The organism is Rhodococcoides sp. S146-33 (assembly GCF_059489205.1).
On the sequence record NZ_JCAJWY010000002.1, the window covers coordinates 685,659 to 742,349 of the forward strand.

Consider the following 56,691-nt stretch of genomic DNA (forward strand, 5'->3'; position numbering starts at 1 on the left):
AGCTACTCAAACCCTTGATGCAACTGCTGCCCGACGCGATCGTGGCCAAACTTGCCGCATCCGGATCGGCACCGCTGTGCTTGTGTTCGAACCTCGGCAACCGAGGTGTCGCGCTGCGCTCCATCGGGGGTGTCGACGCCACCTCAGTGGCTATGAGGTCGATCACACAGAACACCGATGTGACCCTGCTGCGGCGGACCGGCGGCGGCGTCAGCGCGTGGTGGAACGAATCGGGCGATCGTGCGACCTTGTGCGTGACCGGGCTCGATCCGGACAGATTCCCCAGCAAGGAACACCTGCGCGGGCTCGTCGAGGCGGAGTACGACAGTTGGGCTCTGACGCCCGAATTCTGGTGACCTCGAGACACCTCACAAATGTGGGTGCAGACGGATTTTCGCCCGGATCCCCGGTGCCGCTATGCTTGCCGACTGTTCGAGTGTTCGGTCAGGTGTGAGAAAAGGAGCGATCCATGGCAGTGGTCGTGTTGTTCGGGTCCGAGACCGGTACGGCCGAAGATGTCGCCGACAAGATTGCGGACGTTCTGAGCGATCATGACGCCGAGGTACGCGACATGCTCGAGTACGAGGTGTCCGATATAGACACGGACGACGTCCACGTGATCATCTGCTCCACCTACGGCGACGGCGAACTCCCCACCGGTGCAGAGCCCTTCTTCGATGCACTGGTCGAAGATGCCCCTGACCTCGCGGGGCTCCAGTTCGCAGTGTTCGGACTGGGCGACCGGGTCTACGAGGACACCTTCAACCGCGGCGGCGAGATCATTGCAGAGAAGCTCACCGAGCTCGGTGGCAAGCAGATCGGCAGCCATGCTCGGCACGACAGCTCGTCCAACATCAAGCCGAAGACCATGGCCGAGGAGTGGGCTCGCGAACTGATCGACCTGCTGCCCTGACCCAGGCGCGGCTACGACGAGGCTCGACCCCACAGCTCGGCCAAGGACGTCCCCACTCGGGTTAACAGGGTTCGTACCAGCGGTAGGCCTATGCCGATCACGGAGGACGGGTCGCCCTCGACGCGGTCCACGAACCAGCCTCCGAGCCCGTCCAGGGTGAAGGCCCCGGCGACCAGAAGCGGCTCACCGGAGGCAAGGTAGGCCTCGAGGTCCACCGCCGACGGTGTCGCGAAATGCACGACGGTCGAACTGTGCGCTGCGGCCTGCGCCACAACCTCGCCGGCCGTCACTCGAAGAACTGCATGGCCGGTCAGCAATTCACCGCTGTTCCCCGCCATCGACTGCCATCGTTCCCGCGCCACCTCGACCGATTGCGGCTTGCCGTGGAGCTCGCCGCCGATCGACAGCATCGAATCGCAGCCCACGATCACAAGGTCGTGCGATGAGTCCGTGAATGTCTCGGCCACAGCGGCCGCCTTGGCTCTGGCCAACTCCGTCACCACTGTTTCCGGAGACGCCGACGGCCCGAGGGCCTCGGTGAGCGCGTCTTCGTCCACACCCGATACCTGGACGATCGGCTCGACGCCGGCTCCGCGCAGCACCGACAAGCGGGCCGGGGAAGCAGACGCCAGGACCAGACGTACAGGACGCCGCTCGGCCTCCGGAAGTGGCACAGTCACCGCGAGTAGCGGCCCGAGGCTGCGTACGAGTACGCCGACTGGGGCGCGAAGCGGCGATGAAGCAGCTCCGGCGAACCCCACAGCTCCGCGGGCCGGGAATCGCCCACCGATGCGGGTCCACCCTGCGCAGCGGTCAACACTGCCACCAGCGCGGCAAGGTCCTCGTCGCTCGGGTTGCCCTTCACCACGCGAACGTGCGGAGACGCGGCGGATGTCCCGTCCTCCGCTGCCACGACCTCTGCGCTCATAGCGTCATGATTCGCTTCGTAGCTCGCTGCGTCATGATTCGCTTCGCCGCTCATAGTGGGATGTTTCCGTGCTTCTTGGGTGGGAGGGTGACTTGTTTGCGTTCGAGCAGTCGGAGCGCGGTCACGATCTGCCCACGAGTGTGACTGGGCGGGATGACGGCATCGAGGTACCCGCGTTCGGCCGCGACATACGGGTTGACGAGGGTGTCCTCGTACTCCTGCTGCAACGTCAAGCGCAACGCATCGACATCCTCACCGTTCTTCGCGGCCTCGAGCAACTGCTTGCGATAGACGAACCCGACCGCACCCGAAGCCCCCATCACCGCGATCTGCGCCGTCGGCCACGCCAAATTCACATCGGCACCCATGTGCTTGGACCCCATCACGTCGTACGCCCCGCCATACGCTTTACGGGTGATGACGGTGATCTTCCCGACCGTCGCCTCCCCGTAGGCATACAACAACTTCGCACCCCGCCGAATGATCCCGTTGAACTCCTGCCCCGTCCCGGGCAGGAACCCCGGCACATCCACCAACGTGATGATCGGAACGTTGAAACAATCACACGTACGCACGAACCGCGCCGCCTTCTCCGAGGCATCGATATCCAACGTCCCCGCGAACTGGGTGGGCTGGTTGGCCACGATCCCCACCGACCGGCCGTCGACCCGCCCGAACCCGACGATGATGTTGCGGGCCCGCCCCTCCTGCACTTCCAGGAATTCGTCGTCGTCGAGGATCCGGCGAATCACCTCGTGCATGTCGTACGGAGTGTTCGGCGAATCCGGAATCAACGTATCGAGCTCGAGATCCTCCGCCGTCAGACAATCCTCGATCGCCCCGACAACCGGGTCCGAGGGCACCGTCCGCGGCGCGTCGGCACGATTGTTCGACGGTAGGTACGACAGGAGGTCTCGTACGTATTCGAGGGCGTCGTGCTCCCCGGACGCGACGTAATGCGCGACCCCGGACTTCTCCATGTGGGTGTGCGCGCCACCGAGTTCTTCCATGGTGACGTTCTCCCCGGTGACGGTCTTGATGACATCGGGGCCGGTGACGAACATCTGGGACGTGCCGTCGACCATGACCACGAAATCGGTCAGGGCGGGCGAATACACGTGCCCACCGGCGGCGGGGCCCATGATCAGCGAGATCTGCGGGATCACCCCGGACGCGCGGACGTTGCGGTGGAAGATCTCCCCGTACAACCCGAGCGAGACCACCCCTTCCTGGATGCGGGCCCCGGCACCTTCGTTGATCCCCACCAGGGGACGTCCGGTCTTGACCGCCAAATCCATGACCTTGACGATCTTCTCGCCGTAGATCTCCCCGAGGGAGCCACCGAAGACGGTCGCGTCCTGGGAGAACACGCACACATCACGGCCGTCGACCGTGCCGTAGCCGGTGACGACACCATCGCCGAGGGGGCGGTTGTCTCCCAACCCGAAGTTCTGGGACCGGTGCCGCGCCAACGCATCGAGTTCGACGAACGAGCCCTCGTCGAGCAGGGCGGTGATCCGCTCGCGCGCAGTCAACTTGCCCTTCGCGTGGACCCGCTCCACCGCCGCCTCACCCGAGGGATGCTCCGCACCCGCGAGACGTTTACGAAGATCGGCCAATTTACCCGCAGTGGTATGGATATCGGGTGTTTCGGCCGACCCGGGTGCAGTGGAATCCTGGACGCTGGTCATGGGGCAACACTTTAACTGCGGGTGTGATCTGCGACCCGACCGAGGGTGGTTCGCCGACGATGTCCGTCGTTGCCGAGCCCATATGCTGGTGCTCATGTGGACAAACCTCGATCGCCCACCCCTCGACGTCCGCGCACTTCGTCGGGCACTGGTGGACGGACCGCAGGCGTCATGGTCACGTCTGGACGTCGTGGCCGAAACCGGTTCGACCAATGCCGACCTGGTGGCCGGGGCAGCGAACTACGCCGACCGGACCGCACTGATCGCCGAGCACCAGGACAACGGGCGCGGTCGGCACTCGAGATCGTTCTCCGGCGCGCCCCGGTCGCAGATCCTCTTGTCGATGCTGCTGAAGTTCCCGGGGATCGATCCCGCGGTACTCGGATGGCTGCCGTTGATGACCGGAATCGCGCTGGTAGACGCGTTGCGGACCGTCGGCGAAGTGGATGCGCGACTGAAGTGGCCCAACGACGTCCTCATCGAAGGCAAGAAGGTCTCGGGCATCCTTGCCGAGGTTGCTGCGCACGGACCGTCCCCGACGGTGGTCATCGGGCTCGGAGTCAACGTGTCGATGACCGCGGACGAGTTGCCGGTGTCCACGGCCACGTCGCTCGCTCTCCAGAACGCAGCGGTTCTGGATCGCGACACCTTGGTGCGCGCGATTCTGCGCGGGGTGGCCGCAGAAGTGGACTCGTGGCGTGACTCGAACTGGACGACCGATGTGCTCGCACACCGGTACCGGGATCGGTGCGGCACCATCGGTCAACGCGTTCGGGTCGATCTTCCCGGCGGCGAGGAGAAGTTCGGCACTGCCGTCGACGTCGACGAGCACGGCAGAATGGTCATCGAGTTGGAGCACCCCGGCGCAGGTCGGCTGGCGGTCGCGGCCGGTGACGTCACTCATCTCAGGCCCGTCACGTGAGACCATCTCAGCTCGACGGATGCAGTAGCGAGTAGTCAGGAGTGCACGTGGGGTATCCACAAGATGCGTTGGCAGACGAGGAAGAGCTCCTGCTCCATCATCACCCGCACTGGAAGATGCTGATCCTCCCGTCGATCACGTTCGTACTCGTCACAGGCGTCGCCGGTGTGGCGCTGGGCGTCGCGAGTGCGCGGCTCCAATCGACCGCCGCGAACATCGCCATGATCGCGGCAGCGGTGGTGTGGGCGGCGATAGTCGGGTGGCGTTGCTTGGTACCGCTGATCAGTTGGAAGTGCACCCACTTCATCGTCACCGACCGGCGTGTGTTGATTCGCCAGGGCGTGTTGACTCACTCCGGCATCGATATTCCGATGAGTCGAATCAGCAACGTGCAGTTCCGCCACGGCCTGCTCGATCGGATGCTGGGCACCGGAACACTCATCATTGCCTCGGCGTCGGACGATCCACTCGAGTTCGACGACATTCCGCACGTCCAACGTGTCCATTCCCTGCTCTACCAGCAGGTATTCGACTCGATGGAGTATCGCCGCGAGTCCGTGCACGGTCGAGAGGCTGCATTCGAGCCGATGGTCGACGATGTGCAGGCAGAATCCAAGCCCGGATGGCGCGTCGGGAAACGCAGGTAACACAGGCTGTTCTCACTTTCGATCCGTAGGGTGACCGATGTGACCGACGTGCTGCTTGCCGAAGACGACGAAGCTATCGCTGCGCCCCTGTCCCGTGCTCTCGGGCGGGAGGGGTACACGGTGACCGTCGAACAGACCGGCCCTGCCACCCTCCAACGCGCCTTGGACGGAAAATTCGATCTGCTGATCCTCGACCTGGGGCTACCGGGCATGGACGGACTCGAGGTGTGCCGGCAGGTGCGAGCCAACCGATCCGAGCTCGCCGTACTCATGCTCACTGCGCGAACCGACGAGGTCGATTTTGTCGTCGGCCTCGATGCAGGCGCAGACGATTACGTGGGCAAGCCCTTCCGGCTCGCCGAGCTCATGGCGCGTGTGCGTGCCCTACTCCGCCGCCGAGGAGCGGGGGAGGACTCGCCGATCGAGGTCGGAGCCATTCGCCTCGAGCCGGCGGCCCGCCGCGTCCTCGTCGGTGGCACCGAGATCTCGCTCGCGAACAAAGAGTACGAACTGCTGAAGGTCCTGCTCGATCACGCGGGCCAAGTGGTCTCCCGCGATGTGATTCTGCGCGAGGTGTGGGGCGATGCCGAGCTGCGCGGATCCAAGACTCTCGATATGCACATGTCCTGGTTGCGTCGCAAGATCGGCGACGAGGGACCCGTTGCCGAGCGGCGTATCGCGACGGTGCGCGGCGTCGGATTCCGCATCAACAGCGACTAGTCGTCCATGCGGCGTCGAATTCTGGTCTCGATTCTTGCTGTCGTCGTGATGACGGCACTGTTGCTCGGCTTACCCCTGATGTACACGGCGTGGTTGTGGGTCGAGGATTTCACCCGTAACGACCTGCAGGCCCGTCTCGACCGGATGGCGAACGAGATCATCTCGCAGGAGGGCTCAGCAGGTCTGATCGAAGGCCAACTCGACATCGGTTCGCTGCGGTTGGCGATCCCCCAGGGGGGACGGCTGGTGGTCATCTACCCGACCCCCGAGGATGCCGCGTCGCGAGCAGACATCGGTCAGGCCTTCGTGGATCGGCCACTCGTGGAGTCGTTGTCGATGGGTACCTCGGGTTCGCTGCGACTCGAAGTGCCGTCCGACGACATGCGTTCCCTTCAACGCCAGGCGCTCGGAGCGGTGACTCTCGTTGTACTCGCGTCCGCGATGGCAGGCACGGTCGTCGCGGTTCTGACGGCCAAGCGATTGGCCGATCCGCTGCAGGACGTAGCCCGGCGCGCCGCTCGACTTGCCGAGGGTGACTTCCGGCCGGACCCACGACGGCACGGGATTGCCGAGCTCGACCGAGTCTCGGAAGTACTCGACTCTGCCACCGTCGAGATCGCCGGCCGTCTGCAGCGTGAACACACGCTGGTCGCCGACGTCTCTCACCAGCTTCGCAGCCGCTTGACGGCGGTCCGGCTACGGCTGGACGAAATCTCCACGTACCCGGATCCGGCGGTGGTGGACGAGGCAAACGAGGCGATGGACCAGGTCGATCGGTTGACGCTCGCCATCGATGAGCTCGTTCGGTCCTCCCGCAGTGACGGTGCGGCCGGCGCACACGAAGTCTCGGTCATCGAGGAACTGACCGGCACCGTCGTCGAATGGCAGCGCAATTTCGAGGACGCTGGCCGCAACCTGGAGCTCAAGGGCGATATGGACCTCAAGGCGTCGGTGACGGGATCACGCCTGCGAGAAGCGGTGTCGGTGTTGGTCGACAATTCCCTGGTGCACGGCGACGGAACCTGCACAGTCGCGGTGAGGGCAGTCTCGGCGGTCGAAAGCACCGATCGACGGCGAGAACGACTGGTCTGCGTGGAGGTGTCCGACGAGGGGCCGGGCGTGAGCAACGAACTCGCGCCACACATCTTCGATCGCGGATTTTCTGGTGCCGGATCCACCGGTGTCGGGCTGGCGTTGGCCCGGGCTCTGATCGAAGCGGACGGCGGGAGGCTGGAATTGCAACGTCGTCGACCAGCGCTGTTCTCGGTGTTCATACCTGCGTGGCGTGAACCGTCGCCTGCGGTCGCGCGCCGAGAACCGCGTTGAGACCGGTCAGGGCTGGTCGAGTGCGTCTGCAGCGCCGGTAGGGTCATCGTTGCGTTCGGCGTCGATCTCGAGGATCGTGCGCGCATTCTCCTCGGGAAATGCGAAACGCCTCAGCGCCCAGAACCGGAACGCCATCTGGAGAAGATTGCCGATGATGTAGTTCAGGACGAAGTCGATGATGACGACCATAGTCAGGGACTCGCTGGTGTCGCGGATGTCGAAGATATTGTTCGCGATCCACAGGGGACCGGCAGCAATGAGCACACCGACTCCGCTGATGCCGAAGAAGAGCAGGGCCTCGTGGTGTCTCTCGCGTCCGCCGCGGTGTTTGAAGGCCCATTCGCGGTTGAGGAAGTAACTCAGCATGGTCGCGAGCACGCCCGAGATGATCTTGGCAATCACCGGCTTCTGCTCGAGCACCGTCAGACTCAGCGAGTAGAAGATCACGAGGTCGAAGACCATCGTCGTGCCACCCACGATGGCGAATTTGATCAGCTCGCTGTGCCGAATCGCAAGGTCCCTGATGGGCTTGGGTAAGCGTCGAAGCACGCTGTCGATCGTCGGCACAACGGTGAAGTCTACGAAACGTACGACCGATCCGACGAACCGACGCTCTGATCATCAGGGTTTCCACAGGTCCCCGCCGAGTCGGCAGTCTCGTGTGCGGCTGCCGGTTCGGACCGAAGGCGCACGACATGACACCATGGTGAGCCGTGACAGGTACCGAACCTCGCCCCACAGCTGCGCGCCCGTCGTCGACCGGAATGCCAGTGGTCACGATGATCGGCGGCGGTCAGCTCGCACGAATGACCCATCAATCCGCCATCGAGCTCGGGCAGACGCTTCGGGTTCTGGCCGCGGGCTCGGACGAGCCCGCGGCGCAGGTCAGTCCCGATGTCGTATTCGGGCATCACGACGACCTCGAGGCGCTGCGCACCGCGGCGACCGGTTCCAATGCGCTCACGTTCGACCACGAGCACGTGCCGACCGAGCACCTCGAGACTCTCGTGGCCGAAGGCGTCAACGTACAGCCGCCACCGAGCGCGCTGATCTTCGCGCAGGACAAACTGAGGATGCGGCGCAAGCTGGCAGAACTGGGCGCGCCCGGCCCCGCCTACGCGGAGGTCGCGTGGGCGCAGGACGCCATCGCGTTCGGGGACGAGCACGGGTGGCCGGTGGTCCTCAAGGCCGTCCGCGGCGGATACGACGGGCGCGGTGTCTGGATGCCCGCAGACGCCGAGGAAGCAGAGGCGATCGTCACCGCTCAGCTCGACCTGGGTGTACCGCTCATGGTGGAGGAGAAGGTCGCCATGCGCCGCGAGTTGTCGGCCATGGTCGCGCGATCGCCGTTCGGCCAGGGTGCCGCGTGGCCCGTCGTGCAGACCGTGCAGCGCAACGGCCAGTGCGCCGTCGTGCTGGCACCTGCTCCCGATCTGGACGAGGACGTCGCCACCTTCGCCGGCCGGCTCGCACTCGACATCGCAGGTGCGCTCGGTGTCGTAGGAGATCTGGCGGTCGAGCTGTTCGAGACCACCTCGGGCAAGCTGCTGGTCAACGAGCTCGCCATGAGGCCGCACAATTCCGGACACTGGACCATGGACGGGTGCCGTACCTCGCAGTTCGAGCAGCATCTACGTGCGGTGCTGGACTATCCGCTCGGAAACACCGACCCACTTGCTCCGCTGACGGTGATGGCCAACATTCTGGGCGCGCCGGAGGCACCCGAGATGACGATGGACGAACGGCTGCATCACCTGTTCGCCCGCATGCCCGATGCGAAGGTGCACCTGTACGGGAAGGGTGAGCGCAAGGACCGCAAGATCGGCCACGTCAATATTTTGGGCTCGTCGTCCGGTTCCCTCACCGATCCCGCATACGTGGCCGCGGTGCGTGAGCGGGCCGAACGTGCCGCGCACTGGATGTCGCACGCCGAATGGACCGACGGATGGGATCCACACGATGACTGACAACTCCACTATCGCTGAGGCCGGGCCTGCACATGAGGGTCGTTCCGCAGGCTCCACTCCTGCCGTAGGCCTGATCATGGGCAGCGATTCCGACTGGCCGACGATGGAGGCCGCTGCAGAAGCCTTGGCCGAGTTCGGTATTCGGTTCGAGGTCGGTGTCGTCTCGGCCCACCGAACCCCGCAGCGGATGCTCGACTATGCCCGCGAGGCCGCTGGTCGTGGCATCAGGGTGATCATCGCCGGTGCCGGGGGAGCGGCGCACCTGCCCGGCATGGTGGCGTCGGCGACGCCACTGCCGGTCATCGGGGTGCCGGTACCGCTGAAGTATCTCGACGGTATGGATTCGCTGCTCTCGATAGTGCAGATGCCTGCGGGCGTTCCCGTGGCCACGGTGTCCATCGGCGGTGCCCGCAACGCGGGGCTGCTCGCTGTACGGATTCTGGGTGCGTCCGATCCCGCGCTGCAAGAACGAATGTCCGCGTTCCAGGCGTCACTCGAGGCCATGGTGTTGGAGAAGGACAAAGCTCTCCGCACCACGTTGTTGGGATGAGTGCGGCTGTGTCTCGGCACGAGCTGATTCGGCGAGCCGGACGGGGCCGGTGGCAGTCGATGCTGGTGACACGGCTGGCGTTGGTCTACGCGCGTGTATGGCGCGGAACCGCGCACTTCGACGACGAGTTCTCGATTTTCGTCTGCACCGGCCTGCGCGGCGGGTTCGGTCGTGGCGGAACGACATTCGGTGGTGCCTACCTGACGAAAGGCAACACCGGCCGTCGGGTGTTGCGGCACGAGGCCGTGCATGCGGATCAGTGGGCGCGTTTCGGGTTGACGTTCCCGTTTCGATACCTCGCCGAGGAAACGCGGCATCGTGGGGCCGCGAACAAGTACGAAATCCAGGCGGGTCTCGCAGACGGCGGTTACCGGCAGCCCGGGTGAGTACTGCGCTCGCGCGGTGAGGGCCTGAAAATCAGGTCAGGGTTGCGGTGACCTTCTCGGTTTCCGTGCGTCGCTCGGACTTCTCCTCGTCCGCATTGGTCACCTGAACCAGCGAGGCTCCCGCGACGAGCACCGACACCAAACCCTCGATGATCTCGTCGGGGGTGTTCCAGGACGCAGTCGACAGCACCCGATCGGCGGCTGTCCACGAATGCGTGTCGGCGGCCGCGCGGGCGGCAGTGAGCACCTCGTCCACCGAACGACCGTCCAGTGCCGCTGCCCCGCCGTCCGAGATCCGGAACTGATCTCCGTGCACCCGCACCGAGGTTGCGTAATCGGTCATTCCGATCGGCAGGTCGGGTACAGCCTTACCGAACGCGTCGAGTGAGAAGGCCAACACCTCGTCGACATCCGGGGCCTCGGCAAGGCGATCTGCCGCCACCATGGCCAGGTCTGCGGAATCGTCGGTGCCGAGCACCACCTCGCCGCCGGCCCACCATGTACCCAGCAGTACCGCTGCCGTCTGCCAGTGTGCGGGCAACAGCACGCTCACCTTGCCGCCGACCTCGAAGGCGAACTCGTCGCGCAGCAGGTTGGCGGTCTTGGCGGCCCAATTCGCGAGTGTCACCGCCGAGACCTCCACCCGCTCGCCGGTCGCATCGTCGTAGAACGTGATGCGCGGACCGGCCGGGTCAGCGGCGAGAATCGGGTCGAGCAGGGTCTGAGTCAGATTCGAGGCCACACCACGCACCCTAGATGACGACTCTGCGCGCCTTCTCACGCGCCGTGAACAGCCGCCGCCGAAGTCGAAGACCGTGTCAGTTGACGCACATCGGGCCGGTGGAGCCGGCGTCGATCGGAGCCGCCGGCTCCTCGGGAACGGCCGTACCGGATTCGGGTGCAATGGTTTCGGCTGTGGCCGCCTGCCCGGAACCGGGGCCTGCGTAGTCGTCGGCGAGCACCACGCGAACGGTGTCCGACCCCAGAGTGTCGTCCGCGGTGATCTGCAGTCCGCCCAGCGCGGCCGACACGGCGCGCGCGGCGTCACTGTCGACGTCGGCGGACTGGATGCGGCTCGCCGAGATGGACGAGCCCTCGTAGTTTCCGATGGTCCCGCCGAGGTAACCCAACGCCGCCAGGGAACCGGCGACGCCGTTGGCGAGTCCTTCGATACCGCTGTCGTTCGCGACGTCCACGGTCACCGTCGACGGATCGACCGCCGGGGCCTCGGCATTTTCGGCATTGGCCTCCGCCGAATTGCCGTCGCCGAGCAAACTCGCGACGTACTTCTTCACCGCGGCAGGATCGACCTGGACGATCGATTCGCCGTAGTCGGTCGTGGCGTTGATGTCGACAGCGGGAATGGTCTCGAACTTGACCTTGCCACCGGCGAGATCCTGGAGTCGAGTAGCGAATTGCAATATGTCCCAGTCGGAATCGAGCGTCACCGAACGCTGTACCGCGGTGCTGAGTTGACCCAGTTTGCTGGGATTGCTCAGGGTCTTGGCGCTCAACACACTCCGCACGAGCGAGGCCATGAACACCTGCTGGCGCACGATACGGTCGAGGTCTCCGCGGGGAAGATCGTGCCGCTGTCGCACGAAGCTCAGAGCCTGTGATCCGGCCAGCTTCTGTACCCCGGCCGGGAAGTTCGCACCCGAGAGTGGTTCTTGCACAGGGTTGTTGAGGCACACCTCGACACCGCCCACGGCATCGGTCAACAGAACGAAGCCGAGCAAGCCCACCTCGGCGTAGTGATCGACGGTGATGCCGGTCAAGTTGGCGACGGAATCGATCAGAGCCTCGCGCCCGGCCTCGGTGGCCTGGGACTCCGCATCGGCGTCGGCGACACCCTGCTCCACCAATTCGAGTCTCTTGTTCTCCTTGGTCGCGCCGTACGCGGCGTTGATCTTCGACATCCCGATGCCCGGTACCTCCACGTACGAATCGCGTGGGATGGAAATGGCCGTGGCCGACGATCCGTCGTTCGGGACGCGGATCAATACGATCGTGTCGGTGTTCGATGCCACCTCTTCACCGGCGTTGAGGGACGCGAGCTCATCTGGCGACAACGCGTTGCCGTGGGCGTCGGTGCGGCTGTCGGTGCCGACCATCAGGATGTCGACTGCCCCGTCTGCCGCGCCGCCGAGACCGAGGCCACTCGCAGTGGCGATGTTCGATCGAAGACTGTCGACACTGCGCCACGCGAAACCTGTCACCAGCAGAACGAGTACCGACAGGACTGCTGTCGCGACGTGCGTGGCGGGCCAACGGCGTCCGCCGACGCGGGTAGGGGCGCCGCCCTCGGGTTGTGCTTGCCCGACGGGGCCGCGGGGATCACGCTGCCTCGTCCGGTGCGTTCCGGCCGTCGATTCGCCGCGGCTTCGCTCGCGGGATCGGCGCTGACCGCGCTGTTCTTCGTCGGGGTATCGACGCGCGGCACGTGCTTCGAGATCCTCGGAGCGGTGGGCACCGCGTGCATCGGAACCGTCGGGTCGCCGGTGAGTGCGCCGCCGCGGCGGGGGAGTGCGCTCACCTCCGGGCGTGCCTGAATCTCGTGGCACCGTTCACGACCCTCTCGTTCCGGCCGACTTCGACAGCCGACTGCTTCGTTCTCCCCCCGCCGTTCGAAGGTTACTTGTCGGCGGTCGCTGCCTCGCCCAACCGAACCCGGCGTGCCACACTTGGCAACCGTGAATGCGATCCTGGTAACCGGTGCACACGGCCAGTTGGGCCGAAGGGTGGTGGCTCTCGCCGCCGAGCGGGGCAGCGGTGCGAAGGTTCTCGCGTATTCGTCCGCCGACCTGGACATCACCGACTCCGCTGCGGTCGCTGCCGTGGTGACCGCGGGAGCAACGGTGATCAACTGCGCTGCTTACACCGCGGTCGACGCCGCCGAAGCCGATGAGGCCAGGGCCATGGCCGTGAACGCGGACGGCCCCCGAAATCTCGCACGCGCCTGCGGGCGTGTCGGTGCCCGGTTGATCCACGTCTCCACCGACTATGTGTTCGACGGCACAGCGACCGAACCGTACGAGGTCGACGCGAAGCCCGCGCCGCAGTCGGCGTATGGACGCACCAAATTGGCCGGCGAGCTCGCCGTGCGCGACGAGTTGCCCGAGGCCGTCGTCGTGCGGACCGCGTGGGTGTACGACAACACGGGTAAGAATTTCGTGACCACGATGCAGCGGCTCGAAGGTGAGCGCGACACCCTGGCGGTGGTGAACGACCAGATCGGGTCGCCCACGTTCGCCCTCGACCTGGCGTCGGGCCTGCTCGAGATCGAAGCCGACCCGTCCGTGGCCGGACGGACCCTGCACTACACCAACGCGGGCCAGGCCAGCTGGTTCGACCTCGCGCGCGCGGTGTTCACTCACATCGGTGCCGATGCAGAGCGAGTGCAGCCGTGTTCGAGCGCCGAATACGTCGTGCCCGCACCCCGGCCGGCCTATTCGGTACTCTCGCCGGCCGCCTGGATCGACGCAGGCCTCACGCCGGCCCGCCCGTGGTCGGCTGCACTGACGGCTGCCTTGACGTAGTCGAGGTGAGGGATTCCGTCACTCTCGGGCTAGTCTTGCCCGCGTGAGTTCCGAGCTGGCCGTAGTGACGGTGACCTATTCGCCCGGCGAATACCTGGACCAATTTCTGACTTCTCTGCGTGAGGCCACGACCCGCCCTTATCGGGTGATCATGGCCGACAACGGCTCTGTCGACGGCACCCCCGAGGCGGCCGAGGCAGCTTTCGACGAGGCCGAGTTGCTGCGCACCGGTGCGAACATCGGTTACGGAGCAGCGGTCAACCGCGCGGTGGCCGCCGTCGACCCGGCTGTCGAGTTCGTCGTCGTGGCCAACCCCGACGTCCGCTGGCATCCCGGTTCGCTCGACGGACTCCTCGACGCAGCCGCCCGGTGGCCGCGCGCAGGTTCTCTCGGTCCGCTCATCCGCGAGCCCGACGGCACTCGTTACCCGTCGGCTCGGTCGGTACCCGATCTGACGTCGGGCGCGGGACACGCGATACTGGGCAAGCTCTGGCCGAAGAACCCGTGGACTCAGCGGTATCGCCAGGAGAACGAGACGGTGACCGAGCGCCCCGTGGGGTGGCTGTCGGGATCGTGCCTGCTGCTGCGGCGGTCGGCGTTCGATTCGATCGACGGATTCGACTCGCGCTACTTCATGTACATGGAGGACGTGGATCTCGGTGACCGGCTCGGCAGAGCGGGTTGGCACAACGTCTACGTTCCCGGTGTCGAGGTCACCCATTCGAAAGGCCATGCAGCAGGACGGCATCCGGAGGTGATGTTGCCCGCACATCACACCAGCGCGTACCGCTTCCAGGCCGACAGACACGCGCGGACGTGGCAGGCTCCCTTACGATTGGCTCTGCGCGGTGGTCTCGGTCTTCGCTCGAAGATCGTTGTGAACTCGGCGCTTCGGGCCCGCGCAGTGGACGGACGACTCACGGACGAGAGAACAGAGGCTGGACATGTCGGATAGTTCCCCATCGGTCGCCGCACGTACCGATGCAGTCATTCTGGTCGGCGGCAAGGGAACTCGGCTCAGGCCCCTGACGCTCTCGGCACCCAAGCCGATGCTTCCGACCGCCGGACTGCCGTTCCTGACCCATCTCCTGGCCCGCATCAAGGCCGCGGGAATCGAGCACGTCGTGCTCGGAACGTCGTTCAAAGCCGAGGTGTTCGAGCAGCATTTCGGAGACGGATCCTCGCTCGGCATCGACCTCGAATACGTCTTCGAGACCGAACCGCTCGGCACCGGCGGAGGCATCAGAAACGTCCTTCCGCGACTTCGCGCCGAGAACGTCATGGTCTTCAACGGGGACGTGCTGGGAGGCACCGATCTGACAGCAGTTCTCGATACGCACCGCACCACCGACGCCGATGTCACCTTGCATCTGGTTCGCGTCGGCGACCCGCGCGCGTTCGGTTGTGTGCCCACCGACGAATCCGGCCGCGTGACAGCGTTTCTCGAGAAGACGCAAGATCCGCCGACCGACCAGATCAACGCCGGTTGCTACGTTTTCAAGCGCGAGATCATCGAGTCGATCCCGGCCGGCCGGCCGGTGTCGGTGGAGCGAGAGGTGTTTCCTGCCTTGCTCGCCGAGGACAAGAAGGTCTACGGACACGTCGACAGCGCGTACTGGCGTGACATGGGTACGCCGGAAGATTTCGTCAAGGGCTCGGCCGATCTGGTCCGCGGCATCGCGCCGTCGCCCGCGCTGCACGGAGATCGTGGTGAGTCCCTGGTTCACCCGAGCGCAGGAGTGGCACCGGGCGCACTGTTGATCGGCGGAACCGTCGTCGGCCGCGGGGCCGAGATCGGAGCGGGAGCTCGCCTGGACGGTGCCGTCGTGTTCGACGGTGCGGTCGTCGAAGCGGGGGCCGTCGTCGAGCGATCCATTCTCGGTTTCGGTTCTCGCATCGGACCCCGCGCCCTCGTGCGTGACGCGGTCATCGGCGACGGTGCGGACATCGGCGCTCGCTGTGAGCTGCTCCGCGGGGCGCGCGTGTGGCCCGGAGTCAAGCTGCCCGACGGCGGAGTGCGCTTCTCCACCGACGTCTGACCCGTTCTGCTCGTCGCTAGCGGCGGCGAGCAGCGAGGGCGACGAGACGGTCGATCGTCTCGTGCTCGGCGTTGTCCGGCAGAGCGTCGACCGGCCACCATCGAAGATCCGTCGACTCCTCGCTGCGCACCGCCCGGGCACCGTCCGGGGCGCGGACCAGGAACCTCAGGTCGAGGTGCCGGGTGGCCTTACCCAGCGAGCACGTGATCGGGTGCGTGTGGGCCGAGAGCAGTACCGGATCGATGACCAGGTCGTCGATCCCGGATTCCTCGGTGGCCTCACGCAGGGCGGCGTCGACCACCGTGTGGTCCGTCGGTTCGCAGTGGCCGCCCAGCTGAATCCACCGGCCGACCTTCGGATGAAGGGTCAGCAGCACATGGGTCCCCGATTCGTTCAGTACCAGCGAGGACGCCGTGAAGTGGCCGGCTTCGTTGGCGCGCAGACATGCATCGAGGTTGCTGTGCAGGAACGCCAGCATGGTGTGGCGGAGCGATTCGTCGTTCGAATCCGACGGTGCCCAGCGGTCGAGTGACGCTCGGACCGAATTCCACAGAGTCGAATGAGGCGGCGTCGACGCTGACACGTCAGAGCTCCAGCAACGACGACCCGGGGAGCACCGGATCTCGAACCGTCGACGGCTCGCTGGGGTGCCCTATTGCAATGGCTCCCATGGCTTTCCAATCTGCACGCAGTCCGAGTTCGGCGCGCACGGTATCGGCGGCGAAAATGGTCGAGCCGATCCAGCAGCTGCCCAGTTCGCGGACCGCCAGAGCGACCAGCAGACCCTGGACGGCGGCACCGACCGCCACGGTGAACATCGTGTCCTCCGCGGCTCGACGCCTCTCGTCGGGGTACGAATGCGCGCCGTCGGGCACACAGAACGGAACGATGATTTCCGGTGCGTCGAACAGAATGTCGCCGCGGCTCAGTCGCGCAGCGATCCGGTCCTCGCCGAGGCCGTCGGCGGTCAGGTCGGCGCGCCACTGCTCGCGCATCGTCTCGAGGAGCCGACGCCGCAGCGCCGGGGTTCTGACCCACACGAATCTCACCGGTCGGGTGTGGTGCGGGGCAGGGGCGGTGAGGGCGTCGGCGACCGATGCGCGAACGAGTTCGGGATCGACCGAGTCCGAGGAGAACGAGCGCACCGACCGTCTCAGCAGCAGAGCCTCCTTGCGGCCGCGATCGAGCGCTTCGGCGGTGCCGAGCCAGAACAGGTCGTCTTCGCCGCCGCGCAGGAGAGCGGCCGCAGTGGAACCGTCGTCGACCGGTGCCAAGCCGCGTACGACAGCGATCGGGACACCGCCCAGCTTGCCCTTCACCAGATCGCCTGCGGCCGCGAGCTCGTCTGCGATCGCAACCTCGGTCACCACGAGCTCGTTGCCCTGACCGTCTTCGGCCCCGGCGTAGGCGTGCAGAACCGGCAGGCCCGCAGCGCCGATGGCGGCGTCGGTCTGGCCGATTCGCCACGCCCGCCCCATGGTGTCCGTGACCACCACGGCCACCGTCACTCCCAGTAGGTCGCCGAGAGCCGCGCGCAGGGCTGCGGCACTGGCATCGGGGTCCTCGGGCAGCAAGGCCAGTTCGCCGCCGTCGACGTTGGAGCCGTCGATGCCCGACGCGGCCTGCACGATGCCCAGCCGATTTTCGGTGATGAGGGTTCGGCCCTTGCGCGCGACGATGCGCACCGCTTCCTGCTCCACCAGCAGCCTGCGGGCAGCGTCTCGCTCGTCCGCGTCGCGCGGAGCCTGCACCAACCGACCCTCGACCTTGGAGACGATCTTGCTGGTGACGATCAAGATGTCGCCGTCGCGCAACCATGGCGCTCGCTCGGCGATTGCCGACGCCAGGTCGTCACCCGGTCTGAATTCCGGGAGCCCGGTGATCGGCAGCATTTCGATCGAACCGCCCGGTGCATGATCGCTCGGTACCGGAGACATCGAACCGCTCTCGCCCGGATCGATCACAGGTCGAGTCCGGCCGCGAGCAGCGCGGTACGCGCCATCACCGCGGTGGTCTCGGGGTCGGTCATCAGCAACGGGACCGACTGCACGTCCACGCCGTCGACAACCGCGGAGTCGGTGGTGTGTACCAGCCACGCATCGAGAATTCCTGTCCCGCTTCGGCTTCCGTAGTGACGGCCGACCGCCTCTGCCGTGGTGTCGACACCGATGACGGACAGACACTCGTCGGCCATGCCGCGTAACGGCTTACCGTCGACGACGGGGGAGAGGCCGACCACCTTGGCCGCTGTGGTCCGGAGCGCCCCACGAATACCCGGCACCGCAAGGATCGCGCCGACACTCACCACTGGATTGGACGGTGCCAGGACGACCGCGTCGGCTTCGGTGATTGCGTCCACCACTCCTGGTGCCGGAGTTGCCTGTTCGGCACCGATGTTGGCAAAACTGTGGGTCGGAATCTGAGCTCGGTAACGAACCCACCACTCCTGGAAGTGAATTGCGCGTTGCTGTTCACCGCTCGGGTCGTCGGGATCGGTGACGACGACGTGGGTCTCCGACCGATCGTCGGTGACGGGCAGCAACCGGACGCCCGGTTGCCACCGGTTGCACAGAGCTTCGGTGACGGCCGACAAGGGAAAACCGGTGCGCAGCATGCGACTGCGAATCAGGTGGGTGGCGATGTCACGGTCTCCGAGTCCGAACCAGTCGGGATCGGCACCGTAGGCCGCGAGCTCGTCGCGAGCGTTCCAGGTCTCGGCGATACGGCCCCATCCGCGTTCGGTGTCGATTCCAGCACCGAGGGTGTACATGCACGTGTCGAGATCCGGGCAGATGCGGAGGCCGTGCATCCACACGTCGTCGCCTACATTGACCACCGCAGTTATCTCGTGCTCGGGGTTGTCGCCGAACAAGGATTTGAGACCCTGAAGGAACCGCGCGCCGCCGACGCCACCGACCAGAACAGTAACTTTCACAACGCACGAGCCTAGTGGGGTTGCAGCAGTGCCGGGCGAGCGCCCACCCGGTGCTGAGCCCGACGAGCGGACTGTGTGCAGGTGCCATAACAGACGCGACACGCACGGGACGGGCTCCGATTCGGGGAGACAGCCGATTTCGGGCATGGGATGGTATTGGATTTGCGCGATCGGCTTGACCGCGACACACCTGTGCGTGTCTAATCACAGGTATGTCATTCAGTGTTCGCAGCACGAGTTCGATTGCAGCGAACCTGGTTTCGAACACTCGTTCCCTTCCTGCTCGTCCTCGCGTGGACGTCGAGTAGAGGTCGAGAGTTGGACGAGCGCATGTGCGCTCGGACTCGCCAGTTCGACCGAATACCTGCGCGGGGCAAGGTATCCGAGCACACGAAGACCGAAAGTATCTGCGCTACCACAGGTGAGGAGGCGGAAGCGATGTATGACGAGCACGTGACACGTGATCAGCGGGGCGGACCCACTGCACACCTCAGCGCAGTCGACGACGCGCCGCAGACCGAGTCCGTCGACGGGGCAGATTCGAGCGTCACGTCCGACGCGGGTTCTGCGTACGTGGCGCGAACGATCGAGACGCACATCGAGACCGACACCGATATCGACAATGATGTCGAATCCGATGCCGACCTGATGCCGTTCGTTGCCGAGTCGGTTCCGCCGGCCAAGCCGTTCCTCAGTCTCGTTGCAGGTTTCGACGAGATGTTCGAGGAGATCGAGGATCAGTGGCAGGAGCGCGCACTGTGCGCGCAAACCGATCCAGAGGCCTTCTTCCCGGAGAAGGGTGGCTCGACCCGCGAGGCGAAGCGAATCTGTCTCGGCTGCGAGGTCAAGGACGAATGCCTCGAGTACGCACTCGCCAACGACGAGCGGTTCGGAATCTGGGGTGGGCTGTCGGAGCGGGAACGGCGTCGACTCAAGCGCGGTATCGGCTGAGCCCTGCGCAGTCATTCGGTTGTCCTCGGCCCGTAGTCATTCCGGGGCGCTGTTCGGATCCACCTCGTCCGGATCGATCCCGAGATACGTTGCTACTTGCTCCACCAGAACCTCGAACAACAGGTCTTCCAAATCTTCGGGGTGTTTTGCGCGACGTTCGAGCGGTCGCCGGAACAACACCACCCTGGCGCGTGTCGTCTCTCCGCGCTTGTCTATCCCGGCCGGCACCAACCGCGACAGCGGCACCGGACCTTCGGCCACGACTTCGGGTGGCCATGTCACGGACTCCGGGTCCAGCGCTCTGATCTTGGGCACGTCGTCGACGGCGATGTCCAGCTTCGAGAGCTTGTCGTGCCACCGATGATCGATTCGCGCGAACGCGTCGAGCACCAGTCGGTCGAACTTCTCCGCCCGTGAACGTCTGGCCGGCATGTCCTCGGGCATAACCGGTCCGCGGATGCCGCGGCCGTGCCGTGCCACGGACCGAGAGGTGATCCTGCGCGCGGAGGGGAATCGAGGCATGGGGGGAGGTTATCGCGCGCGTCCGGTGTGTCGGTCGTTCGGTCGGTTGCACCTACCGGATAGTCTGCACTCGTGAGATCACTGCGTGGCTGCTGCAGGCCTGGTTGCAACCGTTCTGCTGTCGCAACGCTCACATATGTCTACTCCGATTCCACCGCGGTCGTCGGGCCGCTGGCCACCGTGGACGAGCCTCATTCGTGGGATCTGTGCGAGATACACGCGTCGACGACCACCGCGCCGAAGGGCTGGGAGCTCGTACGGTACGAGGGCGGCTACTCGACGTCGACACCCGACGAGGACGACCTGACGGCACTGGCCGAGGCGGTGCGTGAGGCCGGCCGCGGCGATCGCGTCCGCTCCGAGGACCGTGAGATCGATCGGTCCGCGTCTCGTCCGTCCGACGGTGAACGTCGATCCGCCCCGGCCGTCCGGACCGGCAGGCGCGGCCACCTTCGAGTTCTTCCCGATCCCACGTCCTGAGCCACCGCGCGCACCGGTGTGGTGTAGCGACGTCCGACTGGCCGGTCCGACTGGCGTCTGGCAAGGTTTTCCAGCAGAACCGAAACGGTCGGTGCCGTTCTGCCGATACTGGTGCGGACGCACCGTCACACGCTCGACGACGCCGGTGTGCGGCGTCGCAAGAACGATAACCAGGAGAATCTTCGTGGCCCGAACCGCAGAGTCCGTCAACGCCGTCATCAAGGCCTACGACGTCCGTGGCGTCGTCGGTGAGCAGATCGACGAGGCGTTCGTGCGAGACGTCGGAGCCGCGTTCGCACGTCTCGTGCGCGACGAGGCTGGGGCCGCAAAGTCGGTCGTGATCGGCCACGACATGCGTGATTCGTCGCCCGCACTGTCCCGGGCCTTCGCCGATGGTGTCACCGCCCAGGGTCTCGACGTGGTGCACATCGGCCTGGCGTCCACCGATCAGCTGTACTTCGCCTCGGGCCTGCTCGAATGCCCGGGGGCGATGTTCACCGCCAGTCACAATCCGGCGAAGTACAACGGGATCAAGCTGTGCCGCGCAGGCGCGAAGCCGGTGGGGCAGGACACCGGTCTGGCCACCGTCAAGGCCGAACTGGTGGACGGGGTACCCGAGTTCGACGGCCCGGCCGGAACGGTGACCTCGCGCGACGTCCTCGACGAGTACGCGCAGTTCTTGCGAGACCTGGTCGATCTGTCGGGAATTCGCTCCATGAAGATCGCTGTGGACGCGGGCAACGGTATGGGCGGGCACACCGTCCCAGCAGTGTTCGGCCCGTTGCCGGTGACGATCGAGCCGTTGTTCTTCGAGCTGGACGGCAGCTTCCCCAACCACGAGGCCAATCCGCTCGATCCGGCGAATCTGGTGGATCTGCAGCGTTTCGTCGTCGAGACCGGCTCCGCTATCGGGCTCGCGTTCGACGGCGACGCCGATCGCTGCTTCGTCGTCGACGAGAAGGGCGACCCGGTGTCGCCCTCCGCCGTCACCTGCTTGGTGGCCGAGCGCGAACTGGCCAAGGAGCCGGGCGCGGTCATCATCCACAACCTCATCACCTCCCGTTCTGTGCCGGAGTTGGTCACCGAGCGCGGTGGCACGCCGGTACGAACCCGTGTGGGCCACTCCTTCATCAAGCAGCAGATGGCCGATACCGGAGCCATCTTCGGGGGAGAGCACTCAGCGCACTACTACTTCCGCGACTTCTGGGGTGCCGACTCCGGCATGCTCGCCGCGTTGCATGTGCTCGCTGCTTTCGGTGCACAGGACCGCCCACTGTCGGAGATGATGGCAGCCTACGAGACCTACAGCGCATCGGGCGAGATCAACTCGACCGTCGACGACGCGGCAGGTCGCACCGAGGCCGTTCTCGCGGCGTTCGCCGATCGAACCGCGAACATCGACCGACTCGACGGCGTGACGGTCGATCTCGCCGACGGTTCCTGGTTCAATCTGAGGGCCTCGAACACCGAACCGCTGCTTCGACTGAACGTGGAAGCTCGCACCGGTGCAGGTGTGGATGCACTTTCGACCGAGATATTGGGCATCGTTCGCGCTGGACTGGAATAGTGGTTACCAAGGGTTCATGAGTGGGTAAGCGTTCGTTTCCGGTCGGTGACGAAGGGGAGGTGTCGCAGCCATGACAGCAGTGTCGTCTCTGGTCGATCTCGACGATGCCGATGCTCTCATCGCGGCCGATCGCGAGGGTGCGTTGCGCAGTGCTGCTCTGGCGGGCGCGCAGGTTCGTGCCATCGCCACGGCGGTGGAGGAAGCGGTGCTCGCTCGGTTGGCCGATCTGCGCCCCAGAAGTGTGGTCATCGTGACCGGTGACGGTCGCAGCAGCCGGGCGGCGTCACTTCTCGTCGCAGCGCTGGGTGACCGACTCGGTGTGCCGCTCGTCCGAAGTACCGGAACTCCGCCGTGGATCGGCCCGCTCGATGTGGTCGTGGTGGCCGGCGACGACGCCGGCGATCCGCGCCTTGCCGAGTCCGTGGATGCCGCAGCCCGTCGCGGCGCGGAAGTGGTGGTGGTGGCACCCGAGGAAGGGCCGCTGCGTGCCGTCCGAGGGGCCAGGGTCATGTGGCTGCCGCCGCGCATTGCGGTCCGCGACCACAACGCCCTGATGCGCTATCTCGCCGCATTCGTCGCCGTTCTCGGTGCGGTCGCCGGTGGATCGTGGAAAACGTTGCTGCCCAATCTGTCTCGTCTGGCCGACCTGCTCGATGCCGAGGCGGTTCGAAACAGTCCGTCCAACGAGGTGTTCCACAACCCGGCCAAGGCCCTCGCCAGCGGGATGAACGGGCGGCGGGTGGTGCTGTCCGGCAGTAGCGCAGCAGCCGTCGAGGTGGCTCGGCACGGCAGTGAGGTGCTGTTGCGTGTGGCGGGTGTGCTCGTCGGTGCCGGCGAACTGGGTGATGTCATCGCGGCGTCCGTTCGGGCATCGACTGTCGAATCCTCTGGCACCGCAACGGCATTCGATTCGTTCTTTCACGACGAACAGCTCGACGGCCCGCCGCCCACTCTGCCGATGCGTGTCATCGTCGTCGCGTCCGAGATCGAACGGGCCATGACCGAACGACGATTGGCCGGTGTGGCCGAATCGGAACTGTTGCTCGCCGAGTCGAGTGAGGCGCTGTTCGGCGGGACGAGGCCGGGATCCGATCTCGACATCACCGTCGCGTCTGCCGGTCCGGTTACACTTTCGGTGCTCGACACCATGTCCGTGTTGGCGACGCGGTTGGACACGACTGCCGCGTATCTGTTGTTGATGGGCGGTAGCTAGTGCAGCTCTTGCGAGGTGCGGTTCGGTCTTATGCATGGGGATCGCGAACCGCTCTGGCCCGAATTCAGGGTCGCCCGGTTCCGTCCGATCATCCCGAGGCCGAGATCTGGCTCGGTGCGCACCCGGCCGATTCGGCGCAGGTGCTGCACGAGGGTGGTAGCACCCCACTGCTCACGTTGATCGACGGGGATCCGGCGACGCAACTGGGAGGCTCGGCTCAGGAGTACGAGGCCCGACTGCCGTACCTGTTGAAACTGCTTGCCGCAGAAGAGCCTCTGTCGTTGCAAGCCCACCCCAGCAGTGCACAGGCACGTGAAGGCTTCGCGCGCGAGAATGCGGCCGGTGTCCCCATCGATTCTCCGGTGCGGAACTATCGGGATGCCAATCACAAGCCGGAACTGATCGTGGCGCTCACCGAGTTCGAGGCGCTGGCCGGCTTTCGGAGCCCCACCGAGACCGTCGAACTGCTCGACGCGTTGGCCGTCGCCGCGCTCGGCGGGTACCGCACATTGCTTGCCGCACAACCCGACGCGTCCGGACTCCGTACGGTGTTCACTTCCTGGATCACGCTTCCCGGGCAGGCGCTGGACGATATTCTGCCGGCCGTTGCTCAGGGATGCATCGATTACCTCTCAGGTCCTGCGCGTACCGACGGCGGCCGATTCGCGGCCGAGGCCAGAACCCTGCTCGAGCTCGGCGAGTCCTATCCCGGTGACGCCGGTGTGCTTGCAGCGTTGCTGCTGAACCGGGTGACCTTGGCTCCCGGTCAGGGCCTGTACCTGGACGCCGGAAACTTGCACGCATACCTGCGCGGAACCGGAGTCGAAATCATGGCCAATTCCGACAACGTGTTGCGCGGGGGACTGACTCCCAAGCACGTCGACGTCCCGGAACTCCTGCGTGTACTGGACTTCGAGCCGGCCGATATCTCGCCCATCACTCCCGGCGAGGGCGATCGGCCCACCTACCTGTACCGCACGCCCGCACCGGAATTCGCGCTGAGCCGGACGGCGGTGTCCCCGGGGGAGACGGTCGAAATACCCGGATCCGGTCCCCGAATCCTGCTGTGTACCGACGGAACCGTCGTGGCGAGTGCCGGTGGACGCTCGCCCGGTTTGACGGTGTCGCAGGGCAGCTCGGCGTGGATACCGGCTGCGGATCGATTCGTCACCGTGACTGCCGATTCGGACGCGGCCGAGGTGTTCGTGGCTTCCGTCGGCCGCCAGTAGATCCCTTCCGGCCGGCCGCACCCGTGCTGAGGTCTTTTCGAAGAGCGGAAGTGCGCAATCGGCGTGCCCGAAGGCAATAGTCTGATGTCACAGTGAACTCTGCGACGGGTGTGATCCGTGGGCAGAGGCGAATACGCGTTACGGAGGCCCGATGAGCAGAGCAGACCGGCCGGCCAAGACTCCGCGCACGACGGGGTGGTTCCGGACCAAATCGATCGAGCAGTCGATCGAGGACACCGACGAGCCGGACACCAAACTTCGGAAAGAACTCGGTTCCTGGGACCTCACAGTGTTCGGAGTCGCCGTTGCTGTCGGTGCGGGCATCTTCACCCTGACCGCACGCACCGCCGGAAACGTAGCGGGACCGGCGGTCTCGGTGGCGTTCGTGCTCGCCGCAATCGCCTGCGGGCTGGCGGCTCTGTGTTACGCGGAGTTCGCCTCGACAGTTCCCGTGGCCGGTAGCGCGTACACGTTCTCCTACGCCGCCTTCGGTGAGTTCATCGCGTGGATCATCGGCTGGGATCTGATCCTCGAGTTCGGCCTCGCGGCTGCCGTCGTGGCCAAGGCGTGGTCGTTGTACCTGGGAGATCTGCTCGGGACGGCCGCACCGGTACTCCAGATCGGTTCGCTGAACTTCGACTGGGGCGCACTGCTCATCGTGGTGGTGCTGACGGTGCTGATCGCATCGGGCACCAAGTTGTCGTCGCGGGTCTCGCTCGTGATCACTGCGATCAAGGTGATCGTCGTTCTGTTCGTCGTCGTCCTCGGTGCCTTCTACATCAAGGTCTCCAATTACGACCCGTACATTCCTCCGTCGCAGCCCGGCACCACCGGTGAGGGCCTCCATCAGTCCTTGTTCTCGTTCGTCACCGGTGCGGGCGGTAGCACCTTCGGCTGGTACGGACTTCTGGCCGCGGCGTCGCTGGTGTTCTTCGCGTTCATCGGCTTCGACGTGGTCGCGACGACGGCGGAGGAGACCAAGGAACCGCAGAAGGCACTGCCGCGCGGCATCCTGGGTTCCCTCGCGATCGTGACCGTGCTCTACGTTGCAGTCACCCTGGTGCTGACCGGAATGGTGAAGTACACCGATTTGGCCGGTGACAGTTCGACGCTGGCCACGGCGTTCGAGCTGAACGGTCTGACCTGGGCCAAGAACATCATCTCGTTCGGCGCGCTTGCCGGTCTCACCACAGTGGTGATGGTGTTGATGCTGGGCCAGACACGAGTGCTGTTCGCGATGTCTCGGGACGGATTGGTGCCGCGCGGATTGGCCCACACCGGAAAGAAGGGTACGCCGGTTCGGACGACGATTCTGGTGGGCGTCATCGTCGGACTGCTCGCGGCCTTCGTTCCGCTGGGCACGCTCGAGGAGATGGTGAACATCGGAACCCTGTTCGCGTTCGTGCTCGTGTCGGCGGGTGTTCTGGTGCTGCGCAAGACTCGACCGGACCTCGAACGCGGCTTCCGGGTGCCGTGGGTTCCGCTGGTACCGATCCTCGCTGTCCTTGCATGCCTGTGGTTGATGCTGAATCTGTCGGTCGAGACCTGGCTGCGTTTCCTGGTCTGGATGGCCGCGGGTGTCGTGATCTACGTTCTGTACGGCAGGCGTCATTCGGTGATGGGTCTGCGGGAAGCCGACAAGGGGAACAAGGGAAAGTAACCGGGTGCCGTCTCCGGTGCTCGTCCTGGAATGCACGGGCCGAAATCGGTCAGCGTCACATCGGACCTCGAGAATGTTATACCCTCGAAAACAGACTTGGAGGACTTCTACAGTTCGATGAGAGGGTGTTGACACAGTGAATGCGAACGGCCGAATCACTTCCACGAAGGATTCGGGTGTCGCTTTCGGGGGGCGGGATTCGAAGGTCGGCGGACGGTCGGTTCGCTGGCAGGACAGCAAACGCTATTTGTGGATGCTGGGGCTCTTGGCCCCCGCATCGGCGCTGCTGCCGTCACAGTTGGTCTACTGGACGGGCATGGGCATCTTCTGGTGGAGCGGCGTCCTGGTGTTCTTCATGATCATTCCGGTGATCGACGTGATCGCCGGCGAAGACGGGCACAACCCGGACGAGTCGGCGAGCGAGAAGCTTCAGAACGATCGCTACTACCGCTGGTGTACTTACCTTTTCCTACCCATTCAGTTCGTCGGGCTGATCGTCGCATGTTGGATGTGGGCGTACGGAAACCTGACGGTGGTGGACAAGATCGGACTCGCCGTGACGGTGGGGCTGGTCGCCGGAACGGGGATCAATGCCGCTCACGAGCTGGGTCATCGGATCGAGCAGCACGAGCGGTGGCTGGCCAAGATCGCCCTTTCTCAGACGCTCTATGGGCACTTCTTCGTGGAACACAACCGCGGCCATCACGTTCGGGTCGCGACCCCGGACGATCCCGCAAGCGCGCGACTCGGCGAGAGCGTGTGGACCTTCGTGCCGCGCAGCACGGTGTTGGGGCTCGTCTCTGCGTGGAAACTCGAAGCGCAGCGTCTACGGCGCAAGGGTCGCTCGGTCGCGAGCCCGACCAACGCGCTGCTGCACACCTGGTTGCTGAGCGCAGTGCTGTTCGGGACGTTGCTGGTCGTGTTCGGTCCCGCCATTGCGCCCTATCTCCTGCTGCAGGCCGTCGTCGGATTCGTGTTGCTCGAGATGGTGAATTACGTGGAGCACTACGCCTTGCTCCGCGAAACGAACGACCGAGGCAGATACGTTCGATGCTCGCCCCGACACAGCTGGAACAGCGACAGAATCTGCACCAACATATTTCTGTACCACTTGCAACGACACAGTGACCACCACGCCAACCCGGGTAAGCGCTACCAGACCCTGCTCTCGTGCGACGAAGCCCCGCAGCTTCCGGCCGGATACGCGTCGATGGTGATACTCGCCGCAATTCCGCCGCTGTGGCGTCGAGTGATGGACCCACGGGTACTCGCGCACTACCAAGGCGATGTCTCCCGTGCCAACATCCTTCCCCGAAAGCGTGCCCGAATTCTGGCGCGAGCCGGACGAAACGGATAGTGCACACGGTCGGTGCGGACTCGTCCCCCTGGGCAGTCGGTACTTCCGCCGCGCCGACCCGATAGCCTGGTGGACAGACACTCAGTCAACAGGAGAGGCAAGATGACGACCTCAGTTACGTCAGGATCGGCACTCACCGTGGAACACCGCGGTGGAATCGACTTCAAGGTCGCAGACCTGTCGCTCGCAGAATTCGGCCGCAAGGAGATCAGGCTGGCCGAGCACGAGATGCCCGGTCTGATCGCGCTGCGTCGCGAATACGCGGACGTGCAGCCGCTCAAGGGAGCGCGGGTTTCGGGATCGCTGCACATGACGGTGCAGACCGCCGTTCTGATCGAGACCCTGGTGGCACTCGGGGCCGAGGTCCGTTGGGCGTCGTGCAACATCTTCTCCACCCAGGATCACGCGGCTGCGGCCGTGGTGGTCGGACCGTACGGGACCGTCGAGGATCCGAAGGGTGTACCGGTGTTCGCTTGGAAGGGTGAAAGCCTCGAAGAGTACTGGTGGGCCGCCGAGCAAATGCTCACCTGGCCCGACCAGCCGGCCAACATGATCCTCGACGACGGCGGCGACGCCACGATGCTGGTGTTGCGCGGCGCGCAGTTCGAGAAGGCGGGCGTGGTTCCGCCGACCGACGACGATCACGATTCGGACGAGTACAAGGTGTTCCTCGGCCTCCTCCGTCGTTCGCTCGAAGCGTCGACGACCAAGTGGACCGAGGTGGCCGCGTCCGTGCAGGGCGTCACCGAGGAGACCACGACCGGTGTGCTCCGGCTCTACCAGTTCGCCGCTGCGGGAGAACTCACGTTCCCGGCTATCAACGTCAACGACTCGGTGACCAAGAGCAAGTTCGACAACAAGTACGGCACCCGGCACTCGCTGATCGACGGCATCAACCGGGGAACCGACGTCCTCATCGGCGGCAAGGCCGTTCTGGTCTGTGGCTACGGCGACGTGGGCAAGGGCTGTGCAGAAGCACTCAAGGGCCAGGGTGCACGGGTGACCGTCACCGAGGCCGACCCGATCAACGCGTTGCAGGCTCTCATGGACGGCTTCGACGTGCGCACGGTCGAAGAGTTCATCGAGCAGGCCGACATCGTGATCACCTCGACGGGCAACCTGTCGATCATCACGTTCGAGCACATGCGCAAGATGAAGCATCAGGCAATCCTGGGCAACATCGGCCACTTCGACAACGAGATCGACATGGCCGGGCTGGAGAAGGCCCCCGATGTCACGCGCATCAACATCAAGCCGCAGGTCGACGAGTACCAGTTCAAGGACGGGCACTCCATCATCGTGCTGTCCGAGGGCCGGTTGCTGAACCTCGGCAACGCCACGGGTCATCCGTCGTTCGTCATGAGCAACAGCTTCTCCAACCAGGTCATTGCTCAGATCGAACTGTGGACCAAGCCGGACGAGTACGACAACGAGGTCTACCGCCTGCCCAAGCACTTGGACGAGAAGGTCGCGCGTATTCACGTCGAAGCACTCGGCGGCTCGATCACCAAGCTCACCAAGGAGCAGGCCGAGTACATCGGCGTCGACGTCGAGGGCCCGTACAAGCCCGAGCACTACCGCTACTGACCTGCGGTGGGGCGGCTTTTTGTCATCGAAGGAGTCGACGGTGCGGGCAAGAACACGCTCGCCCGTCGGCTCGTTTCGTCATGGGAACGCGACGGCCTCGACGTCGCGCGGATCGGATTTCCCAGGTATGGCAGGTCGGTACACGCCGATCTTGCGGCGGAGGCGCTGCACGGTGAGCACGGCGACACCGCTGCCAGTGTGCACGCGATGGCTCTGCTGTTCGCGCTCGATCGCCGGGGTGCGGTCGACGAGGTCCGAAAGCTGCTCTTGCACAACGACGTAGTTCTTCTCGATCGGTACGTGGCGTCCAACGCCGCGTACACGGCTGCTCGGTTGGAACAGACCGCAGACGGCGGGGCCGTCGAATGGATCAGGGCGCTCGAATTCGAACGCTTCGCAGTTCCGATTCCGGACATTCAGATTCTGCTCGACGTACCCGTGGCGCTCGCCGCCGAGCGGGCCGCGGCACGGGAGAGTGCGGACGTCACCAGAACCCGGGACGCATACGAACGGGACGGCTCGCTGCAGAGCCGAACCTCGGACGTGTACGCCGCTCTCGCGGCGGCGAACTGGGTGTCGCCGTGGGAGGTCGTGACCGCCGACGTCGATCCCGATCGACTCGCCGCCGAGTTGTCCAATCAGCCATCAGGCGAGCCGAGAGTGACACGATAGAGCCATGAAGCCTCGGATTCTGGTTGTGGACGACGATTCGGCTCTGGCGGAGATGCTCACCATCGTGCTGCGTGGTGAAGGATTCGAGCCCTTCGTGGTCGGCGACGGCACCCAAGCGTTGGCGGCCGTGCGCGAGAACCGGCCGGATCTGGTGTTGCTGGACCTGATGCTTCCCGGGATGAACGGCATCGACGTATGCCGCGTACTACGGGCCGATTCCGGCGTTCCGATCGTGATGCTGACGGCCAAGACCGACACCGTCGATGTTGTGCTCGGCCTCGAATCCGGTGCAGACGACTACATCATGAAGCCCTTCAAGCCCAAGGAATTGGTCGCACGGGTTCGCGCTCGCCTGCGCAGGACCGAGGACGAACCTGCCGAATTGCTGTCCATCGCAGACATCGTGATCGACGTGCCCGCGCACAAGGTCAGCCGCGGCGATGAACTGGTGTCGCTGACACCACTCGAATTCGATCTGCTGGTGGCGCTGGCCCGTAAGCCACGCCAGGTGTTCACCCGAGAGGTGCTGCTCGAACAGGTCTGGGGTTACCGCCACGCGGCCGACACTCGGCTGGTCAACGTGCACGTGCAGCGGCTACGCGCCAAGGTCGAGAAGGATCCGGAAAACCCCGAGGTGGTGTTGACCGTGAGGGGGGTCGGGTACAAGGCCGGACCGCCGTGATCGGTTTCTCCCACTCTCGGCGACGAATCAACGGCAAGTTCTCTCCTCTGCTGCGGTGGTTTCGTTCGCTGAGTACGTCGCTCGGTCATGCCTGGCGACGGTCCTTGCAGCTTCGCGTCGTCGTGTCGACGTTGACGTTGTCCCTGGTGGTCATCCTCATCCTCGGGGTGGTGTTGACCTCTCAGATCACCGATCGGTTACTCGAGGCCAAGTTGTCTGCGGCCACCGAGGAACTCGACAGATCCCGAACCACCGTCGAGGGCAACCTCGCGGGTGCCGACGATTCGAGTGGGCTCGCGACGCGCCTCGAACGAGCCCGGGCAGCACTGACGAATCAGGACCTGGATGCGGCATCGACCACCGGGTCGGCGGGATCGTTCGATCCGGTGTTGATCGTGGAGGGTGACGCCACGCGGGCCGAGGCGTCGGTCGGGCCGGTGGATCAGATCCCGAACAGCTTGCGCGACTTCGTCAAGAAGGGCCTCATCAGCTCGCAGTACGCCACCGTGACCGACAGTGACGGCGGGTATTCCGGATCGGCGCTCATCATGGGATCGCCCACCGGATCCGATATCTCGGCGCTACAGCTCTACCTGATCTTCCCGCTCGCCAGTGAGGACCGGACGCTGTCGTTGGTACGCGGCACATTGTTCATCGGAGCAGTGGTGCTCCTGGTTCTGCTCGCTGCGATCGCAATGCTCGTCGCACGGCAGGTGGTGTTGCCCATTCGATCCGCCTCGCGCATCGCAGTGCGGTTCGCCGACGGCAGGCTCAAGGAGCGCATGCCGGTTCGCGGTGAGGACGACATGGCCAGGCTCGCGATGTCCTTCAACGAGATGGCCGAGAGCCTGTCCAAACAGATCACCCAGCTCGAGGAATTCGGTAACCTGCAGCGCCGGTTCACCTCCGACGTCAGCCACGAACTGCGGACCCCGCTCACTACGGTGCGGATGGCGGCCGATCTCATCCACGACGCCAGTGACGACCTCGAACCGGCACTCAAGAGATCGTCGGAGCTGCTGGTCAACGAGCTGGATCGCTTCGAGACCTTGCTCGGCGACCTGCTCGAGATCAGTCGACACGACGCGGGTGTGGCCGAACTGGCTGCCGAACAGCTCGATCTTCGGATGTGTGCGCGTGCAGCGGTGTCCACCGTTCGTCACCTGGCGCGCGAAACCGGCACCGAAGTGATCGTCGACATGCCCGAGACCGCGGTCGTCGCCGAGGTGGACCCAAGGCGAGTCGAGCGGATTCTGCGGAACCTGTTGGCCAACGCCCTCGATCACGGCGAAGGCAAGCCGGTTCTGCTGCGCCTGCGGTCGGATGCCGACGCGGCGGCATTCGTGGTGCGCGACCAGGGAATCGGTCTGCGCCCCGGGGAGGAGAAGCTGGTGTTCAACCGGTTCTGGCGTTCGGATCCCTCGCGTGTCCGTCGCTCCGGCGGCACCGGATTGGGGCTGGCGATCAGCGTCGAGGACGCCCGCTTGCACGACGGTAAGCTCGAGGCGTGGGGTGCAGTGGGAGAAGGCGCATGCTTCCGACTCACACTGCCGCTCGTGCGCGGGCACAAGGTGATCGGATCTCCGTTGCCCCTCAAGCCCAGCACCAAGAAGTACGCGCAGGGGCAGCCGATTCCGGCGATCACCGCCCCGAAGTCGTCCGCGCAGAAGACGTCGGCACCGGAGTCGGTGACGTGATTCGGTCGGCTCGTCGCGGCATCCGGGTATTGGCAATCTGCGCACTTGCGATCACGCTCGCCGGGGGATGCGCCAGCCTGCCCGAGTCCTCCAGCCCCCAGGCCATCGGAACACTCACCGACGGTGCCGTGCCGACGAGTGCCCCGGCCCCCGAGCCCGGACGCGAACCGGATCGTTTGCTGGACGACTTCTTCGAGGCCAGCGCTGTGTCCGCCAACAGGCATCAGGCAGCGCGGCAATTTCTCACCGAGGAGGCGTCGAGCACCTGGGACGACGGGGCGCGAACCGTCGTCGCGGACCGGATCGACACCCTGTCCGGCCCACGTACCGCCGATGCCGCACAGTTCACGATTCGTTCGACGACGGCCGGGATGCTCGCCTCGGGCGGGGAGTATCAGGCAGGTTCGGACACCTTCGACGTTGCGATCGAGATGACGCGGGTGGACGGTCAATGGCGCATCTCCAAGCTTCCGCCCGGTGTCGTCATCGACCGGTCCGCATTTCTGAACACCTATCAGCAGCGCTCGCTCTACTTCGTCGATCCTCTCGGCGGTGTCCTGGTGCCCGATGTGCGCTGGACGAGCGGATCGCAGGACCAGCTGGCCAATCAACTCGTACAGCTGCTCATCGACGGTCCCAAGTCGGCTCTGTCGGCGGCAGTGAGCAACGAACTGTCCGACGACGTGAGCATTCGCGGGCCCATCACCAAGGCCGACGGTCAGACCTCTCAGGTGGGGGTGGGGCTCGGCGGTATCAAGATCGACTTCGGCGGCCTTCAGAACAAGAGTGACCGCGATCGCGAACTCCTTGCTGCTCAAGTGATCTGGACTTTGGCGTCGGCCGAGGTGGCCGGCCCGTACGTGCTCCTCGCCGACGGTCAACCGATAGATACGACCAAACCCGACGGGTGGACGACCGCGGGCGTCGACTCTTTCGATCCACTCGGCGGCACCGACGCCGGCATCGGTCTGCACGCACTGGCGTCCGGCGGGTTGCTGAGAGTGGACGAGGCCGAGACCACGCCCGCCCCCGGGTACTTCGGACAGGCCCGCAATCTGCGCTCGGTGGCGTTGTCCAACGACGGCACCCTCGTGGCAGGAGTCGCCGACACCGGGCGACCCGCACCGGCCCCGTCGAGCACTCTCATGGTGGGCAGCTACGACGGTGGCGCGTTTCCGGTGGCCGAAGGGCAGTCGATCACGCGACCCACGTGGGGATCCGACGACAATGCGGCCTGGGCGGTGATCGACGGCACCAATGTCATCCGAGCCGCTCGTGATCCCTCCACCGGTCAGGTCTCGGTGATCCCCGTCGACGCCACCGCCGTAGCGGCCTTGGGGACCCGAATCACCGAACTGCGACTGGCCCGCGACGGTGTACGAGCCGCGGTCATCGTCGACGGCGTCGTGTACGTGGCGACCGTGGTGCGTGATCCCACGGGCGTGTACTCGTTGACCTCACCCCGCGCGGTGGCCATCGGACTCGGCAGTGACGCCACCAGTTTGGACTGGTCCACCGGAGACACCATCGTGATCGCGAGAGTCGCCACGGACACACCGGTCGTGCAGGTGACCGTCGACGGATCCAGGATGGACGCCCTACCGTCGCGCAACCTGACCACACCTGTGCTGGCGGTCGATGCGTCGCCGGAAACGGAGTACGTGGCCGACGCGCGTGCGGTTTTTGCGCTCAACAACGCCGATCCGGTCGGCGACCGTTACTGGCGTGAGGTGACCGGCCTGGCCGGCGTGAAAGCAGTGCCGATCTTGCCCGGCTGATGTCGCGAGTCGGGTGTCGGTGGGTGCGGGCAGACTCGTCACTCATGCGCACACTCCTCGATCTGGTCCTCCCGCTCGAGTGCGCCGGTTGCGGAATGCCGGGTGAGGACTGGTGTCGAGTGTGTCGTGAAGCGCTGTCCGTCCCACCCATCCCCGTTCGTCCACGTGTCGATCCAGGTGTGCCGTGTTGGGCTCTCGGCACGTACACCGGGCCGCGTAGAAGCGCCGTCATCGCGGTCAAGGAACGGGGGCGTCGGTCGGTGGCACGGCCACTGGGACGTGCGTTGGCAGCGGCCGTCGGACATCTGCGCGAGGCGGGAGAAATCGATCCCCCGGAGCTCGGCTCACTGATTCTGGTCTGCGCACCGTCTCGGGCCCGTGCTGCCCGGGCGCGCGGAGGTGACCCTGTCCTGCGATGCGCTCGGATCGTCGCCGAAGAACTGGCACCGGAGCGAGTTCTCGTGCCCGAGCTGCTACGAATGTCCGGCGGAGCCCGAGATTCGGTCGGGTTGTCGGCCGGACAACGTCAGCACAACGTGGCGGGTCGGATCGAGGCCGTCGGGGTCCGTCGTCCACGGTTTCGTGGAGGTTCGTCGCAGGCAGCGGCTTTCACTGTCCTCCTGATGGACGACGTCGTGACCACCGGTGCCACCCTGGCCGAATCGGCAAGAGTACTAGGTGATTTCGGCGTACCCATCGCCGGCGCACTCGTCGTGGCGAGTGCTTGATCACTCCCGAGAAGGACACGCCGACAACCAATTCGCGGTGAACGGTGGCACACGAGTCGATGACCGACTAACGTCGCGGACACGCACCCACTGGACAAGATGCGAGGTGATGCCCCGGATTCTGATGCCGGAAGGTTCCCCATTCGGCATGCACACTTGCCACGTCCAACAGTGGGCGTGGCCGATATCGGGAGGTACGCGTGACGACCCCTTCACAAGCCTCGGTTTTCTTCGACGAGAAGCCTTCGGAAGAATCCGCCAAGAGCAACGCGGACGTTGTGGTCAAAGGCCGCAACGTCGAGATACCGGATCATTTCCGGATATACGTCTCCGAAAAACTGGCTCGCCTCGAGCGTTTCGACCCCTCCATCTACTTGTTCGATGTCGAATTGCAGCACGAACGAAATCGCCGTCAGGCCAAAGCATGTCAACGCGTGGAGATCACCGCGAAGGGCAAGGGCCCGGTTGTTCGTGCGGAAGCGTGCGCCGACAGTTTTTATGCCGCACTCGAAGCGGTGACGTCGAAACTCGAGAGCAGACTCCGGCGAACCAAAGACCGTAGGAAGGTTCACTACGGAGAGAAACGGCCCGTCTCCGTCGCCGAGGCCACCGCCGAACTCGCCGAGGACGACACGCTGGCACTCGACCCCGAGACGAAGCTCGACTCCTTCGAGGACGATCAGAGCGGCCCCGGGCACATCGTGCGCACCAAGATCCACTCGGCCGCCCCCATGAGCGTCGACGATGCACTGTACGAGATGGAACTCGTCGGCCACGATTTCTTCCTGTTCCACGACAGCGCTACCGACCGACCGTCGGTGGTCTATCGACGGCACGCCTTCGATTACGGCTTGATCAGACTGACCTGACCCGCCCGATCGCGGCGGCCGAGTTCGTTCGCCGTCCGTGAAATCTCGTCACCGCTGCAGGCTCGATGCCGGAGGACATGATCCCCACGTCGAGCCTGCAGTGCTGTGTCGCGGCCGTGTCGGTGTTGTCCGGATGGCCGGCCCGGGATGTCCGACGACCGACACTCGGTTTGCCGCGCCCGCAGTGCCACCGCCTACCATGGACGCGTTCGGGTCACCCGCCGCGCGGATGCCATGGTGGTGGACCCGTGAGCTCGTACAGTGATGCAGTGTTGTTCGCAACGCAGCGTTGCTCGTGTTGCAGTTGTTCGTGTCAGTACCCGTGAACCGAGGATCGAGGACGAGAAAGCCCGTGCCGTCGCTGTCGTTTTCCAAGCTGCTCCGTGTTGGTGAAGGTCGCATGGTCAAGCGGCTCAAGAACATCGCTGACCACGTCTCGACCCTGTCTCCCGACGTCGAGAGCCTTTCCGATGACGAGCTGCGCGGCAAGACCGCGGAGTTCAGGAAGAGGTACTCCGAAGGGGAAAGCCTGGACCAGCTGCTACCCGAGGCCTTCTCCGTTGCGCGTGAGGCGTCGTGGCGTGTTCTCTCGCAGAAGCACTTCGATGTGCAGGTCATGGGCGGTGCCGCGCTGCACTTCGGCAACATCGCCGAGATGAAGACCGGTGAGGGCAAGACACTGACCTGTGTTCTCCCTGCTTACCTCAATGCCATCTCGGGTGACGGTGTGCACGTGGTGACGGTCAACGACTACCTGGCCAAGCGTGACTCCGAGTGGATGGGCCGCGTCCATCGCTTCCTCGGTCTGTCGGTCGACGTGATCCTCTCCGGTATGACGCCGGTGGAACGCCGCGCCGCGTACGCCGCCGACATCACCTACGGCACCAACAACGAGTTCGGGTTCGACTACCTGCGCGACAACATGACGCACTCGCTCGACGACCTCGTGCAGCGTGGGCACAACTTCGCCGTGGTGGACGAGGTCGACTCGATCCTCATCGACGAAGCGCGAACGCCGCTGATCATCTCGGGCCCGGCCGACGCGTCGAGCAAGTGGTACGGCGAGTTCGCCCGAATCGCGCCGATGTTGAAGGTGGACACCCACTACGAGGTCGACATCCGCAAGCGCACCATCGGTGTGCACGAGGCAGGCGTCGAACTGGTCGAGGACCAGCTCGGTATCGACAACCTGTACGAGGCGGCCAACTCGCCCCTGGTGAACTACCTGAACAACGCGATCAAGGCCAAAGAGCTCTACACCAAGGACAAGGACTACATCGTCCGCGACGGCGAGGTCATCATCGTCGACGAGTTCACCGGCCGCATCCTGGTGGGACGCCGCTACAACGAAGGTATGCATCAGGCGATCGAGGCCAAGGAGAAGGTGGAGATCAAGGCCGAGAACCAGACTCTGGCCACGATCACACTGCAGAACTACTTCCGCCTCTACGACAAGCTCTCGGGCATGACCGGTACGGCCGAGACGGAGGCCGCCGAGCTCCATCAGATCTACGGATTGGGCGTCATTCCGATTCCGACGAACCGCCCGATGGTTCGCGTGGACAACGGTGACCTGATCTACAAGACCGAAGAGGCCAAGTTCGACGCCGTCGTCGACGACGTGGTCGAGCGGCACGAGAAGGGTCAGCCGGTGCTGATCGGTACCACGAGCGTCGAGCGCTCGGAGTACCTGTCGAAGCAGTTCACCAAGCGGGGCGTGGCCCACAACGTGTTGAACGCGAAGTTCCACGAGCAGGAAGCGACGATCATTGCCGAGGCGGGTCGTCACGGCGCGGTGACGGTCGCGACCAACATGGCCGGCCGCGGTACCGACGTCGTGCTCGGCGGCAATCCGGACATCCTCGCGGACCTGAAGCTGCGTAAGCAGGGCTTGGATCCGGTAGAGACACCCGAAGAGTACGAGGCTGCGTGGGAGCCTGCTCTCGAGGAGGTCAAGGCGCAGGTCAAGGCCGACGCGGATACAGTTCGCGAGGCGGGTGGCCTGTACGTTCTCGGAACCGAGCGCCACGACTCACGCCGTATCGACAACCAGCTTCGAGGACGCTCCGGTCGTCAGGGTGATCCGGGCGAATCGCGGTTCTACCTTTCGCTCGGCGACGAGTTGATGCGCCGATTCAACGGCGGCGCACTGGAGTCGATCATGACTCGGCTCAACCTGCCCGACGATGTGCCGATCGAAGCCAAGATGGTGTCCAAGGCCATCAAGAGTGCTCAGACTCAGGTCGAGCAACAGAACTTCGAGATCCGCAAGAACGTCCTCAAGTACGACGAGGTGATGAACCAGCAGCGCACCGTCATCTACGAGGAGCGACGACGCATCCTCGAGGGTGCCGACATGGAGGGTCAGGTCGAGGGCATGATCACCGACGTGATCACCGCCTATGTGGACGGGGCCACCGCGGATGGCTACGTGGAGGACTGGGATCTCGAGCAGCTCTGGACCGCGCTCAAGACCCTGTACCCGGTGGGGGTCGACCACAAGGTCCTGTCCGGGGAGAACGAGGACGGCGAGAAGGGTGACCTCAGCCGCGACGAACTTCGCGAGGCACTGCTCGAGGACGCACGCTCGGCTTACGCCGCACGCGAGGCCGAAATCGACGGCATCGCAGGCGAGAACGGAATGCGCGAACTCGAGCGGCGGGTGCTGCTGTCCGTGCTCGACCGCAAGTGGCGTGAGCACCTCTACGAGATGGATTACCTCAAAGAAGGCATCGGCCTGCGTGCGATGGCGCAGCGCGATCCGCTGGTCGAGTACCAGCGCGAGGGTTACGACATGTTCCAGGGCATGCTCGACGGGCTGAAAGAGGAGTCGGTCGGCTTCCTGTTCAACCTGCAGGTCGAGGCGACGCCTGCACCTGCAGGCCCTGCGGCCTCGGCAGGTCTCGCCGTGGCTCCGGGGCTTGCCTCTCCGGTGGGCTCCGGCCGCCCGGCACCGACGCCCGCCGTAGCACCAGCCCCGACGGCTCCGGTACCCGTTGCTCCGGCACCCAGTGCTCCGGCCCCTGCAGTGCCCTCGGCTCTGCGAGCGAAGGGTCTCGACGAGCAGGAAGAGCAGAGATTGACCTTCTCCGGTCCGGCCGAGGGTGGCGGCACCGATGTCCGCCGATCGGGTGCGTCGGCCGGCGGCAGCGATTCCACCGCCGATGGAACCCGCCGCGAGCGTCGCGAAGCGGCGAGGGCGCAGAGCAAGGCCCCGAAGAAGACGGCTCGCTCGAAGCGCAAGAAGTAGGGGATTTCGCCTCGCCTCACCTCGAGGCGATCTCTCAACCCACTCGCAACGACGTGACCGTCCACCCGGGACGGCGTGGATCGACGGCCAGCTCTATCCGGCCGGCGAAGGCGAACATTCGCGGGCCACGGGTGTACGAGCCGAATACTTCCGCGGAGACATCGGACTGGTACACGACGTGCACCCGGTGTACCGCTGCGAACCCGAGCCGTCGCCCCGGCGGCGGATTGCGAACGATGGTGCGCACCAGGTCGATCATCGGGGTGCTGAACAGCCCCGAGAGTTGATCTGCGCTTCGGCGGCGGTCGATCACTTCGATCAGCATGCGCATCGCGCGGTCCGCCGACGACTTCGCGTCGGCGGGCACGACCGGCCGACCTGCCGGGTCGGCGCGTCGTCGAGAGCGGTTGCTGCGCACCGATGTTCGGTGTACTACCGGCTTCGGCTCGGCGGCGGCCGCCGGATCCCACGTGTGGACGGCCGCCGACGACAGCGGCGGCTCGAAGGGAGCGGCACGCGAAAGGAAGCAGTGCGGCTCGGCAGGTAGCCGATGACTCGTCCCGGGAATGCTGGGGGTGTCCGGCGGTTCGTTCGTTTCCATGACGCTCACACCGACATTGACGGTCCCCGAAGGCGTTCGGTTCCCCGACGAAGCAGGTCTGCCCCCGCGACACGAGTACTCGACCGACCCCGCGACCGGCGGTCGTCCGCCCCGTACTCTAGGTTCGAGCCACACCGCGCGCTCGACCTACTCGAACGGGTGCGAACTCCACGCAAGGACGGAGACTGGAACACGCGATGGCGACCAGACTGACAGCGCAGGATGCGTCGTTCTACTTTCTCGAGGCCAGCAGCAGTCCCATGCACCTCGGCTCGCTCGCGATCTTTCGGACCCCCCGCAGCGGGTTCAGTTACGACCGTCTGCTGTCGCTGGTCGAACAGCGATTGGCGCTGGTTCCCCGGTATCGGCAGAAGGTCCGCGAAGTCGCATTCGGTCTGGCCAGGCCGGTATGGGTCGACGACACGGATTTCGACATCACTTACCACATCCGACGCTCGGCGCTTCCGAAACCGGGTTCGGACGATCAGTTGCACGATCTGATCGCACGGTTGACCTCGCGACCCCTCGACCGCACTCGGCCGCTGTGGGAGATGTACCTCGTCGAGGGACTGTCGAAGAACCGTTTTGCGATCTTCACCAAGTCTCATTCGGCGCTCGTCGACGGCGAACACGCACTCGACATCGGTCAGGTCATCCTCGACGCGAGCAAGAATCCACCGCCGGTTGCGGAGGAGCTGTGGATGCCCGCTCGCGAGCCCAAGGACTCGGCGCTCGTCATCGACGCGCTGACCGAGCTGGTCGTGCGGCCGGGGGAGAGTCTCGAGGCGCTGCGCGGCGCAGTGAACGGTATGGCCGGTGTCGCGGGTGACGCGGTGCGTGCTGCTGGGAAGGTTGCAGCCTTGCTGCGCACCGCAACCCAGAGCGCTCCGTCGAGTCCGCTCAACGCTCCGATTTCGCGCAACCGCAGATTCGCGGTAGCCAAGACCGAGCTGTCGGATTATCGCAAGATTCACAATCGTTTCGGTTGCTCGATCAACGACGTGGTGCTCGCGGTCGTCACCGGCGCGTTGCGAAACTGGTTGCTGTCGCGCGGCGAACCCGTGACCGCGTCGTCGACTGTGAGGGCCATGGTGCCGATGTCGGTGTACGTCTCGGCGGATCGGGTCGGTTTCGGCGATGTGGGCGACAGGCCCACCGAGCCGACCGAGGAGGATCGCAGCGAGATCTCCTCTTTCCTCGTGGACCTGCCCGTGGGTGAGTCGAACGCGGTGGTCCGGCTCTCGCACATCGCACACGCCACCGAGGCGCACGCCAATCAGAGTCGCGGCGTCACTGCACAGACACTGATGCGTATCACCGGATTTGCGCCTGCGAGCCTGCACGCCATGGGCGCGCGGGCAGGCAGTCGACTGTCTCAGCGGGTGTTCAATTTGATCGTCACCAATGCTCCAGGACCGCAGTTTCCCCTCTACGTCGGCGGCGCACGCATGCTCGAGATGTATCCGGTCTCGCCCTTGTTCGAGAACCAGGCGATGAGCATCGGCTTGACGTCGTACGACGGTTTCGTGTTCTTCGGGCTCAATGCCGATCGAGGTGCCATGCCCGACGTGGATGTGATGACGGCATTGCTACACGAGGCGCTGGAAGAATTGGTCGACGCGAGTAACGAATCGAGAGTGTGAGGTCTTCTGCCATGCGTGTCTACGTTCCAGCGACGCTGGAGTTCCTGAGAGTGTTGTCTGCGGACGGTGTGTTCAGCCCGGTCTCGCGGACGGCGTTCGCGGTGACGCCGACTCTGCGTGAGGCATACTCCTCCGGCGACGACGAGGAGTTGGCCGAAGTGGCGATGGGGGAGGCTGCGCGGGCTTCGCTGCGCTTGATCGCAGCGGCCGTCGACGACGAAGCCGACACCGGCACGGTCGCCGAGGGAGTGGTGTATCGGCGAGCAGTGATCGCGGCCGACGTGGACGACCCCACCCTGCGGCCCGATCTCGATGATGCCGTCGTCCGGTTGAAAGAACCCCTCCGGATGGATCAGGTCGCGTCGGTCCACGTCGATCTCGAAGGTGCCGAATCGGCAGTCGCCAAGGCTGCGGCGGCCGTGGATGCTGCCGACATGGGTGACGCCGACGCGGAGTTCGTGCTCGGGGACGCCGAGGATCACACGCTGGCGTGGTACGCCCCGCAGGAGTTGTCGTTTCTCCTCGAACTGCTGTGATTACGCTGTGATCGTCCCCGCACCATTGCGGCGAAGGTGAACCCGACCGCGAACCTACGGTAGCGTAACCTCGATGGCCGGATGCGGCGCGGAGTCTCGATCGAGGGGATGGAACACCCGATGGATCTGAAGAAATGGCTGGAAGCTCCTACGGCCGGCGTCTCGTCGCCCAGGCGTCCCAGATTGAACATGGTGCGTGGTGCTTTCACCCGCATCACCACTCCCTTGCTGCCCGACGACTACCTGCATCTGGCGAACCCGCTGTGGTCGGCGCGTGAGTTGCGAGGCCGCATCGTGCGAGTGGAGCAAGAGACGGCAACTGCGGTGACACTGGTGATCAGGCCTGGTTGGGGATTCAATTTCGACTATCAGCCGGGCCAGTACATCGGAATCGGCCTGCATCTCGGTGGGCGGTGGCATTGGCGGTCGTATTCGTTGACCTCGCCGCCGAACTGGGAAGACAAGCTGATTTCCATCACGGTCAAGGCGATGCCCGAGGGCTTCTTGTCCTCGCACCTCGTGGGCGGCGTGCCGCAGGGGACGATCGTTCGCCTGGCGGCGCCGAAAGGAAATTTCGCGCTGCCGGTTCCACCGCCGAACAAGATCCTCTTCGTCACTGCGGGCAGCGGCATCACTCCGATCATCTCGATGCTGCGGGCGCTCGATCGACACGGGGACATGCCCGACACGGTGCACATCCACTCGGCTCCCACCGAGGACGAGGTCATGTTCGCCGCCGAGCTCTCCGCGTTGGAGAAGTCGCACCCCAACTTCACATCCCATGTGCAGTTGACGCGATCCGACGGCAAATTCGCGCTCGCCTCGCTCGACGAGCTGTACCCGGATTGGCGGACGCGTGATACCTGGGCCTGTGGCCCCGCGGCGCTCCTCGAAGAGATCGAGAAGACGTGGAAGCGCGAGGGCATCGAGGACAGGCTTCACCTCGAGAGGTTCGAGATCTCCAGGGCCGACACTTCGGGTGCGGGCGGCACCGTGACGTTCTCCAAGTCGGACAAGAACGTTGCGGTCGACGGGGCCACTAGCCTTCTCGAAGCGGGGGAGAGTCTCGGAGTTCAGATGCCGTTCGGCTGCCGGATGGGCATCTGCCAGACGTGTGTGGTCCCGTTGACCGCAGGGCACGTCATCGACCTTCGTTCCGGCAAGGAGCACAGCGAGGGTGATCGTGTGCAAACGTGCATTTCCGCTGCTGCGGGCGACTGCACATTGGAACTGTAGGTCTGTTTCTCGCACACCGACTTCTCAGGCTGTTCGGTTACGCTTACGTAGGTTGCCCATGACGAACCACGATATTTCGGGCACTGCACTCAACTGTTGGAGGACCCGGTGGCCATCACCGATATCAAAGAATTCGCGCACCTGAGCGAAGAAGACATGGAAGCCTTCGGGCGCGAGCTGGACGCTATCCGCCGCGACGTCGAGGACAGCCGCGGTGAACGCGACGCCGCGTACATTCGCCGTACGATCCGGCTGCAGCGACTACTGGAACTCGGTGGGCGCGCAGTGTTGCTCGGTAGCAAATATCGACCGGCCTGGCTTGCCGGCACCGCGATGCTCAGCGTCGCGAAGATCATCGAGAACATGGAACTCGGCCACAACGTCATGCACGGCCAGTGGGACTGGATGAACGACCCGGAGATTCATTCCGTGTCGTGGGAGTGGGACCAGACCGGGCCGTCCGAGCAGTGGAAACGAGCGCACAACTACTCGCACCACACGTACACCAACATCGTCGGAATGGACGACGACATCGGCTTCGGCATCCTGCGCATGACCCGGGACGAGCCGTGGAAGCCGATCAACCTGATTCAACCGCTCGCGAACATCGTGCTGGCCACCACGTTCGAGTGGGGTATCGCGCTGCACGATTACGACGCTCAGAAGGAGTTGGACGGTGTCGACGAACAGGGTCTGTTCAAGTCACCGGCGAGCCGCGCGTTCGCGCGCAAGATTGCCAAGCAGGTCGGTAAGGACTTCGTTCTGTTCCCGGCGTTGACGGGTCCGGCGTGGAAGTCGACGCTGACTGCCAACGCCACGGCCAACTTGATCCGGAACCTCTGGGCGTACGCGGTGATCTTCTGCGGACATTTTCCGGACGGTGCCGAGAAATTCACGATCGGCCAGTTCGAGACCGAGACGCGCCCCGAGTGGTACCTGCGTCAGATGCTGGGCAGTGCGAACTTCGAGGCCGGTCCGGTCATGGCCTTCATGAGCGGCAACCTCTGCTACCAGATCGAGCACCACATGTTCCCGGACCTGCCGAGCAACCGTTACTCGGAGATCTCCGAGAAGGTGCACGCCTTGTGCGAGAAGTACGATCTGCCGTACACGACCGGCTCGCTGGGCAAGCAGTACCTGCTGGCGCTGCGGACAATCCACAAGCTGTCGCTTCCCGATTCGTGGTTGCGTGCCACGTCCGACAACGCTCCCGAGACGTCGTCCGAGCGGCGATGGCGGGTGGGAGATTCACCGGCCGTTCATGCACTACGAATCGATCCGCTGACCGGCCAGCGTCGAGGCCTACGTTCGGCGATGCAGGAAGCGCGGGTGAGCTTGCGCAACGCCAAGAAGGAAGCCAAGCGTCAAGCGAAGGCGCTTCGACGTTCTGGCGACCGCACATCGTTGTGAATCGTCACACAGATTTCCGCCGCTAACCTACGGGACCGTAAGTTACGTTACGGTAGGTGATGAAATTGCACATGGCCTGATACGCGAGCTGTGTGTTCACGACTGCCAGGAGGTTGTTTCCCATGGCGATTACGGACGTCAAAGAGTACGCGCATCTGACCGATGCCGACATCGAGTCGTTGGGCCACGAGCTCGACGCCATCCGGCGTGACATCGAAGCGTCCCGCGGTGAGCGCGACGCTCGGTATGTCAAGAACACCATTCGCTTGCAACGATCCCTCGACATCGGTGGCCGGGCCGTGCTCTTCGCCAGCCGCCGGCGCCCCGCATGGCTCGTCGGCACCGCCATGCTCGGGGTCGCGAAGATCATCGAGAACATGGAACTCGGCCACAACGTCATGCACGGCCAGTGGGACTGGATGAACGACCCCGAGATCCACTCCACCTCGTGGGAGTGGGACAACACGGGTCCGTCGGCGCACTGGAAGCAGACGCACAACTACATTCACCACAAGTACACCAACGTGTTGGGAATGGACGACGACGTCGGCTACGGCCTGCTCCGCGTCACCCGAGATCAGCGTTGGAAGCCGTTCAACCTCGGTAACCCCGTCTACAACCTGCTGCTGCAGCTGTTCTTCGAGTACGGCGTGGCCCTGCAGCACCTCGAACTGGGCAAGGTCGCCAAGGGACGGGTGCCTCGCGAGGAGTTCGAGCAGAAGCGACGCGAAGTGCTCGAGAAAGTCGGCAAGCAGATCGGCAAGGACTACGTCCTGCACCCCTTGCTCACCGGTCCGGCATGGAAGAGCACGTTGACGGCGAACATCGTCGCCAACATGATGCGCAACGTGTGGACCAACACGGTCATCTTCTGTGGTCATTTCCCGGACGGGGCGGAGAAGTTCACCAAGTCCGACATGGAAGGCGAGACACAGGGGCAGTGGTACCTGCGTCAGATGCTCGGCAGTGCCAACTTCAATGCCGGCCCCGTCATGGAGTTCATGAGCGGTAACCTGTGCTACCAGATCGAGCACCACCTGTTCCCCGACCTTCCCAGCAATAGACTGCGGGAAATCAAGGTTCGGGTTCTCGAGCTCGCCGAGAAGTACGACCTGCCTTACACGACCGGTTCCATCGTGCACCAGTACTTCTTGTCGTGGCGCACCATCGCCAAGCTCTCGCTGCCCAACAAGTACTTGAAGGCAACGAGCGACGACGCTCCCGAGACCGCGTCGGAGCGTAAGTGGGCCGACGCTCCCGCCGGCCTGTTCGCCGTCGATCCCGAGACGGGAAAGCGTCGCGGTCTCCGAACGGCGATCGCAGAAACCAAGAAGCGCAAGGGAATTCGCAAGCTGGTCGGCAAGGCAGCCTGACCGCCACCGATTCACGAGTGAAGCCTGGTAGAGACCCGTGGGTGTCTACCAGGCTTCGTTCGTTCGAACGGCTTCGAGGAGTAGGCGCACGGCAGCGACGCGTCGTGCCGCATCACCGGTGAGGGAGTCGAGGGCACATTCGGGATCGGCCGGCGGGCCGAGGTGGGTGCACCCACGCGGGCAGTCTTCGATGGTGTCGGCCAGATCGGAGAACGCGGCGACGACGTTCTCGGGGGAGATGTGCGCCAGTCCGAACGATCTGATGCCCGGTGTGTCGACCACCCAGCCGCCGCCCGGCAGCGGTAGCGCCACCGACTGCGTCGAGGTGTGACGGCCCTTCCCGACACCTGAGACCACTCCCGTAGCCCGATAGGCATCGGGCACCAATCTGTTGACGAGTGTGGACTTTCCGACGCCCGAGTGGCCGATCAGGGCGGTCACCTGGTTCGTCAGCATCGCGGTCAAGTCGGTGAGGTCCTCGGACTGACCTGCCAACACCACGGGGACATCGAGATCGGCGAATGCCGCGGTGAATTCCCCGGGGGCGGCCAAGTCGCTCTTCGTCAGGCACAGCACGGGTTCGAGGCCACCGACGTAGGCGGCAACCAGCGCTCGCTCGACGAAACCGGTGCGCGGCGGCGGGTCTGCGAGTGCCGCGACAATGAGCAACCTGTCTGCATTGGCCACGACGACGCGCTCGAACGGGTCGGTGTCGTCGGCGGTACGCCGCAGGACCGTGCGGCGTTCGGCCACGCGCACGATCCGGGCCAGGGTGTCGACCTTGCCCGACAGATCTCCGACGATGCCGACCTCGTCGCCCACCACGATCGGGGTTCGGCCCAGCTCGCGGGCGCGCATGGTCACCACGGGCCGGTTCGGGTCGCCGCCGAGTACGCAGCCCCATCGGCCGCGGTCGACCGATACGACCATTCCCGCTTCGGCGTCGTTGTGTTCCGGCCGAGTCTTGGTGCGTGGGCGAGAACTCTTGCCGGGTCGAATACGGACGTCGGATTCGTCGTAACGACGGGCGGTCAGGAGCCGACCTCGCTCGGTGTGGTGGTGGACAGCATTGCGTCCCAGAGCTTCTCGAAGCCCGGAAGGGTCTTGGCTGTGGTGCCGATGTCGTCGACCTCGACGCCGGGGACGCGTAATCCGACGATGGCACCGGCCGTTGCCATTCGGTGATCGGCATAGGCGCGCCAGCTGCCGCCGTGCAGCGGAGCCGGATCGATCCGGATGCCGTCGTCGGTTTCCACCGCGCGCCCACCGAGCCGGACGATTTCGGTGGTGAGCGCCGCAAGTCGGTCGGTCTCGTGGCCACGAAGATGTGCGATGCCACGAAGAATCGACGGTCCCTCGGCGAGGGCGGCGAGCGCCGCGACCGTCGGTGTCAGCTCGCCGACATCATGGAGATCGAAGTCTATGCCGCGCAACGTGTCCGGACCCTCCACCGTGAGGGAGCCGGCAGTCAGATCGACGCGAGCCCCCATCAGTGCGAGTATCTCCCGGATCGCGTCACCGGGCTGGGTGGTCGACTCCGGCCAATTCGGAACGCGCACTCTGCCTCTCGTGACCGCTGCAGCGGCCAGGAACGGGGTGGCATTGGACAGATCGGGCTCGATGGCCCACTCGATCGGTGTGATCGGACCCGGGTACACCCGCCAGGTGTTCGCATCGCCGCCGGATTCGGGAGTGTCGACGCGAACTCCGGCTCGCCTCAACATCTCTACGGTCATGTCTATGTGCGGCATGGACGGAACGGGCTTGCCGGTGTGGTGGATTTCGATGCCCTCGTCGAAGGCTGCCGCCGAGAGCATCAGGCCGGAGACGAACTGCGAGGAGCCGGAGGCGTCGATCTCCACGGATCCGCCGCGCAGCGAGCCCGTACCGCGCATCGTGAACGGAAGCGCGCTGCCTCCGATCTCGGCACCCACGGCGCGCAACGCGTCGAGGATCGTGTCGAGAGGGCGAATGCGTGCCTGCTCATCGCCGTCGAAGGACACTTCGCCGTCGGCGAGTGCGGCGAGTGGCGGAACGAAGCGCATGACGGTACCTGCCAGCCCGCACTCCACCGATCCGCCGTGCAGCGGTGCCGGAGTGACTCGCAGTGTCGTTTCGTCGTTGTCTGCGGCAACGATCTCGATCCCGAGAGTCCGCAGAGCGTCGATCATGAGGTCGGTGTCGCGGCTGCGAAGGGCACCGGTGATCGTCGACGCGCCGGATGCGAGGGAGGCGATGATCAGTGCGCGATTGGTGATGGATTTCGATCCCGGCAGGGTGACTGTCGCATCGACGGGTGCGGCCGCGACGGGTGCTGTCCAATTGCTCACGCGTCCATCTTCGCTCATTCGCGATCAGCGCGCGGCGATGGGCGCGGTTGTGGCGCGGGTGAGTCGGACGAGGTCGGCCGGGGCGAGTTCGATTTCCAAGCCGCGGCGTCCCGCGCTGCACAGAATCGTCTCGAATGTCAGAGCGGAGTCGTCGATGGCTGTGGGGAGGGGCTTGCGTTGGCCGAGAGGTGAAATTCCGCCGAAGACGTAGCCGGAGGAGCGCTCGGCGGCAGCCCGTTCTGCCATGGCGATCTTTCTGGTGGACAGTGCTGTTGCTGCGGACTTGAGCGAGAGCATCGTCGTGACGGGAACGACCGCGACGGCGAGCGACCGGTCCGACCGTTCGACGATCAGGGTCTTGAAGACTTGTTCCGGTCGCACTCCGAGTCGCTCGACGAGTACCTGCGCCGCCTCCTGGCCGAAGGATTGCGCACTGGGATCGTGGTCGTACGAATGCACGATGTGCGCCACCTTTCGTGCGGTGAGCAGCGCGAGAGCGGGGGTCGACGCAGCCATCCGCCGAACTCTAGTTCCGGCGCGGGAACACGGCGGCGGCGACCTGTGTTGTGTAACCACAGATACGGATGCAGGCGGAAGGAATGACGAATGGCAGTGCTGACCGCGGGACGTCCCCTCGCATTGAAGGGGGTGATCTCTTCGCAGAAGTCGACTTCGGGCGCGGTAGCCTGGGCGGCGGAAGCTATCGAAGGGATCAGCGTGACAGAAGCCAGCAATCCCGTCGCTCCAGTGGACGACGAGAAGGCGATCGCGGAGCAGAGGGCAGCCGAGACCGAAGCGCAGTTGACCGAGCGCTTCGAGCGCGACGCGCTGCCGATGCTCGATCAGCTGTACGGCGCGGCGTTGCGGATGACGCGTAACCCTGCCGATGCCGAGGACTTGGTTCAGGAAACGTTCGTGAAGGCCTACTCGGCTTTCCGCTCGTTCCGCGAGGGTACGAACCTGAAGGCCTGGCTGTACCGGATCCTCACCAACACCTACATCAACTCCTACCGCAAGAAGCAGCGCCAGCCCGCTCAGTACCCCACCGACGAGATCAGCGACTGGCAGCTTGCTGCGACCGCCGAGCACACGTCGATAGGGCTGCGTTCTGCGGAGGTGGAGGCGCTGGACGCGTTGCCGGACGACGACATCAAAGCGGCGTTGCAGTCTCTTCCCGAAGAGTTTCGGATGGCCGTCTACTACGCAGACGTGGAAGGTTTTCCGTACAAGGAGATTGCCGAGATCATGGGAACTCCCATCGGAACCGTCATGTCGCGTCTGCATCGCGGGCGCAAGCAACTTCGAGGACTGTTGGCCGACGTGGCGCGCGAGCGTGGTTTCAACCGTGGCGGCGCAGTCGACCGGCACGAGCAGGAGGTAGTCCAGTGACCCGCACCGGCAACACCGACGGAGACGAGCAGTTCGAGCGACTCGATTGCTCTGCGGTCATCGCGGACGTGTGGATCATGCTCGACAACGAGTGCGACGAGGCCAGCCGGACGCGCCTGCAGAAGCACATCGACGAGTGTGGTTCGTGCTTCGAGGCCTACGGAATCGAGGAAAAGGTCAAGCGGCTGATCTCTCGCAAGTGTGGAGGGGACCAAGCACCGGCCGGTCTGCGCGAACGGCTGAGCGTCGAGATCCGCCGGACCGTGCTCACTCGCCAGAGCGACTCCGAATAAGCGAAGAACGAGTCAGCGAACCCCAGACCCGCAAACCGACGAGGGGCCGAGAAGCATCCGCTTCTCGGCCCCTCGTGGCGTGTGGCAAACCGTCAGCTGTTCGGACGTTTGCCGTGGTTGGCCTTGTTGCCCTTACGAGCACGCTTCTTACGTCCACGCTTTCCCATGATGGGCTCCTCTCGTTTGTTCACTACAGTCTCCCACGTGTGATTGGCTTACTGTGACGGGCCTGGTCTCCGGTAGGTGTCCAGCGCAGTTCGTGGTGACGTGAGAGAGGGGTTCGCCGATGTCCGAGGACGTTCGCGCGGAAATGGTGTCCACGGTGTTTCAGGTGGTCGTGACCCGAGGCGACGCGGTCCAGGTGGGTGACACCCTGGTGATCCTGGAGTCGATGAAGATGGAAATTCCGGTGCTGGCCGAGACCGCGGGCACCGTCACCTCCGTGGACGTGGCCGTCGGCGACGTCATCCAACAGGGCGACCTCATCGCCGTCGTGTCCTGAGCCACGGCCCACCGATATCTCGTGTCGACCCTCAGTGACCTGTTGGCCGAACACACCGACCTCCCTGGCGTCGCGGTAGACCACCTGCAACGTGTCGTGGGGGAGTGGCAGCTGCTGGCCGATCTCTCGTTCGCGGACGTGTTGCTGTGGGTCGGTACCGACGACGTGTCCAGCGGAACCGCCGACGTGCTGTGTGTTGCCCAGTGTCGGCCGACCACTGCGCCGACGGTGTTCACCCACGACATCGTGGGCACTACCATCTCCGAGTCCGAGCACCCGGATGTGATGGTCGCTCTGCAACAGCGGGAGATCGTCCAGGGAGGCGTCCTGACGCGAACCGAGAGCATTCCGGTGCGCTGCGGCGAGCACGTGATCGCGGTGCTCACGCGAGACACCAACCCGGCGCAGCTCCGACCGCCCAGTGCGCTCGAGGTGGCCTACCGTGAATGCGCCGACGATCTGTGTCTCATGATCAGCGAAGGAACGTTCCCCACACCTGAGGAGCGCACCGATGTGAACTCGTCTCCCCGGGCAGGCGACGGCTTCATTCGCGTGGACACCGAGGGCCGGGTGGACTACGCGAGCCCCAATGCGCTCTCGGCCTATCACCGGATGGGACTGACGACGGAACTGTCCGGCCGAGATCTCGCGTCGGTCACGAGATCGCTGGTCACCGACCCGTTCGACTCGCAAGAGGTTGCCGACCACATCCGGTCGTCTCTCGGTGGCAATGTGGGCCATCGTATGGAGGTCGACGCCCGCGGTGCCACCGTTCTCGTACGTACTCTCGCGCTTCAGCCCCGTGGGCGGTCGGCAGGTGCTGCAGTGCTCGTTCGTGATGTCACCGAGGTGAAGCGACGCGATCGGGCCCTGCTCAGCAAGGACGCGACCATTCGAGAGATCCATCATCGAGTGAAGAACAATCTGCAGACCGTTGCGGCCCTGCTCCGGCTGCAGTCTCGGCGACTGGAGAACGAGGAGGCACGCACCGCGCTGGCAGAGTCGGTTCGTCGGGTGACGTCCATCGCGCTGGTACACGAAATGTTGTCGATGTCGGTGGACGAGGAGGTCGACCTCGACGAGATAGTCGACCGATTGGTGCCGATAATGCTCGATATCGCGACGGTCAATCCGCGGGTCCGAGTGATGCGCGAAGGCAAGCTCGGAGTCTTTTCGGCAGAACGAGCAACACCGCTGGTGATGGTGCTGACCGAACTGGTGCAGAACGCAATGGAGCACGGTTTCGACGCCGGATCTGCCGGAGTGGTGAGAATCAGCGCCGATCGCTCCGCAAAATGGCTGGACGTGGTCATCCACGACGACGGGCGTGGGTTACCGAGCGGGTTCTCGCTGGAGCGCTCGGACGGCCTGGGCTTGCAGATCGTCCGCACCCTGGTGTCGGTGGAGCTGAACGGATCGCTCGGCCTTCATCCCGCGGCCGGCGGAGGAACGGACGCGATGCTCAGGGTTCCACTGGGCCGACGCGTTCCCAGACCTTGATGGGAATGTTCGATGAACAGTACGTAACGTCGTCAGGACACCCGGGACACAGAAAAGCCCGGTACTCGCTCACGCGAGTACCGGGCTTTTCTGTGTTGTCGTGTTGTACGTCCTAGACGGAGCTGCGTGCGCGCGTACGTGCGTTGCGTCGCTTGAGTGCACGGCGCTCGTCTTCACTCATTGCGCCCCATACTCCTGCGTCCTGGCCGGATTCGAGTGCCCAGGACAGGCATTCAGCGGTGACGGGGCACCGAGTACAGACGACTTTGGCATCGGCGATCTGCGCGAGCGCCGGGCCACTGTTTCCCACCGGGAAAAATAGTTCCGGATCTTCATCGCGACAAATTGCCTTGTGGCGCCAGTCCATCCTCTGCTCCTTACCGGGCGCCGAAGCGCCGTTTCGTTTCTCTTCTGTTCACGAGTGGGTAACCAATGTTTCCGCACTGTTGCTTGTGAATGCTTTCACGAACTCAGGCGAAGTCAAGGGATACGCGCGTGTCCGTGGTCAAGCTCACTCTGTTAGGCTCGCTTTAGCCTTCTGCGCTCCTTTGTACCCCGACTCGAGACTTTTCGCTCGTAATTGCGAAGGAAAGTGCTCAAAACTGCTGCTCGCGCCCTGGTGGCGGCGGCATTCAGGTGTTCGGAGCCACGACTTCCAAGGCGTCCGGGGTGGAGAAGAACTCTGCTTCGGTGCGTTCGCCCAGGTAGTCGCCATCCATCTGCAGGCCTACCGGCGCGGTCGAGGATATGCGAACACTCGGAACGTCGTCGATTCGAATGAGCTTGCGCGACTTGGGTTCTGCGCCCTTTGCCAACAGCTGACGTGATACCCGAAGCGTCGGGAAAAGGGCTGTGGAGCGCATGCCGAACACGCCGAGACCCGACTCGAAACTCGTGCCGGGATTGGTGTGCACCGGGCGCTGGTTCAGATACGTCCACGGGCTCGAGTTGGACACGAACGCATAGTGCACATCGTCGAACGGATCCTCTCCGGGAACCTGCACCGTCAACTGAGCCGGACGCCGCTTGTGCTTGAAGAATTCCTGCACCGCAGACCGGACGTACCTGGTGGCCGACACCGGCTTGCCGTCCTTGCGACCGGCATCGATCGCCCGACATACATCGGCATCCAAACCCATACCCGCATTGAATGTGAACCACCGATTGTCGCAGTGACCCAACCCGATCCTCCGGCGCGCACGGGCGTCGAGCAGGCCGATCAGCTGATTCGTCGCCGCCACCGGATCCGCCTCGATACCCAGAGAACGAGCGAACACGTTGGCACTGCCGCCGGGAACGACGGCGATCGGCGGAATGGCACCGATCGTCACCGCCTGCATCGACGTCGGTAACGGCACACCCAGCAATCCGTTGATCACCTCGTTGACAGTCCCGTCGCCACCGTGCACGATCACCAGGCCCATCCCGTCCTCACGGGCACCCCGGGCCAGCTCGGACGCGTGGTCACGATGAGTAGTCTGCGCCACCGTCACCCGCACCCGACTCGACAACGCATGGGCCAGCAGATCCCGAGCCGCAGCCGTCGTGGAAGTCGCATTGGGGTTGACGATCAGCAGCGCACGCACGAGGGCCAACACTATCGGGGCCGTTCCGCAGGCTCCACTCCCGCCTCGAGTGGGTCGTTCCGCACGCTCCACTGCGGGGTTGAGTGGGTCGTTCCGCAGGCTCCACTCCCGCCTCGAGTGGGTCGTTCCGCAGGCTCCACTCCCGTGTTGCCTAGGCTGGTCGCGTGCCCACATCGACACCCGAGAACATCGTTCCGCCGGCCACCTTCCGATCCGCTGGGGTCCTCGTCGCGGCGCAGGGCGCGGCGTCGTTGATTGCCGCGTTCGTTCTACTGGTTCGGGCGATCTCCGGCGAAGGAGACAACGCTGTTGCCAACGGCTACGGCACCGCCGGGTGGTTCGGCGTACTGGGTATGGGAGTCGGGGCTGCCGGCGTCGCACTCATTCTCGGCAAACGCTGGGGCAGAGCCGTTGCCACCGTCGTGCAGTTGCTGTTGCTGCCGGTCGTCTGGTCGCTGTTGACCGGATCGAGCCAGACCGTCTACGGCGTCGTTCTCGGCATTGTCGTGATCGGTGTGCTCGTTCTGCTGTTCAGCGCACCCTCGTCGCGGTGGATGGCGGCCGAATACAGCGACGTCGACGACGAACTCGGCTGAATCCGACCCGTCACCGCGCCGTCGCGGCCAACTCGGCCAAGGCCTCCTCGGTCAACCGGAACGTGGTCCACTCGTCCTGCGGCTGCGCACCCAACGATCGGTAGAAGCCGATCGACGGGGTGTTCCAGTTCAGAACCGACCAGGTCAGCCTCGTGTAATCGTGGGCTACGCACTCGGCAGCCAACGCGGCGAGCAACCCTTTTCCGAAGCCTCCTCCGCGCGCGGCCGGCTGTACGTAGAGGTCCTCCAGGTAGATGCCGTTGACGCCGTCCCACGTGGAGAAGTTCAGGAACCAGAGTGCGCACCCCACGACGACCCCCTCCTGGTCGGCGACGTGCGCGAACACCGACGGCTGGGCACCGAACAGCGCACGACGAAGGTGCTCTTCACGGACGGTGCACAGAGACGACGACTTCTCGTACGCAGCGAGTTCGTGCACCAAACCGGTGATGGCGGGAACATCGGCCTCGGTGGCCCGGCGGATCATCGACGGTCCTCTTTCCGAACGGACGCTGCGGTCAGAATCGAGGGGTGCACGTTGTGTGCGACCAGCTGGCGGAAAGAATGCTCGAATCCGAGAAGCGAATACGCGGCGGGCGAGAGCGCAAACCGCTTGCCTTCGGTGATCGAAGCCTCGGTCCAGCCGGCGATGAGTGCCCGGGAGAAGTGGCCGTGACCGACCAACACGACGTCACGATCGGACAGCAGCGGTAGGACGACCGAGAGCACCAGCTCCACTCGCACGGCGATGTCGCCGATCGACTCTCCGCCAGGACACGGATGCGTCCACACCGTCCAATGCGGCACCGTCTCGTGGATCTCCGCCGATGTGATGCCCTCGTAGTCGCCGTAGTCCCACTCGGACAACGCATCCCACGTTCGGTCGATGTGCAGGCCGGCGAGATCGGCGGTCCTGCGGGCGCGCTCCCGCGGACTCGAGATCACCAGAGGATCTTTCAGGTTCAACAAATGCAGCAGTGAGCCGGCGTCGACAGCCTGTTGCTCGCCGACGCTCGTGAGCGGGACGTCCGTGTTGCCGGTGTGTTTACCGGCCAGGGCCCATTCGGTCTCCCCGTGCCGGAGAAGAACAACTCTGCCGGCCTCGACACCGCCGTGTGTGGTCATGAACACGATCATGCCTGTAGCCGTGATGTGGCCTTTGTCATAGGCACCCTGAATATGTGTCCGAAAATTCCATTGAGCACAGACCTACCGGCCGGTTACTCTCACTTCAATCTTTGCCGCCGTGCGCCTCAGCCAGCTCCGAAACTCTACGCGCGGCCTCGGCATGCCTCGTAGCGTTCGATCACCGATCTGGAGAACAATGACCGACCTGAGCAAGCCCGCGGCGACCGACGCTCCGCAGAAGCTCGACGGAGCGCTGCTGAAAATTGCCGGCGTCGTGGTGCTCGGCGCGATCATGTCCATCCTCGACGTCACCGTCGTCAGCGTCGCTCTCCGCACATTCACCGACGTCTTCGACACGACGTACGCCAACGCCGCGTGGACCATGACGGGCTACACGCTCGCGCTGGCGACCGTCATACCCCTGACCGGCTGGGCCGCCGATCGCTTCGGAACGAAACGCCTCTACATCACCGCGCTCGTGCTGTTCGTGCTCGGTTCGGTGCTGTGCAGCTTTGCCTGGGACATCACCTCGCTCATCGTGTTCCGAGTGTTGCAAGGTCTCGGAGGCGGCATGCTGATGCCGCTGGGCATGACGATCATGACCCGCGCTGCCGGTCCCGAGCGCATCGGCCGAGTGATGGCCGTGCTGGGTGTTCCCATGCTCATCGGGCCCATCGCCGGCCCCATTCTCGGCGGCTGGCTGATCGAGGCAGCGAGCTGGCACTGGATCTTCCTGATCAACCTGCCGATCGGCATCGTTGCGCTGATTGCCGCGGTGGCCATCTTCCCCAAGGACAACCCGACTCCGTCCGAATCCTTCGACTTCCGCGGCATGCTGATGCTCTCGCCCGGTCTGGCACTGTTTCTCTACGGCGCGTCCTCGGTCGTCGAGACGGAAACCGTCCTCGCTGTGAAAGTGCTGGCTCCGGTCCTCGTCGGCCTGGTGTTGATCGTCCTGTTCGTCTTCCATGCACTCCGGGTGGAGCACCCGTTGATCGATTTGCGACTGTTCAGGAACCGATCGCTGTCCGTAGCCGTGATCACCACGACGCTGTTCATGGTGGCCTTCATGGGCGCGGGCCTGCTGTTCCCCAGTTACTTCCTGCTGCGCGGCGAATCGACTCTGTCGGCTGGGCTCCTGCTCGCCCCGCAGGGCATCGGCGCGATGATCGCGATGCCGATCGCGGGGGTGATCGCCGACAGAACCGGTCCCGGCAGAATCGTGCTCGCGGGCATGGTGCTCATCACCGCGGGCATGGCGGTGTTCACACAGGTAGGCACCAGTACGTCCTACACACTGCTGATCGGCGCTCTGTTCGTCATGGGACTCGGACTCGGTTCGACGATGATGCCGATCATGACGGCGGCTCTGCAGACATTGACCAACGACACCGTCGCTCGCGGCTCCACCTTGATGAACATCGTTCAGCAGGCCGCCGGCTCGATCGGTACGGCTCTGATGTCGGTGGTGCTGACAGCTCAACAGAAGCCCGCACTGACCGCCACCGACCAGGTCGAAGCGTTCGACATCTCGGCCAGAGCCTTCGGTACCACCTTCATGGTTGCCCTGGTTCTCATCGTTGCCACGTTCGTTCCCGCGTTCTTTCTGCCCCGAACCAAGCACGTGAGCGAGGGGGCGGCGGCACCGATCGTCGTGCACTGACGCGCCCGAGATGTCGAACTCTCGCTGATCCGCGGAATGTACGCAAGGATCGAAGCCGTGACGACAATTCTCGCGGTAGCGAATCAGAAGGGCGGCGTGG

General features: G+C 64.7%; 58 protein-coding genes (2 of these 58 running past the window's edge). 39 read left to right on the forward strand and 19 right to left on the reverse strand.

The window, feature by feature from the left end; genetic code table 11:
* Both AC5WEY_RS11685 and AC5WEY_RS11690 read left to right on the forward strand, forming a co-directional pair.
* On the forward strand, positions 1-356 hold the 3' portion of the coding sequence (locus AC5WEY_RS11685) for a hypothetical protein (RefSeq protein WP_495646022.1). Its footprint begins 1,009 nt before the window's first position; 356 of the gene's 1,365 nt are visible here — the last part of the coding sequence; its start codon lies off the left edge, out of view; its stop codon occupies positions 354-356.
* A gap of 113 nt (positions 357-469) precedes the next feature.
* Positions 470-913, forward strand: coding sequence for a flavodoxin domain-containing protein (locus tag AC5WEY_RS11690; RefSeq protein WP_057478207.1), 444 nt, complete (start codon positions 470-472; stop codon positions 911-913).
* Between the two features lie 11 nt (positions 914-924).
* On the opposite strand, the gene AC5WEY_RS11695 is transcribed toward AC5WEY_RS11690, so the two are convergent.
* From AC5WEY_RS11695 to AC5WEY_RS11705, 3 genes are read right to left on the reverse strand one after another with little or no spacing between them, the layout of a single operon-like run.
* Complete coding sequence (locus tag AC5WEY_RS11695; RefSeq protein WP_495646534.1) at positions 925-1,587, reverse strand: Maf family protein; 663 nt, start codon at positions 1,585-1,587, stop codon at positions 925-927.
* Between the two features lie 2 nt (positions 1,588-1,589).
* Positions 1,590-1,841 (reverse strand): acyl-CoA carboxylase epsilon subunit, encoded by a 252-nt coding sequence (locus AC5WEY_RS11700; protein ID WP_495646023.1) that lies wholly within the window; start codon positions 1,839-1,841, stop codon positions 1,590-1,592.
* Positions 1,842-1,891: 50 nt separating this feature from the next.
* On the reverse strand, positions 1,892-3,532 hold the full coding sequence (locus AC5WEY_RS11705; protein WP_495646024.1) for an acyl-CoA carboxylase subunit beta: 1,641 nt from the start codon (positions 3,530-3,532) through the stop codon (positions 1,892-1,894).
* A 94-nt stretch (positions 3,533-3,626) separates the two neighbouring features.
* Here AC5WEY_RS11705 and AC5WEY_RS11710 point away from each other — a divergent pair, with 94 nt between their 5' ends.
* Genes AC5WEY_RS11710 through AC5WEY_RS11725 form a run of 4 tightly spaced genes read left to right on the forward strand, consistent with a single transcriptional unit; the run spans position 3,627 to position 7,147 of the window.
* Entirely contained in the window at positions 3,627-4,454 is an 828-nt protein-coding gene (locus AC5WEY_RS11710) for a biotin--[acetyl-CoA-carboxylase] ligase (RefSeq protein WP_495646025.1), read from the forward strand.
* 47 nt (positions 4,455-4,501) lie between these two features.
* Entirely contained in the window at positions 4,502-5,101 is a 600-nt protein-coding gene (locus AC5WEY_RS11715) for a PH domain-containing protein (RefSeq protein WP_495646026.1), read from the forward strand.
* 39 nt (positions 5,102-5,140) lie between these two features.
* A complete protein-coding gene (locus AC5WEY_RS11720; RefSeq protein WP_032378125.1) occupies positions 5,141-5,821 on the forward strand; it encodes a response regulator transcription factor in 681 nt (226 codons plus the stop codon).
* Positions 5,822-5,827: 6 nt separating this feature from the next.
* Positions 5,828-7,147 (forward strand): sensor histidine kinase, encoded by a 1,320-nt coding sequence (locus AC5WEY_RS11725; RefSeq protein WP_495646027.1) that lies wholly within the window; start codon positions 5,828-5,830, stop codon positions 7,145-7,147.
* A 6-nt stretch (positions 7,148-7,153) separates the two neighbouring features.
* Here the strand turns inward: AC5WEY_RS11725 and AC5WEY_RS11730 are convergent, their stop codons facing one another.
* Positions 7,154-7,714: a GtrA family protein gene (locus tag AC5WEY_RS11730; protein ID WP_495646028.1), complete on the reverse strand. Its 561-nt coding sequence runs from the start codon at positions 7,712-7,714 to the stop codon at positions 7,154-7,156.
* A 146-nt stretch (positions 7,715-7,860) separates the two neighbouring features.
* Here AC5WEY_RS11730 and AC5WEY_RS11735 point away from each other — a divergent pair, with 146 nt between their 5' ends.
* From AC5WEY_RS11735 to AC5WEY_RS11745, 3 genes are all read left to right on the forward strand, one after another.
* Complete coding sequence (locus AC5WEY_RS11735) at positions 7,861-9,114, forward strand: 5-(carboxyamino)imidazole ribonucleotide synthase (RefSeq protein WP_495646029.1); 1,254 nt, start codon at positions 7,861-7,863, stop codon at positions 9,112-9,114.
* 76 nt (positions 9,115-9,190) lie between these two features.
* Complete coding sequence (gene purE, locus AC5WEY_RS11740; protein ID WP_057477451.1) at positions 9,191-9,664, forward strand: 5-(carboxyamino)imidazole ribonucleotide mutase; 474 nt, start codon at positions 9,191-9,193, stop codon at positions 9,662-9,664.
* Complete coding sequence (locus tag AC5WEY_RS11745; RefSeq protein ID WP_495646030.1) at positions 9,661-10,050, forward strand: hypothetical protein; 390 nt, start codon at positions 9,661-9,663, stop codon at positions 10,048-10,050. Before purE ends, AC5WEY_RS11745 begins: the two co-directional genes overlap by 4 nt.
* Before the next feature lie 31 nt (positions 10,051-10,081).
* Here AC5WEY_RS11745 and AC5WEY_RS11750 read toward each other — a convergent pair whose 3' ends face one another.
* Complete coding sequence (locus AC5WEY_RS11750) at positions 10,082-10,801, reverse strand: TIGR03089 family protein (protein ID WP_495646031.1); 720 nt, start codon at positions 10,799-10,801, stop codon at positions 10,082-10,084.
* 67 nt (positions 10,802-10,868) lie between these two features.
* Positions 10,869-12,269: an LCP family protein gene (locus AC5WEY_RS11755; RefSeq protein WP_495646535.1), complete on the reverse strand. Its 1,401-nt coding sequence runs from the start codon at positions 12,267-12,269 to the stop codon at positions 10,869-10,871.
* Between the two features lie 474 nt (positions 12,270-12,743).
* Here AC5WEY_RS11755 and rfbD point away from each other — a divergent pair, with 474 nt between their 5' ends.
* From rfbD to manB, 3 genes are read left to right on the forward strand one after another with little or no spacing between them, the layout of a single operon-like run.
* Positions 12,744-13,589, forward strand: a complete 846-nt coding sequence (gene rfbD, locus AC5WEY_RS11760) for a dTDP-4-dehydrorhamnose reductase (protein WP_495646032.1) — start codon at positions 12,744-12,746, stop codon at positions 13,587-13,589.
* Positions 13,590-13,632: 43 nt separating this feature from the next.
* Entirely contained in the window at positions 13,633-14,544 is a 912-nt protein-coding gene (locus AC5WEY_RS11765; protein WP_495646033.1) for a glycosyltransferase family 2 protein, read from the forward strand.
* Positions 14,534-15,628 carry a mannose-1-phosphate guanylyltransferase gene (gene manB / locus AC5WEY_RS11770; protein ID WP_032376891.1) on the forward strand — a complete coding sequence of 365 codons (1,095 nt, stop codon included), beginning with the start codon at positions 14,534-14,536 and terminating at the stop codon, positions 15,626-15,628. Before AC5WEY_RS11765 ends, manB begins: the two co-directional genes overlap by 11 nt.
* A 16-nt stretch (positions 15,629-15,644) precedes the next feature.
* Here the strand turns inward: manB and AC5WEY_RS11775 are convergent, their stop codons facing one another.
* From AC5WEY_RS11775 to cofD, 3 genes are all read right to left on the reverse strand, one after another.
* On the reverse strand, positions 15,645-16,106 hold the full coding sequence (locus AC5WEY_RS11775; protein ID WP_495646536.1) for an NUDIX hydrolase: 462 nt from the start codon (positions 16,104-16,106) through the stop codon (positions 15,645-15,647).
* A gap of 106 nt (positions 16,107-16,212) precedes the next feature.
* Positions 16,213-17,565 (reverse strand): coenzyme F420-0:L-glutamate ligase, encoded by a 1,353-nt coding sequence (locus AC5WEY_RS11780; protein WP_495646537.1) that lies wholly within the window; start codon positions 17,563-17,565, stop codon positions 16,213-16,215.
* 23 nt (positions 17,566-17,588) lie between these two features.
* Positions 17,589-18,563, reverse strand: coding sequence for a 2-phospho-L-lactate transferase (cofD, locus tag AC5WEY_RS11785; protein WP_495646034.1), 975 nt, complete (start codon positions 18,561-18,563; stop codon positions 17,589-17,591).
* A 717-nt stretch (positions 18,564-19,280) separates the two neighbouring features.
* Here cofD and AC5WEY_RS11790 point away from each other — a divergent pair.
* Positions 19,281-19,514 (forward strand): WhiB family transcriptional regulator, encoded by a 234-nt coding sequence (locus tag AC5WEY_RS11790; protein WP_027496498.1) that lies wholly within the window; start codon positions 19,281-19,283, stop codon positions 19,512-19,514.
* Between the two features lie 36 nt (positions 19,515-19,550).
* Here the strand turns inward: AC5WEY_RS11790 and AC5WEY_RS11795 are convergent, their stop codons facing one another.
* Positions 19,551-20,036 carry a metallopeptidase family protein gene (locus AC5WEY_RS11795; protein ID WP_495646035.1) on the reverse strand — a complete coding sequence of 162 codons (486 nt, stop codon included), beginning with the start codon at positions 20,034-20,036 and terminating at the stop codon, positions 19,551-19,553.
* Between the two features lie 72 nt (positions 20,037-20,108).
* Here AC5WEY_RS11795 and AC5WEY_RS11800 point away from each other — a divergent pair, with 72 nt between their 5' ends.
* The 14 genes from AC5WEY_RS11800 (at position 20,109) to secA (ending at position 38,805) form a co-directional block, all read left to right on the forward strand.
* Positions 20,109-20,516 (forward strand): DUF3499 domain-containing protein, encoded by a 408-nt coding sequence (locus AC5WEY_RS11800; protein ID WP_170944848.1) that lies wholly within the window; start codon positions 20,109-20,111, stop codon positions 20,514-20,516.
* Positions 20,517-20,700: 184 nt separating this feature from the next.
* A complete protein-coding gene (locus AC5WEY_RS11805; protein ID WP_495646036.1) occupies positions 20,701-22,083 on the forward strand; it encodes a phosphomannomutase/phosphoglucomutase in 1,383 nt (460 codons plus the stop codon).
* Between the two features lie 70 nt (positions 22,084-22,153).
* Positions 22,154-23,296, forward strand: coding sequence for a tobH protein (locus AC5WEY_RS11810; protein ID WP_495646037.1), 1,143 nt, complete (start codon positions 22,154-22,156; stop codon positions 23,294-23,296).
* The gene (gene manA / locus AC5WEY_RS11815; RefSeq protein ID WP_495646038.1) at positions 23,296-24,525 is read left to right on the forward strand and encodes a mannose-6-phosphate isomerase, class I; all 1,230 of its coding nucleotides are present in this window, start codon (positions 23,296-23,298) and stop codon (positions 24,523-24,525) included. The genes AC5WEY_RS11810 and manA overlap by 1 nt, the downstream gene beginning before the upstream one ends.
* A gap of 151 nt (positions 24,526-24,676) precedes the next feature.
* Entirely contained in the window at positions 24,677-26,185 is a 1,509-nt protein-coding gene (locus AC5WEY_RS11820) for an amino acid permease (RefSeq protein ID WP_495646039.1), read from the forward strand.
* Between the two features lie 253 nt (positions 26,186-26,438).
* A complete protein-coding gene (locus AC5WEY_RS11825; RefSeq protein WP_495646040.1) occupies positions 26,439-27,542 on the forward strand; it encodes an alkane 1-monooxygenase in 1,104 nt (367 codons plus the stop codon).
* A 102-nt stretch (positions 27,543-27,644) separates the two neighbouring features.
* Positions 27,645-29,129, forward strand: a complete 1,485-nt coding sequence (ahcY, locus tag AC5WEY_RS11830; RefSeq protein WP_057477462.1) for an adenosylhomocysteinase — start codon at positions 27,645-27,647, stop codon at positions 29,127-29,129.
* A 6-nt stretch (positions 29,130-29,135) separates the two neighbouring features.
* The gene (locus AC5WEY_RS11835; protein WP_495646041.1) at positions 29,136-29,801 is read left to right on the forward strand and encodes a dTMP kinase; all 666 of its coding nucleotides are present in this window, start codon (positions 29,136-29,138) and stop codon (positions 29,799-29,801) included.
* A 4-nt stretch (positions 29,802-29,805) separates the two neighbouring features.
* On the forward strand, positions 29,806-30,483 hold the full coding sequence (mtrA, locus tag AC5WEY_RS11840) for an MtrAB system response regulator MtrA (protein WP_027496508.1): 678 nt from the start codon (positions 29,806-29,808) through the stop codon (positions 30,481-30,483).
* Positions 30,480-32,180 carry an MtrAB system histidine kinase MtrB gene (gene mtrB, locus AC5WEY_RS11845; RefSeq protein ID WP_094739309.1) on the forward strand — a complete coding sequence of 567 codons (1,701 nt, stop codon included), beginning with the start codon at positions 30,480-30,482 and terminating at the stop codon, positions 32,178-32,180. Before mtrA ends, mtrB begins: the two co-directional genes overlap by 4 nt.
* On the forward strand, positions 32,180-33,958 hold the full coding sequence (lpqB, locus tag AC5WEY_RS11850; RefSeq protein WP_495646538.1) for an MtrAB system accessory lipoprotein LpqB: 1,779 nt from the start codon (positions 32,180-32,182) through the stop codon (positions 33,956-33,958). Before mtrB ends, lpqB begins: the two co-directional genes overlap by 1 nt.
* 44 nt (positions 33,959-34,002) lie before the next feature.
* A complete protein-coding gene (locus AC5WEY_RS11855; protein ID WP_495646042.1) occupies positions 34,003-34,686 on the forward strand; it encodes a ComF family protein in 684 nt (227 codons plus the stop codon).
* A 200-nt stretch (positions 34,687-34,886) separates the two neighbouring features.
* Positions 34,887-35,555, forward strand: coding sequence for a ribosome hibernation-promoting factor, HPF/YfiA family (gene hpf / locus AC5WEY_RS11860; protein WP_057477467.1), 669 nt, complete (start codon positions 34,887-34,889; stop codon positions 35,553-35,555).
* 352 nt (positions 35,556-35,907) lie between these two features.
* On the forward strand, positions 35,908-38,805 hold the full coding sequence (secA, locus tag AC5WEY_RS11865; RefSeq protein WP_495646043.1) for a preprotein translocase subunit SecA: 2,898 nt from the start codon (positions 35,908-35,910) through the stop codon (positions 38,803-38,805).
* A gap of 34 nt (positions 38,806-38,839) precedes the next feature.
* Here secA and AC5WEY_RS11870 read toward each other — a convergent pair whose 3' ends face one another.
* Entirely contained in the window at positions 38,840-39,406 is a 567-nt protein-coding gene (locus AC5WEY_RS11870) for an Rv3235 family protein (RefSeq protein ID WP_495646044.1), read from the reverse strand.
* Positions 39,407-39,603: 197 nt separating this feature from the next.
* Here AC5WEY_RS11870 and AC5WEY_RS11875 point away from each other — a divergent pair, with 197 nt between their 5' ends.
* The 5 genes from AC5WEY_RS11875 to AC5WEY_RS11895 all read left to right on the forward strand — a co-directional run bounded on the left by AC5WEY_RS11875 (position 39,604) and on the right by AC5WEY_RS11895 (position 45,604).
* Positions 39,604-41,049 (forward strand): WS/DGAT/MGAT family O-acyltransferase, encoded by a 1,446-nt coding sequence (locus tag AC5WEY_RS11875; RefSeq protein WP_495646045.1) that lies wholly within the window; start codon positions 39,604-39,606, stop codon positions 41,047-41,049.
* Between the two features lie 11 nt (positions 41,050-41,060).
* Positions 41,061-41,585: a DUF6912 family protein gene (locus AC5WEY_RS11880; protein WP_495646046.1), complete on the forward strand. Its 525-nt coding sequence runs from the start codon at positions 41,061-41,063 to the stop codon at positions 41,583-41,585.
* A gap of 120 nt (positions 41,586-41,705) precedes the next feature.
* Positions 41,706-42,821, forward strand: a complete 1,116-nt coding sequence (locus AC5WEY_RS11885) for a ferredoxin reductase (protein ID WP_057477739.1) — start codon at positions 41,706-41,708, stop codon at positions 42,819-42,821.
* A gap of 108 nt (positions 42,822-42,929) precedes the next feature.
* Positions 42,930-44,231, forward strand: coding sequence for a fatty acid desaturase family protein (locus tag AC5WEY_RS11890; protein ID WP_495646047.1), 1,302 nt, complete (start codon positions 42,930-42,932; stop codon positions 44,229-44,231).
* Positions 44,232-44,353: 122 nt separating this feature from the next.
* Complete coding sequence (locus AC5WEY_RS11895; RefSeq protein WP_057477472.1) at positions 44,354-45,604, forward strand: fatty acid desaturase family protein; 1,251 nt, start codon at positions 44,354-44,356, stop codon at positions 45,602-45,604.
* Between the two features lie 45 nt (positions 45,605-45,649).
* On the opposite strand, the gene rsgA is transcribed toward AC5WEY_RS11895, so the two are convergent.
* From rsgA to ybaK, 3 genes are read right to left on the reverse strand one after another with little or no spacing between them, the layout of a single operon-like run.
* Positions 45,650-46,684 carry a ribosome small subunit-dependent GTPase A gene (gene rsgA, locus AC5WEY_RS11900; protein WP_495646539.1) on the reverse strand — a complete coding sequence of 345 codons (1,035 nt, stop codon included), beginning with the start codon at positions 46,682-46,684 and terminating at the stop codon, positions 45,650-45,652.
* Positions 46,636-47,952 carry a 3-phosphoshikimate 1-carboxyvinyltransferase gene (gene aroA, locus AC5WEY_RS11905; RefSeq protein WP_495646048.1) on the reverse strand — a complete coding sequence of 439 codons (1,317 nt, stop codon included), beginning with the start codon at positions 47,950-47,952 and terminating at the stop codon, positions 46,636-46,638. Before aroA ends, rsgA begins: the two co-directional genes overlap by 49 nt.
* A gap of 6 nt (positions 47,953-47,958) precedes the next feature.
* Positions 47,959-48,450: a Cys-tRNA(Pro) deacylase gene (gene ybaK, locus AC5WEY_RS11910; protein WP_495646049.1), complete on the reverse strand. Its 492-nt coding sequence runs from the start codon at positions 48,448-48,450 to the stop codon at positions 47,959-47,961.
* A 90-nt stretch (positions 48,451-48,540) separates the two neighbouring features.
* On the opposite strand from ybaK, the gene AC5WEY_RS11915 reads away from it, so the two are divergent.
* Both AC5WEY_RS11915 and rsrA read left to right on the forward strand, forming a co-directional pair.
* Positions 48,541-49,323, forward strand: a complete 783-nt coding sequence (locus AC5WEY_RS11915; protein ID WP_495646050.1) for a sigma-70 family RNA polymerase sigma factor — start codon at positions 48,541-48,543, stop codon at positions 49,321-49,323.
* Positions 49,320-49,616 (forward strand): mycothiol system anti-sigma-R factor, encoded by a 297-nt coding sequence (rsrA, locus tag AC5WEY_RS11920; RefSeq protein ID WP_057477476.1) that lies wholly within the window; start codon positions 49,320-49,322, stop codon positions 49,614-49,616. Before AC5WEY_RS11915 ends, rsrA begins: the two co-directional genes overlap by 4 nt.
* A gap of 92 nt (positions 49,617-49,708) precedes the next feature.
* Here the strand turns inward: rsrA and AC5WEY_RS11925 are convergent, their stop codons facing one another.
* Positions 49,709-49,783 (reverse strand): 50S ribosomal protein bL37, encoded by a 75-nt coding sequence (locus AC5WEY_RS11925; RefSeq protein ID WP_370878772.1) that lies wholly within the window; start codon positions 49,781-49,783, stop codon positions 49,709-49,711.
* A 119-nt stretch (positions 49,784-49,902) separates the two neighbouring features.
* Here AC5WEY_RS11925 and AC5WEY_RS11930 point away from each other — a divergent pair, with 119 nt between their 5' ends.
* Positions 49,903-50,118 carry a biotin/lipoyl-binding carrier protein gene (locus AC5WEY_RS11930; RefSeq protein ID WP_057477477.1) on the forward strand — a complete coding sequence of 72 codons (216 nt, stop codon included), beginning with the start codon at positions 49,903-49,905 and terminating at the stop codon, positions 50,116-50,118.
* 21 nt (positions 50,119-50,139) lie between these two features.
* The gene (locus AC5WEY_RS11935) at positions 50,140-51,618 is read left to right on the forward strand and encodes a sensor histidine kinase (RefSeq protein ID WP_495646051.1); all 1,479 of its coding nucleotides are present in this window, start codon (positions 50,140-50,142) and stop codon (positions 51,616-51,618) included.
* 112 nt (positions 51,619-51,730) lie between these two features.
* Here AC5WEY_RS11935 and AC5WEY_RS11940 read toward each other — a convergent pair whose 3' ends face one another.
* Together AC5WEY_RS11940 and AC5WEY_RS11945 are read right to left on the reverse strand one after the other, a co-directional pair.
* Positions 51,731-51,985 carry a WhiB family transcriptional regulator gene (locus AC5WEY_RS11940; protein ID WP_032366305.1) on the reverse strand — a complete coding sequence of 85 codons (255 nt, stop codon included), beginning with the start codon at positions 51,983-51,985 and terminating at the stop codon, positions 51,731-51,733.
* Positions 51,986-52,250: 265 nt separating this feature from the next.
* Entirely contained in the window at positions 52,251-53,204 is a 954-nt protein-coding gene (locus AC5WEY_RS11945; RefSeq protein ID WP_495646052.1) for a diacylglycerol/lipid kinase family protein, read from the reverse strand.
* A 164-nt stretch (positions 53,205-53,368) separates the two neighbouring features.
* Between AC5WEY_RS11945 and AC5WEY_RS11950 the strand changes: the two genes are divergently transcribed.
* Positions 53,369-53,800: a hypothetical protein gene (locus AC5WEY_RS11950; RefSeq protein WP_495646053.1), complete on the forward strand. Its 432-nt coding sequence runs from the start codon at positions 53,369-53,371 to the stop codon at positions 53,798-53,800.
* 10 nt (positions 53,801-53,810) lie between these two features.
* On the opposite strand, the gene AC5WEY_RS11955 is transcribed toward AC5WEY_RS11950, so the two are convergent.
* Both AC5WEY_RS11955 and AC5WEY_RS11960 read right to left on the reverse strand, forming a co-directional pair.
* The gene (locus AC5WEY_RS11955) at positions 53,811-54,287 is read right to left on the reverse strand and encodes a GNAT family N-acetyltransferase (protein WP_495646054.1); all 477 of its coding nucleotides are present in this window, start codon (positions 54,285-54,287) and stop codon (positions 53,811-53,813) included.
* The gene (locus tag AC5WEY_RS11960) at positions 54,284-54,925 is read right to left on the reverse strand and encodes an acid phosphatase (RefSeq protein ID WP_495646055.1); all 642 of its coding nucleotides are present in this window, start codon (positions 54,923-54,925) and stop codon (positions 54,284-54,286) included. The genes AC5WEY_RS11955 and AC5WEY_RS11960 overlap by 4 nt, the downstream gene beginning before the upstream one ends.
* 199 nt (positions 54,926-55,124) lie before the next feature.
* Between AC5WEY_RS11960 and AC5WEY_RS11965 the strand changes: the two genes are divergently transcribed.
* Both AC5WEY_RS11965 and AC5WEY_RS11970 read left to right on the forward strand, forming a co-directional pair.
* Entirely contained in the window at positions 55,125-56,591 is a 1,467-nt protein-coding gene (locus AC5WEY_RS11965) for a DHA2 family efflux MFS transporter permease subunit (protein WP_495646056.1), read from the forward strand.
* Between the two features lie 57 nt (positions 56,592-56,648).
* On the forward strand, positions 56,649-56,691 hold the start of the coding sequence (locus AC5WEY_RS11970; RefSeq protein ID WP_495646057.1) for a ParA family protein. The gene runs 752 nt beyond the window's last position; only the first 43 of its 795 coding nucleotides appear in the window; its start codon is at positions 56,649-56,651; its stop codon lies off the right edge, out of view.

What these genes read in the sequence shown, in the direction of transcription:
- ybaK (WP_495646049.1), bottom strand. Translation starts at nt 48,450, where the DNA reads ATGGCTGCGTCGACCCCCGCTCTCGCGCTGCTCACCGCACGAAAGGTG.
- AC5WEY_RS11820 (WP_495646039.1), top strand. Translation starts at nt 24,677, where the DNA reads ATGAGCAGAGCAGACCGGCCGGCCAAGACTCCGCGCACGACGGGGTGG.
- AC5WEY_RS11710 (WP_495646025.1), top strand. Translation starts at nt 3,627, where the DNA reads ATGTGGACAAACCTCGATCGCCCACCCCTCGACGTCCGCGCACTTCGT.
- AC5WEY_RS11705 (WP_495646024.1), bottom strand. Translation starts at nt 3,532, where the DNA reads ATGACCAGCGTCCAGGATTCCACTGCACCCGGGTCGGCCGAAACACCC.
- AC5WEY_RS11780 (WP_495646537.1), bottom strand. Translation starts at nt 17,565, where the DNA reads ATGTCTCCGGTACCGAGCGATCATGCACCGGGCGGTTCGATCGAAATG.
- aroA (WP_495646048.1), bottom strand. Translation starts at nt 47,952, where the DNA reads ATGAGCGAAGATGGACGCGTGAGCAATTGGACAGCACCCGTCGCGGCC.
- AC5WEY_RS11955 (WP_495646054.1), bottom strand. Translation starts at nt 54,287, where the DNA reads ATGATCCGCCGGGCCACCGAGGCCGATGTTCCCGCCATCACCGGTTTG.
- AC5WEY_RS11775 (WP_495646536.1), bottom strand. Translation starts at nt 16,106, where the DNA reads ATGCTGGCGTTCCTGCACAGCAACCTCGATGCATGTCTGCGCGCCAAC.
- AC5WEY_RS11825 (WP_495646040.1), top strand. Translation starts at nt 26,439, where the DNA reads ATGCTGGGGCTCTTGGCCCCCGCATCGGCGCTGCTGCCGTCACAGTTG.
- AC5WEY_RS11790 (WP_027496498.1), top strand. Translation starts at nt 19,281, where the DNA reads ATGTTCGAGGAGATCGAGGATCAGTGGCAGGAGCGCGCACTGTGCGCG.
- AC5WEY_RS11745 (WP_495646030.1), top strand. Translation starts at nt 9,661, where the DNA reads ATGAGTGCGGCTGTGTCTCGGCACGAGCTGATTCGGCGAGCCGGACGG.
- AC5WEY_RS11880 (WP_495646046.1), top strand. Translation starts at nt 41,061, where the DNA reads ATGCGTGTCTACGTTCCAGCGACGCTGGAGTTCCTGAGAGTGTTGTCT.
- AC5WEY_RS11915 (WP_495646050.1), top strand. Translation starts at nt 48,541, where the DNA reads ATGGCAGTGCTGACCGCGGGACGTCCCCTCGCATTGAAGGGGGTGATC.
- AC5WEY_RS11870 (WP_495646044.1), bottom strand. Translation starts at nt 39,406, where the DNA reads ATGGAAACGAACGAACCGCCGGACACCCCCAGCATTCCCGGGACGAGT.
- mtrA (WP_027496508.1), top strand. Translation starts at nt 29,806, where the DNA reads ATGAAGCCTCGGATTCTGGTTGTGGACGACGATTCGGCTCTGGCGGAG.
- AC5WEY_RS11965 (WP_495646056.1), top strand. Translation starts at nt 55,125, where the DNA reads ATGACCGACCTGAGCAAGCCCGCGGCGACCGACGCTCCGCAGAAGCTC.
- AC5WEY_RS11690 (WP_057478207.1), top strand. Translation starts at nt 470, where the DNA reads ATGGCAGTGGTCGTGTTGTTCGGGTCCGAGACCGGTACGGCCGAAGAT.
- AC5WEY_RS11700 (WP_495646023.1), bottom strand. Translation starts at nt 1,841, where the DNA reads ATGAGCGCAGAGGTCGTGGCAGCGGAGGACGGGACATCCGCCGCGTCT.
- ahcY (WP_057477462.1), top strand. Translation starts at nt 27,645, where the DNA reads ATGACGACCTCAGTTACGTCAGGATCGGCACTCACCGTGGAACACCGC.
- AC5WEY_RS11895 (WP_057477472.1), top strand. Translation starts at nt 44,354, where the DNA reads ATGGCGATTACGGACGTCAAAGAGTACGCGCATCTGACCGATGCCGAC.
- AC5WEY_RS11930 (WP_057477477.1), top strand. Translation starts at nt 49,903, where the DNA reads ATGTCCGAGGACGTTCGCGCGGAAATGGTGTCCACGGTGTTTCAGGTG.
- manB (WP_032376891.1), top strand. Translation starts at nt 14,534, where the DNA reads ATGTCGGATAGTTCCCCATCGGTCGCCGCACGTACCGATGCAGTCATT.
- AC5WEY_RS11855 (WP_495646042.1), top strand. Translation starts at nt 34,003, where the DNA reads ATGCGCACACTCCTCGATCTGGTCCTCCCGCTCGAGTGCGCCGGTTGC.
- AC5WEY_RS11810 (WP_495646037.1), top strand. Translation starts at nt 22,154, where the DNA reads ATGACAGCAGTGTCGTCTCTGGTCGATCTCGACGATGCCGATGCTCTC.
- purE (WP_057477451.1), top strand. Translation starts at nt 9,191, where the DNA reads ATGGGCAGCGATTCCGACTGGCCGACGATGGAGGCCGCTGCAGAAGCC.
- AC5WEY_RS11725 (WP_495646027.1), top strand. Translation starts at nt 5,828, where the DNA reads ATGCGGCGTCGAATTCTGGTCTCGATTCTTGCTGTCGTCGTGATGACG.
- AC5WEY_RS11940 (WP_032366305.1), bottom strand. Translation starts at nt 51,985, where the DNA reads ATGGACTGGCGCCACAAGGCAATTTGTCGCGATGAAGATCCGGAACTA.
- AC5WEY_RS11875 (WP_495646045.1), top strand. Translation starts at nt 39,604, where the DNA reads ATGGCGACCAGACTGACAGCGCAGGATGCGTCGTTCTACTTTCTCGAG.
- AC5WEY_RS11960 (WP_495646055.1), bottom strand. Translation starts at nt 54,925, where the DNA reads ATGACCACACACGGCGGTGTCGAGGCCGGCAGAGTTGTTCTTCTCCGG.
- AC5WEY_RS11885 (WP_057477739.1), top strand. Translation starts at nt 41,706, where the DNA reads ATGGATCTGAAGAAATGGCTGGAAGCTCCTACGGCCGGCGTCTCGTCG.
- AC5WEY_RS11795 (WP_495646035.1), bottom strand. Translation starts at nt 20,036, where the DNA reads ATGCCTCGATTCCCCTCCGCGCGCAGGATCACCTCTCGGTCCGTGGCA.